The sequence below is a fragment of the Streptomyces sp. NPDC005492 genome (assembly GCF_040605995.1).
Taxonomy (GTDB): domain Bacteria; phylum Actinomycetota; class Actinomycetes; order Streptomycetales; family Streptomycetaceae; genus Streptomyces.
On sequence record NZ_JBEXDX010000052.1, the window covers coordinates 1 to 57,671 of the forward strand.

Consider the following 57,671-nt stretch of genomic DNA (forward strand, 5'->3'; position numbering starts at 1 on the left):
CCGATGTGAACCGAAAGTTCCCGATGGCGCTGCTCGCCGGAATCTTCGCGCTGGCCGTCGTGGTGGTGGGCCGGCTGCGCGGTGTCATGGCACTGGTCGCGCTGGCCATCAGCTTCATGATCCTGAACTTCTTCATCCTGCCCGCGATCCTGCACGGCTCCAACCCGCTGATCGTGGCAGTGGTCGGATCGAGCGCCATCATGCTGATCGCCCTCTACCTGTGCCACGGCCTGTCGGCCCGTACGTCCGTGGCGGTCCTCGGCACACTGATGTCGCTGGTCCTAATCGGCATCCTGGGCTCGGTGTTCATCGGGTGGGCGGCACTCACCGGCAACACGGACGACAACACGGGCCTGATCCACGGGCTGTATCCCTCGATCGACATGAGCGGTCTGCTGCTCGCCGGCGTCATCATCGGCTCCCTCGGTGTGCTCGACGATGTGACGGTCACCCAGACCTCGGCGGTCTGGGAACTGCATGAGGCCAACCCGTTGATGGGCTGGCGCGGCCTGTACCGCGCCGGCATCCGCATCGGCCGCGACCACATCGCGTCCGTCGTCAACACCCTCGTCCTCGCCTACGCGGGCGCCGCCCTGCCCCTGCTGCTGCTCTTCTCCATCGCGCAGAGCAGCGTCGGGTCCGTCGCCAACAGCGAGCTGGTCGCCGAGGAGATCGTGCGCACGCTGGTGGGCTCGATCGGACTGGTCGCGTCCGTGCCGGTCACCACCGCCCTCGCGGCCCTGGTGGTCTCGGCCGACCGACCCGGGCCCGCAACAGCCTCGGCAGGAGCCCCGGCGGCGGCCGATACAGCGACTGTGGGTGGGGGCGGGCGTCGCCGGAAGCGTTAAGAGCAATCTCCCCAAGACGGGCCGAGCCCCGCGATCCCTCTCAGGGACACATCTACCGTAGTTGCGGATGCCGCGACGCCTACCCCGACCACGAGTCCACAGTCCACGTGGCCTTCGGACACCCGGGCCAGGAAGTGGGGTTGTCCCATCTCGACACACCAGGGCGGTTCTGCCCTGGCCATTCACCAGTGACGGCCTGTGATCAACAGACCCGCCGGTGGAGCTTCTGCAACACGCCGCACGGACCGTGCACGGGGCCGTTCTCCGGGGAGAATCTGGGGAGTCCGAGAGGCGGTGGGGAGCGCGTGGGGAGATTCGACCGCGTAACCGCACAGGAGCTTGAAAGACCCAGAAAGACGAATCAGCCCAGGCCAGAGACCTAATTCGCGGTATCACCGCAGGTCAGCGCCCCCAGGTAGACAACGTCAAGAAGATCTCGAGCTGGGCGGCAATTCTCTTTGCTCCGACACTCGTAGGAACTATTTACGGGATGAACTTCGAGGACATGCCTGAGCTGGGCTGGAGCTTCGGATACCCCTTCGCGATTGGCTTGATTGGGGTAGTTTGTGTGAGTTTGTATGTTATTTTCAAGCGCCGGGACTGGCTCTGAGTCCCTCTTGCAGGGTTCAGCTCTTCTGCAGCCTTTGCTCTCGCACCGGACTCAGATCGGGCCAGAATCGACTCTGGGGAGTCCCTGGGGAGAAGTGATGCGGGTGATCTCCCCGCCCTGCGTCGAACAAGCCTCTGACCAGGTCTTTTGGGTGTCGGCGAACGCTGGGGAGAATCCGGGGAGAAACGAATGACAGCCCACGCCTCGCGTCTCCAAAAACGAGTCCGCCTGGCTTCCTGTTCGGCGGTCCCGGCAGAGCCCGCTGGCCGTGCAGCGCATCACAGACAGTGACATGCCACAGGCTGCCTGCGCCATCTGATCCGGCATGGAAAGCCGGCCTTGCAGGCTGGCCTGCTGGTGAGGTGTGGCGGACCGCCCTGATATTCGGCGCCTTCACCAGGCCGGAGGGCATGCCGATCAAGCGCCCCGGCGGCCGCGGCTCTGTCCGTTCAGCAGTTACTGACCTTGAATTCGTGATGTCGTCATGGTGGTTGGCGTCGGAGGCCGGTGCCGGCGAGGCAGCCGTCGAGGACGTCGTGGCGGTACTGGAGCTGGCGTAGGCCGCGCCGGACTGCGGTGATCAGGTCTTCGGGATCGGCGAACGCGCGGTTGGCTGTGGTGGTGCGTCGCAGGACTGACCAGATGCCCTCGACCGGGTTGAGGCCGGGTGCGTAGGGCGGGAGTTGGCAGACGGTGAGCCAGTCACGGTCGGCGATGTAGCGGCGCATCCCGGCGGTGAGGAGACCAGCACGATCGGGCCGCCGAGCTGCTGGTGCGCGGTCTGGGTCAGGTCGCGGTAGTCCTTCCAGGAGAAGCTCTTGCGCCCGTCGGGCCGGGCGTCAGGGCAGGGCCGGTAGATCAGTCGCGATCGTTCGCCGGCCTTGTAGCAGGCCAGGGCGGCAACCCGTAAGCGGCGGCGCGAGCGTCCCCGGACGCGGACCACAGGGGTGTGGCCGCGGCGGGACCAGGTGCGGGTGGTGGGCGGCGTCATCGAGAATCCGGCTTCGTCCTCGAACACGAGCCAGGCACCGAGCGCCGCCACGGTCCTTCCACCGGGGTCCAGGTCTCCTTCACCCAGCCGACCACCAGGTTCCCGTCCCGCTCGATCGCACGCCGGGCAGGAACCTGGCAGCTCCAGCCGTGCCGCTTGAGCAGGGCAGCCACCCCTTGCAGGGTGTAGCTCTTGTGGAACCGACGCCCGATCGGTGCCTTGATCCGCGACAGGGTCCAGGTCTGGTCCGGCCAGCCGTGTGCCACCGGTCCCGAGCGGATCCCCAGGGGCTGGAGGAGCCTACTGCCGAGGAGGACTGAGAGAGACCTCCTCGGATGTGCGGAAATTCAAGATGCCACGTCTACGCGTCAGTATCCCTACCTTTTCTGGGAAAAATAGTAGAAGCAGATCACGGCCAGTGCCACGATGAACGTTCCGACTATGATGCCGACCGGCGCATCAATCGATGGGACAATGCTTCCCGATCGCATGGTCATTTAGGATTCACCTCGGCGTCTCTTGTTTTTTCGTCCCACCCAGATGGAAGCGGCGATCAGCAGCAGGCCGAACGTCATCGGAATCGCTCCAGCTGCTGGTTTTCCTTGAGAAAACGCTGCGACGCCGAGAACGAGGAGCAATACCGCGACTACTGCAGTGATTGCAAGTAGAGTTCTGACCAATTTATTGCCACCTCTTTCAGTCTGAGAGCCGTTGGGCGGGGGCTCAGTGAGCCCCCGCCACGAACTCAAAGTGCGGCTTCGGTTGCTGCGCTGGCCGCGCCGCCGAGTCCGACAGACAGCACCGTGCAGCCTGTGATACCAGCCCCGATGGACAGGCCCAATGAGGGAACAGCACCTGCGGCGGCTGCGGCGCCACAGACAGTCTCGGTTCCGATACCTACGAGAATTCCGACCTCTGCAGCGAAGGCGCCCGCACTGTCGCCACTCATGATCTTTTCTGTGAGGGACGCCCAGTCAAGAGCTCCTGACACGTCAGGGAAGCTGAAGAGTCCGGTGGGGTCGACCCTGTTGATGGGGTCGCCAGCGGTGTAGAGGTAGGGGTTTGTTTCCTTGCCGCTGGGGTCGGGTTGGGAGAAACGGTTGGTGGTGCGGTCGTAGGAACGGGCGCCCATTTTGTAGAGGCCGGTGGTGTCGAGGTAGGCGCCGGTGTAGCCGAAGGGCTGGTCGACGGTGGTGCTGGTGGTGGGGCGGGCGCTTCCGGTGGGGCCGTAGTCCCACTGGTTCTCGACAGTGCCGGTGGGGCTGGTGAGGGTGGACGGGGCGCCCTGGTTGTTCGTGGTGTAGTAATGGGCGGCCCCGTTGGTGGTCATACCGATCAGGGTGCCCGCAGGATCGCGGACAATTCCCTTGCTGGTGGTGCCGGTTGTGGTGGTGGAGATGCCTTCCGGCCCCTGGTCGATACGGGTGGTGTCCTCGGTCAGGCGCTGGCTGCTGTCGGTGCCGGCGTATATGTAGTGGTGGGTGGTACCCGCGGTGGTGAGTGCGGTGAGCTGGTTGAAGTCGTTGTACGTCTCACCGGTTCGGGCGCCGAGGGTGCTGGCGGCGGAGAGTTCGTTGCCGTTCTTGTCGTAGGACCAGCCGCTGGTGTCGCCGTTGATGGCGGTGATCTGGTTCGCGGCGTTGTAGGTGTAGGTCGTCAAGCCGCTGTCGGAGCAGGAGTCGGCGGTGCCGGAGTAGGCGGTGAGATTGCCGGCCTTGTCGTAGCAGTACAGCCAGGACGCCGCCCGGGTGGAGCTGGTGTCCTCCTCGGCGTACTTCAGACGGGACTGGGAGTCATAGGTGTAGGTGATGACCTTGCCGCTGACCTTGTCGGCGCGGGTCTGGATCTGGTCGGTGTCGGCGCCACCGAGCGTGTAGCTGTAGGTGTAGCTGACGGTGGTGGAGGTGCCGCTGACGGTCTTGGCCGCGGTGGGGCGGTCGGAGTTGTCCCAGGTGACGGTCTGGGTGACCGAGCCCGGCAGCTTCGTGGTGAGGCGGTTGCCGTCGTTGTCGTAAGTGAAGGCGGTCGTCGCGCCTACCGGGTCCTTCAGCGACGTGAGGTGGTTGGCGTCGTCGTAGCCGTAGGTGACAGTGCCGGAGGCGTCTGTGTACGTCTTTAGGTTTCCGGCGGGGTCGTAGCCCTGGGTGTAGGTGGCGCCGTCGGCGAGGGTGCGGGTGGCTTCGCGGCCGAGGTCGTCGTAGGTGTAGGTGACGGTGCCCGATGCGTCGGTCTGGGTGCGCAGGTGGCCGTCGCGGTCGTAGGTGTAGCCGACGGTGAGGTCGCCGCTGCCGCCGGAGGTGGCCACCGTCTTGACCCGGTCGTGGTTGTCGTAGGTGTAGGTGGTGATCACACCGCGGCCGTCGGTGATGGTCTTGGGCCGGCCGAGGCTGTCGTAGGTGTAGGTGGTGGCACCCAGCGGCGAGGGCGGGGTGGTCTTGGTGAGGTTGCCTGTGCTGTCCCAGGTGTAAGTGGTCTTGTTGCCGTCGGCGTCGCTGGAGGAGCAGCGTTGGCCGTCGAAGCCACCGCAGTCCGCGACGCCGTCGTCCCCCTGGTAGGTGTACGACAATTTCGCGCCGTCGCTGACGCCGGTGGTGGTGTCCTGCGATGACAGCATGTTGCCGGCGGTGTCGTAGCTGTAGGAGGTTTTCTTGCCCGACGGTGTGGTCAGCGACGAGGGCAGGTCGGCACCGGCATGGGTGCTGTAGGCGCCCAGCGACGTCGTGGCACCGGTCGGAAGCGCCGCCGAAGTGAGGTTGCCGCTTGCGTCCCAGCCGTAGGAACTGGTGCTCCCTGTGCCGGTACCCAGGGCGTTCACCGCGGTGAGCTGGTTGTGGCTGGCGTCGTAGGACGAGGACCGCGTGTGGTTCAGCGGGTCGAGGACCTTGGTGACCTGGCCGTCGCCGTCGGCCGTGTAGACGGTCTTGTGCCCGTTCGGATCGGTGACTGTTGTGGTACCGGCGGTGGCGCGCTTGCTCGCCGAGTACGCGAACGTCCAGGTGTCCGTGCCGGTCGGGGCGACGCGGGCGAGGGAGGTGATGCGGCTCTGGGAGTCGTAGCCGAACTTCGTCACCCGGCCCTCGGGTGTGGTGATCTGGCTGATGCGGCCGGAGGTGTCGTAGGCGTAGGCGGTGGTGCCGCCGTCGACGTCGGTGACGGTCAGTTTGGCGGTGCCGGCGGAGACGGTGCCGCTGGTGACGTAGGTCAGGGTGCGGCCGGAGCTGTCGGTTGCCGTCTGGTGCTGGGCGTCGGCGCCGCGGGTCAGGGAAATCCACCGGCCAGAACGGGTGTCGGTTGCCTTGAAGCCGGTGACCAGGCCGGACGTCACGGTCTGCGTGACGGTGATCTTGTCGGTCTTGCGGTCGGTGACGGCGGTGAGGTTCCCGGCCGAGTTGTAGGTGTCCTTCGTCCCGGACTGGGTGTGCGTCAGGGTGTAGGTGCCGTCAGCGTTCTTGACCAGTTTGGCGTGGTAGCCCTTGGCGTTGGCGTAGGTGCCGTCGCTGTTCTGGGTGAAGACCATGTCTTCGCCGCTGGTGCCGTAGGCGGTCACCCGCTGGGAGCCGGCCAGATCGAGGGTGCGGTCGTAGTCGGCGTACCAGCCGTTCGGCACGGAGCCGGTGGGCATGGGGAAGGAGGAGGCCGAGCGCGTCAGTTGCAGACTCTGGCCGACCGCGTTCAGGTCCAGGTCGGTGGCGTCCAGGACGAGGTCGCCGGTGGAGTAGTTCGGGCTGGCCACGAGGGAGTCGTCCAGGCGTACGGAGCCGTACTGCTGCCAGGGGATGTGGCCCTGGTCGTGGGGTACGGGGGCGTAGTTGATGTCGACGGTCGGGTTGGTGGACAGCCGCTTGAATTTCAGTTTGTCGGCTTCGTCGTCTGTCTTGAGCTGGAAGGTGACGGTGCCGTCACCGTCGTTGGCGACGGCCTGGGTGACATCGAGGTCGAAGTCGACCGGGTCGGCGCAGCCGGATCCGCCGGTGCCGCCCACGGCGGCGTGGGAGGTCTGCCCGAACTGTGCGGGCGGGCTGTTCCAGGTGGTCGAGGAGGAGATGTGGTCGACGTTGACCTCGTCGACCTGGTAGGCGGTGCAGGCCAGGTTGGAGGAGTAGACCTGCTGGGCGTGCAGGGTGGCGCTGTTGATGTCCGCGCCGGTCACGCCGGAGACGTCGAACTGGTAGTAGGCCCGCTCGATCCCGTAGGGCGAGGACCAGCCCTGGTAGCCGATGCCCAGGCGGGCACCGGACTCATTCCAGTGCGAGGTGTTCGGGTACGCCTGCTGGACGTAGGTGAACGACGGATTCGATTCCGTCACCGGCTGCCACGACGGGTCGACGTAGACGGGGAAGTGTGTGGAGGGCGAGGACAGCATGCCGGCGTCCGGGGTCAGGCTGATGGACCCGTCCGCGGCGACGCTGGTGCCGACCGGTGCGGTCACCGCGCCCGCCGGGGGTTCGACCGCGCCGTCGTCCGAGGGTGCCCCGGCCGTGCTCGTGGACGTGCCGGCGCTCGTCTTGGACGGCGCGGCGGCGGTCGTGGTGGTGGAGCTGTCCCACATCACCGGGGCCGGGGCGTGGAAGGCGAGGGAACCGGATGTGTCGGTCGCGGAGAGGTTGCCAGTGTCGTCGGCGCTCAGCTTCACACCCTCGGTCTTGGCGGCGAGGGTCAGTTCGGCCAGGTCGGGGTTGGCGGCGGCCTGCGCCGTTTTCACGACCAGCACTTCGGAGATGCCGCCCTGCCCGTTCGCGGTGACCTGCAGGTCCACGTCCGGCAGCACGTCCGCGTAGGTGGCCGTGGCCCCCGACACGGTGGGCTGCGGCAGATCGGCCGGCCACGACAGGGCCAGCGACGTGTCGCCCGAGCCCAGCGTCACCAGCGGATCCGAACCACCGTCGGACAGCACGAGCGCCGAGGCACTCCCTTTCGGCGCCCAACCGCCGTCCGTCTTCACCAAGGTGGCGTCCACGCCCGCCCAGGATCCGTCCGGCTGCTTCACCCGCACCGGCAGCGGCGACACCGACTTCGTGAACGTCCCGTCCGGCTTCGCCGTCGTCAGTGATGTCGCCGTTGTCTCCGACGCCACCTCCACCGCCTTGCCGCTCTCACGTGCCTTCGCCGACGCCGTCTCCTCCGCGGTCGGCGACGCCGCCTGCGAATGCGGCGCCTCGGTCACCCCCGCCGGAACAGTGGGCGCCTTCGGCCCGTCATCTGCCTCAGTCACCGTCGCAAGCGGCAGCAGCGCACAGGCGAGGGCCGTCACCGTCACCGCCGCCACCTGCGGAAGTAACCCGCGCCGCCGTCTTGCTCCACCCCTGTCGGTCATCCCCACACCCCTCATCACTCACAGTGGTCCCCCTGCAGCCCTGTGCGCAGGGGCGACGCAACCGTCACAGGAGGCGTGCAGGAGCGCAGGGGGATATGCGTGTGACATGGGAAACAGGACTAGACCGCCAACTCCGGGGAATTCTGAGCAGTTTGGCTAGGGATACGCCGCAGGCGGATACGCGCAGGTGAAGGAAGCCGAAAGGGGCGTCACAAACGGAGGCTTTACCTCGTCGTTGCCACACCGTGATCACCGAGAATCGGCCACATGACCGATTCCTCACCCAGAACGCCAACTCCAGCACGGGGTTCGGTCTGCAGTTCCTGGCGATGGCTCAGGCGGACGGCGGCAGCGGTCTGTGGCCGGTGACGCTGAGCCGGATGGCGTCCGTCGTCGTCATCGCAGGAGTATTGCCGTCGTACGGCGGCCGTTGAATGCCGACAGGAGCGTAGGCGGCAGCGGTGGCGGCGGGCGTGGTCGGGACGGCCGCCATCGTGCCGTATCTGGAGGCGACCACGCGGCAGCTCATGGCCGTGGCCACGGTGCTCTCGTCGCTGCATCCCGCCGTCCCCGCCTTGCTGTTTCTCGGGGAACGGCTGAACCGTCACCAGGGCTTCGGCCTGGCGTGTGCGGCGCCGGCCATCCGCCCGATCGGCCGACGTCGCCGATGAACCTGCCCCAGCGAAGGGCATTTGGAACATATCTCTGAGCAGCGCCGGTGGCCTGGCCGACGGCACGTGGGACCGCGCCACGACACTCCCACAGCGCACGGAGGGAAAACGCGCAGGCCACAGCCGCGCAAGCATGGTCCTGGTCGTGCACGAAGCAGGATTCGCTGCACCACGCGCAGCGTTCGCTGCACGCCACACACCCTAGAAAACCGCATTCTCGCAGGTCAGAAGGTTTCTGCTCGGGTAGCGAAGGTGGGACTCGAACCCACGGCCGACGGATTATGAGTCCTTTGAAGATCTTGGCGGTCCTTGCCGATCAACGCTCATCCTTGCCATTTTCCCAGGTCAGACGCGCCGATCAGTGTCAGTCCTGTGTCGTGCTCGTCGATGTGTTCCTGTCCTTCTGACCCCTCAATGGCCCCTGGGGGACGATGAGTTGGACGCGTACCACAGCAACAGCCGCCCAGTTCAGCCAAAGGGATGGAACCGTCGCACAGCGGATTTCTTTTCCCACGCGAGGATGCTCCACCCCGGGTACCGGGGTGGAGCATCCTTCCTGACGCCAGGAGGCGAGCTTGACCAACAGACTGCGCATGGACCTGGGCCGCAGCCTGTCAATCGGATCAGCCGAAGACGTAGGTCTCGTCACCGAAGTCAGCGACGATCTTCAGCTTGCCGCCGAGCGCCTTGACGTAAGCAGCGAGGGTGTCGACCTCGCTGCGCTCCAGCTGCCCCTTCTCGATGCGCGAGACGCGGGCCTGGGTGACACCCGTGGCTTCGGCAACCTGGACCTGTGTGGTGTGCTGCCGCTTCCGCAACTCGGCGAGGCGGTGCACACGAGAGGCCCCATCGCCTGCGCCCCCTTCTGAATCTGATCCTTTTCGCCTCTCGGACGATGTCCTCATCGCAGGAGAGCAGGAACGCGGGCGCGTGCTTGTGGTGAGTACCGGTCAGCAAGAGGCTGCGAACGGTGGTGATGGCTTCGAGCACCTCACCTGCCGCCAGGCGGTCGATGTCATCGATGGCAACAACCAGTCGACGGTCGATGGCCTCGATCAGCCCGGCAAAAACCTGCTCCAGGTCGTCCGTGGACTCCGGACGCGGTGCAGTGAGGGTGATCTCGTGCTTCTTCAGCGTGGACAGGGCGCCGTCCTTGGCTGCCCTTAGCACATAAGCCACAACAGCAGTTCCCGACAAGGCAGTTGTGAGGGGTCCGGCGCCCGGAGCTGCGAACCAGGTCCAGGCCGACACTCCGGCTCCGCGGTCGAAGAAGTGGCCGATCGCCACAACAAGCGTGCCGAGCAGCCAGATCGCGACCAGGGAGGCAAGCAGCCACGCGAGCGCCACACCGGCGGCTGTGGGGTAGCTGAACCACCGAGCGCTCCCCGGCTTGGCGGACTTCGCGGTAGGGCGCGGAGCCGTGCGTTGCCGTCCGCCTTCCAGACAGGCCCGCTCAGATTCCCATTGCTTTACGGTGATGAGATCCTGCCGCCGAGCTTCGTCAAGCAACCCGTACAACAGTCCTCTCGCACGGGCCGAGCCGCTGTGTCGCTCAGCGCTCAGCGCTCAGCGCTCAAGTGCAGGATCGCCCAGTTCTTGTCACCCCTCAGTTCATCTGCGAGGAGACCGACGACGGAGGACTTGCCGCTGCCGAACGGCCCGAGGAGTCCGACAGCGAGCGGCTGAGTGGAGCCGCGGACGATACCGAGGAGCTCACGGCTCACGGACCGATGATCGAAACGATCTTGATCGGGTGAGGCGATCGCACTGTCTTCGATGATCCACGGACGTTGTCGTGCCATGTCGTACCGCTCCGCTCCGAACCTGCTCTATGCGGGTGAGCGGATGATATGGGCCACCACTGACAACGGGACCCCAAATCAGGACCAGGCGAACCACAGGTGCACCGCCGACAGGCCGATCTCCGGCACGACGCCTCGAAACGTCGGCCTACCTCCTCTGCGGCAAGGCGGTCCAACACCTACGGAACGCCCGGAGGCCACGCTACGGCGGTAACAGACTGCGAACACATCACTCTGCTTCGCAAGCACCGCGGCACCGTTCCCCACCTCCGCGCCGAGCCGCTCCCTGGGGGGAAGTTGGGGAGTATGAACGGCGTTCGGGAGCGCGTGGAGAGAATCGACTGCGTAACGCGGCACGCCCCCGAAAGACGCAGAAAGAGCCATCCGCGCAGGCCAGAGGGAAGTAGAGTCACATATCCGCAGGTCAGCGCCCGCACGTAGACAACGTCAAGAAGATCTCCTTACCCACCGACAGCCTGATCTCTCGAACCGAAACCCCCGCCGCCGTCACTTCTCAGGCAGCCTGACCAGCCCAGCAGCACACCTGACACCCCATCAGAACGAGCGTCAAATGAGCGTCACGAGCGTCATTTCGGCGTCAAGATATCGCCCGTAACGCCCACACCGCACATAACACGCACGCACAAAACCGCAGGTCAGGACACCTTGGCCACCGGCTCAAGGATCGCCACGCACTCCACACGGTGAGCCATCGGAAAGAGGTCGTCCTGGACGTTTTCCGGCTCATTGCTCCGCCTGCGTGCGCCGAGAACGTCAAACGAGCGTCAAGACCAACAGTCCGTTCGTCCCCATCACTCGCGACCGGCATTCGGGACTTCAAGGACACCTTCTACCTGCACCACCAGGATGTGCTCGAGCAGTCGCAGCAGGGAAGACGAGCCTTCGATGCATGCCGGAAACCGGTTGGGGTACTCGACAGAATTCGGGCTTGAAAAGAGGAGGAACATGGACGACGTCGCCGCTCCCGGCAGGGAAAGTGTCCCCCTGTCCGGGCATCAGGCGCGCTCTGGCGTCCTGCTCGACGGAACGCTGGAAAACCTGCGGGCGGCCGCCATCGCGGTCGGTGACGATGGCCTCATCGTCGCGGTCAACAGCGCGGCCCAAAGCCTGCTGGGCAGGGAAGCCGCAGAACTCGTCGGTCAGGACTTCCACGACCTGCTGCACCGGGACAGATACGGGCACTCGGTGCCGCGCACGCGCTGCCGGGTGAGGAAGGCCATCCTCACGGGGGACACCAGACATGGCGACGCCGAGTGGTTCGCCTGCGGGGACGGCACTCTCGTCCAGTTGTCCTGGCTGGTCACGCCCTACTCCCCCGGTCCGGGCGGGACCGGTGCGCTGGTGATGCTGTACGAGCCGAGGCCAGGGGACGTGCGCCACACCGGCGGCGGGCACTCCGCGCCGCTGACGGAACTGGACCGCCTGTCACTGCTGGCGGAGACGACCACGCAGCTAACATCCACTCTGGACGCGGACGAGGCGCTGCACCGACTGGCGGCCCTGACCGTGCCCCGGCTCGCGGACTGGGCCGTGTTCGACCTGCTCACTGAACGTGACGAAGTACGACGCGTTCTCGTGATGGAGCACAAGGACGGCATTCTCGTCGAGCGGGACGACCTGCAGGGCCCGATGCCTCCCGTGCCGGCAGAGTCACCGATGCCCCTGTCACGGGCCCTGCGCGGCGCCGCCTCCTCCCTCGCCGGCCCCGCCACCTACCAAGGGCCGCCCGACTCCGGCATAGCGGTCGAGCAGCAGCGCCTGTTCACCGCGACAGGTATGCACTCCGCCGTCATCGCACCCATTCGCGGACTGCGGGACGTCCTCGGCGCCCTGACTCTGGGCCGCGCCCAGCGACATGACGCCTTCACCCCTGCCGACCTGCCGCTGCTGGAGGACCTCACCCGCCGGGCGGGCCTGGCGCTGGACAACGCGCGCCTGTACCAGCGCCAGCGCAAAGTTGCCGAGACCATGCAACGACACCTGCTGCCCCAGCTGCCCGTCCTGCCCGGGCTGGAGATGACCGCGCGCTACGTACCCGCTCCGGACGCCTCATCCGTGGGCGGTGACTGGTACGACGCCTTCGCTCTGGCCGCCCACGCACACGCACTGGCCATCGGCGACATCGTCGGACACGATCTCGACGCCGCAGCCGGCATGGCGCAGGTCCGCAACATGCTGCGCGCCTTCGCCTGGTCCCACCCCGAGGCCGCACCCAGCGCCGTCGTCACACGGCTCGACGATGCCGTGATGCACATAGCCGAGGTACCCATGGCCACCATGATCCTCGCCAGGCTCACCCTCGGGAATGACACACTGTGGCGCCTACGCTGGACGAACGCCGGCCACCCGCCGCCCCTGCTCATCACCCACGACGGTCAGGCCCGCTACCTCGACGAGGCTCACGGCATACTCCTCGGAACCGGAGTCACCAGACCTCGCCCCGATGCCGTCACCGTCCTGCCACCCCAGGCCACGCTCCTGCTCTACACCGACGGACTGGTCGAATCCCCGCACCACTCCATCGATCACGGGCTTGACCGGCTGCGCCGCCACGCGGCCTCCCTCGCCCACCGCCCCCTCGACACCTTCTGCGACCTTTTGCTGGACCAGGTCCGCCCCAGCGACAACGATGACGACGTCGCCATGATCGCGCTGCGCACACCCCCTCCCGTAGGACCCGCCTGACCCGCCCGTGAGGCAGATCGAGTGGGCGGAACGGGAGACTGTCGAAGCTCCTGAGCCGGTGGGCTGAGGCTTCGAACGCCTCTCTCCGCCGCGCGAGGAGTTCGCGCTGTGCGGGCCCCGCGCTGCCCCGCCGGTGAGCGGGGCCAGAACGCGGTGACCGCGTGCCGGTTCGCCGCGGAGGGCGGGCACCGTGGGCATGTAGCTCGGGGGCGGCCAGGAAGAGCTGTCTGGTGAAGGCGACGGCGGACTCGGCACAGCACGACATTCGCCTCAACGACCTTACGCACACCGATGATGGGACAGCCTCTTGGCCGACAACGAGGGCCCGGGAGGAAGACCGTCCTCACCGTGATCGCCCTGTCTGGAGTCTCGGTCTGCGGGACCACGGGGGGGCGGGAAGGGCGGTGCGTGTGGAGGACGAGCAGCGCCAGGGCGCCGGTCGCTGCGGACCAGGTGAGGGAGAGCAGGCCATGGGCAAGGGGATGTGCGGGATGAGGGCTGAGCTCAGCGCCAGCTGGTTCACGCCGTACAGAAGAAGCGCGGACACGCCTGTCACATCCATGAGCTTTTGAAGACGGGACTCTGCAGGCCGGTGTCGGCCAGGCTGAGCATGATGATGAGGAAGAAGCCCACGAGAGCGATCAGCAGGTTCAGCTTCTGTCGCGTTCCGCCGCTGAGTTCGCCGGCCTGCTGTCGCCGGGAGCCGGTCAGCTCCATCAGCTCGTCGGCGCGCTCCAGTGGCGGCAGCCGGTAGGCCACCTGCAACAACCGCAGATGCTGTACGACGGTGAACGCGTCGTTCAGTACCGCCTGTTGCGGGTAGTACCCCACCGTCCCGGTCCGTGTCACCGTTCCGCGGTCCGGTGTGACGTGTCCCGCGGCGATCTCCAGCAGAGTGCTCTTCCCCGCCCCGTGCTCGCCGACGACTCCCACCAGCGTCCCGGCAGACACATAAGATCCACATCGCGCAGGACCTGCCCGCCGCCGTACCCCTTGCAATCTCCGCTGATCCGCAGCCGTGGCCGGTGTGACCGGTGGCGCGTCGTCGCCGCCTGCACATGATTTGCACTGACCACCCTTGCGGACGTCCGGAGCGTCAAACGAGCGTCGTGACGACGCGACGTTGATCGCCTGAGTGGCATCCTCAGCGAAGACCGTGCGGCTGGTGTCGCGGTGTCGGTGGGCTCGGTCCAGGCAGACTGCTGGAGTGCCGCGGCGCCGACCGGGAATGTGGTTGTTCGGGCTCGCCCAGCGGCCCGTGACGTTCTGTCTTCATGGTCCAGTGGGAGATTCGGCATGATAATCGACGGCATACCGGCACCCCCTGCGCGCGACACCGCGCCTGACGCAGCGGCGCGCAAGCAGCGCCTACGCCGTCGCCTGGAGCGACTGATCGGCGTGGCCGCCACCGAAGGCAATGACCTGGTGCCCCTGCGCAACGGTGATGAGATCTTCCCCGCGATGCTCGGGGCGGTCCGTTCGGCTCGGCACACCGTCGACATGATGACGTTCGTGTATTGGCGGGGTCAGATCGCCCACGACTTCGCCGTCACTTTGGCCGACCGCGCCCGCGCGGGAGTGCGCGTGCGACTGCTGCTCGACGGCTTCGGATCCAAGGAGATCGAGCGGCGGCTGCTGGACCTCATGAGCGCCGCGGGCGTGCAGGTGGCCTGGTTCCGCAAACCCGTGTGGCTGTCACCGTTCAAACAGAACCACCGTTGCCACCGCAAGGCCCTCATCGTCGACGAACACACCGCCTTTACGGGCGGCGTCGGCATCGCGGAGGAATGGAGCGGCAATGCCCGCAACCCTGCCGAGTGGCGCGACACCCACGTCCAGGTGCGCGGACCGGCCGTGGACGGCATCGCCGCCGCGTTCGCGCAGAACTGGGCCGAGTGTCACGACGACCTCTTCGATGACCGCGACCGTTTCACGGAACACCCGCAGGTCGGCTCGTCGGTGGTGCAGGTCGTGCGCGGCTCCGCAAGCATCGGCTGGCAGGACATGCAAACCCTCATCCGGGTCATGCTCACCTCCGCCGAGGAACGCTTCCGGCTGGCCACCGCCTACTTCGCCCCTGACACCTACTTCATCGACCTGCTGTGCCAGACCGCACGTCGCGGCGTGCATGTCGAGATCCTGCTGCCCGGCCCCCACACCGACCAGCGCGCCTGCCAGCTCGCCGGTCAACACCACTACACGCGTCTGCTGCAGGCCGGCGTGCACATCTGCCAGTACCAGCCGACCATGATGCACGCCAAGATCATCACCGTGGACTCGGTTGCCTCCCTCATCGGATCCACCAATTTCAACCGCCGGTCCATGGACCACGACGAAGAAGTGATGCTCGCCGTCCTGGACGAGGAGTTCACTGCCTCCCTCGACCGCGACTACGAGGCGGACCTGCGCAACAGCGTGGGCATCGAGCTCACTCGATGGAGACGACGGGCAGTGCTGCAACGCGCCAAGGAAGCCGCCGTCACCCCGATCCGGCGCTTCCTGTGAGCCGACCGGCACCCTGGCACAATGGCGAACCGCACGCGCCGCGCGAGCCAGCCAGCGCGCCGCGCGCGTGAAGCAAAGGCACGCCGTACTCGCGGTACCACAGACCGATCGTCTCCGGGCGGCGCACGAAAGCCGCCCACCGGGCGGTTCCAGGGCCGGTCGGCGGGGCCGCTCGGCCACAGGTAGTCGCCCCCCCTGGCGACCCTGCCGCAGAACGAGACGTAGCGCACTGCGAGTTGCCGCATCTGGCCGCTGAGAACCGGAAACGGCTTCGGTCACCGGTGGACACGCTGAGTGGGGCGTCCTTCCACTGCACGACACTGCGCCCCCGTCTCCCCGCGCGGCGCGTCCGAACATTCGAAGGTCCTCCGGCGCGGGCTCCACAGCCCAGCCACCGGCAAAAGACTGGTTGCCGATCAGGGGGAAACGGCCGTCCGTGCGAGCGCAGTGCGCCGTTCAGCTCAGTTGTGGCGTCACTGCCTGGTGAGTGGAGGTCGCGTTCAGGACTGTAGACAGGTCTCGCTGTCGGGGTCGATGGGGAAGATCTGGTCGAGGCCGACGATACGCAAGGTGCGCAGGGTGTGGGCGGGTACGGCAGCGAGTGCGATGTCCGCTTGGGCGGCCTGGGCGTGGTTGTGGGCGGCGATCAGGGCGCTGAGCCCGCTGGAGTCGCAGAATTCCATGCCGCCGAGGTCCAGGACGAGGCGCTGACCCGGCCGGAGGGAGAGGGCGGGGATCAGATCACGCAGTTCGGTGGCGTTGTCGTAGTTCAGCTCACCGAAGATCTCCAGTACGGGACCGGTGGCAGCGTCTCGGGTGGTGATCTTCAGTGGGCTCATGGGCTGCTTCTCGTCTGGGGGTTGGGGGCTGGGACGCCGAGGGCGAGCAGGGCCGTATCGTCGTCGAGGCCCTCGCCGAAGCTGTGCAGCAGGTCGGCCAGGGCCTGGATCACAGCGGGCGGGGGCTTGCCGGCGTGTTCGGCGGCGAAGGCGAGGAGGGCCTCGTCCCCGTACAGGCTGGTGCGGTCTTCGCCGGTGCGGGCTTCGGTGAGGCCGTCGGTGTAGAGCAGAAGGGTGTCGCCGGGGGCGAGCGCGGTCGTGGCGGCGGTGAAGCGGGCGGTGGGCAGGACACCGACAAGGAGACCACCGGGGGTGGGCAGGAAGTCGGCGGTGCCGTCGGCTCGCGCGATGATGACCGGAGGGTGGCCGCCCGAGGCCAGGTGGACGGCGACCTGGCCGATATCGGAGTCCGGTTCGACGGTGCCGAAGACCGCGGTGCAGTAACGCGGGTCATTGCTGCCGCTTGTGTACCGCTCGTGGAGCACCTTGTTGAGGATGGTTAGGGCGGAGACGGGGTCGGGGTCGTGCAGGGCGGCGGCGCGCAGGGTGTAGCGGGTGAGTGAGGTGATTGCCGCCGCCTGGGGCCCCTTGCCGCACACATCACCGAGGAAGAAGCCGAAGCGTTTGCCGTCGATGGGGAAGACGTCGTAGAAGTCGCCGCCGAGCCGATCCGGAGAGGCGGTGTGGTAGTAGGCGGCCGTCTCCATCCCTGGTACCACCGGCAGGGTGTCTGGCAGCAGGGACTGCTGGAGCACCGCAAGGGCGTCCTGCAGCCGGGCTCGGTCGGCCTCCGCCTGTTTGCGTGCTTCTTCGGCGGCCTTACGGCTGCGCAGGAGTTCGGCTTCGTAGGCGCGGCGGTCCCGGGCGTCGAAGACGGTGGTGCGGATCAGCAGGGGCTCGCCGGTGGTGCCGTGCTTGATCACGGAGGAGATCAACACCGGCACGCGTGCGCCGTCGGATCGTTTGATCTCCAGGGCGATGCCGCTGATCTCGCCCTGCATGCGCAGCAATGGCGCGAAGTGCGTCTCGTGGTACAGCTTGCCGCCCACGGTGAGCAGGTCGGTGAACCGCATCCGGCCCACCACCCCCTCGCGGTCCAGACCGAGCCAGTTCAGCAGCGTGGTGTTGACCCTCGCGATGGTGCCGTCCATGAGCGTGGACAGGTATCCGCACGGTGCGCTCTCGTAGAGTTCCTCGGCGCTGTCCTCCAGCAGCGCGGCGAACGCCGCGCTGCTGGAGGACTTCTCGTGGTCGGCCTCGTGTGGATCGGGGTACTGACCGCTGCGGCACATCACCGCAAGTCCGCCAGGAAGCTCCGTACCGCTTCGTTGGTGGCTTCGGGGGAGGACAGGTGCGGGCAGTGCCCGGTCGCATCCAGTGTGACCAGCGTCGAGCCGGGGATCGCCTCGTGGACGAAGGCACCCACCTCCCGGGGAGCGATCATGTCCTGGGTGCACTCCAACACCAGGGTGGGCACGCTCACGCTCTTCAGGTCGTCCCTCGAGTCCGACAGGAACGTGGTCCGGGCGAAGACACGGGCCATCTCCGGGTCGGTGGCGCAGAAGCTGTTCTTCAACTCCTCGCCGAGTTCGGGCCGGTCCGCGTTCCCCATGATCACCGGCGCTATCGCCGCCGACCAGCCCAGATAGTTCGACTCCAGTGACTCGAGCAGCTCGTCGATGTCCTCGGCGCTGAACCCGCCCCGGTAACCGTCGTCGTCGATGTAGCGCGGAGAGGGGGCGACCATCACATGCGCCCCGATTCGTTCCGGAGCCTTGTCGACCGCCAGCACGCCGATCATCGCGCTGACCGAATGTCCGACGAACACAGCGTCGCGCAGATCAAGCGCCTCGCACACCTCCACCACGTCCTGGGCGTAACCGGCCAGGGAGACGTAACGGTCCTGCGAGAACGCGGCCGCATCCGAGCGACCCGAGCCGACGTAGTCGAACAGCACCACCCGGTAGTCCTCGACCAGCGCAGGCAGGGTCAGCCGCCACATATTCTGATCGCAGCCGAAGCCATGAGCCAACACAACCGTCCGCCCGTGCGGGTTGCCGGTCACGGTGACATTGTTCCTGCGGGCGATATCCATATCGGGAATCTCTTAGACATAGTCGAGTAGTCCTCTTGGGCCCAGAGTCACCCACATTTCGTCCGCGCCGTCATCGGACCGACTCCTGCCGCCCGCCTCGACGGCAGCGTGGTCGTCCCAGTCTGGACGGCACCCGCCCGACGGACTCTGCGGACCTGGCATCGCGTTGCCGGGGCCTCAGCGATGGGTGAGCATGCCCTCACGCAGGCGGCTCAGGGTCCGTGACAGGAGCCGGGAGACATGCATCTGGGACACGCCCAGGTGTTCGCCGATCTGGGCCTGGGTGAGTTCTTCCACGAACCGCATGTGGATGATCTGCCGGTCCCGCTCATCGAGTTCGGCGAGCAGCGGGGCGAGGGTGTGGAAGTCCTCCACCAGTTCCAACGCCTGGTCTTCGGCACCGATGAAGTCCTGAAGGGCGCTCTCGCCCTCCTCGCTCCCGCCGATCGCGGCGTCCAGGGAGGAGGAGCTGTAGCCGTTGGCGGCCAGACGAGCCTCCCGCACCTCTTCCTCGGACAGGCTCATCAGCTCCGACAGCTCCTGGACCGTTGGCGTGCGGCCGAGCCGGCTTCGCAGTTCCTCGGTGGCGCGGGCGAGTTCGACGCGGGCTTCCTGGAGCCGGCGCGGCACGTGCACGGCCCAGGTGGTGTCGCGGAAGAACCGCTTGATCTCGCCCACGATGTAGGGGATCGCGAACGAAGTGAACTCCACTTCGCGCGTCAGCTCGAACCGGTCGATCGCCTTGATCAGGCCGATCATGCCGACCTGGACGATGTCCTCCATCTCCTCCGCCCCACGGCTGCGGAAACGGCCGGCCGCGTATCGGACCAGGGACATGTTCATCTCGATCAGCGTTCCGCGGGCGTAGCTGTACTCGGGGGTGCCCTCTTCCAGGACCGTCAGCTGTTCGAAGAAGAGCCGGGAGAGCTGGCGAGCGTCCTTGGGCGTCACCCGGGAGGGGTCGGCGACCTCCGGCAGCTCGCTGGTTCGTGCGTCCAGTGCCGCCGGAATGCTCATGAGCGCCATGCTGTGCCCTCCCAAAGTTCGAGCCGACCGCTACCGCCTGCAAAACGGCCGACAGCGCAGCGCCTACCCCGTCCCCCCGCACCTATACCTGTGCTGTGTCGAGCGGTCCCGCCACCTGGTCGGCGTGGTCAGCTGGGAAGGTAGCAGCGAACGGTGGTGCCATCGGGGCCGGTGTGGACGCGGACCAGGTCGGCGAGCTCATGGACGAGCAGGAGTCCACGGCCACCGGGCTGCGTGGGATTCGGCGGGCGGCGGCCGGCCAGCGGATCGGTCAGCTGTCCGCCGTCGTGGACCTCGCAGACGATCCGGCCGCTCTCGGCCCAGATCCGCAGTGTCCCCGTGCCGGCGCCATGGACGACGCTGTTGGTGGTCAGCTCCGCCACAGCGAGTTCCAGATCTCCCAGGCTCCCGCCGGACACGCCCAGGGCCCGCGCCTGGGACACGGCGAAGTCGCGGGTGTCGGGCAGTGTCTGGGCGGCGAACGGGCGGGCCGCGGCTTCGAAGGGGGCGAGCAGTGGCTCGTTGTAGCGGGCGATGATCTGCTCGGGGTCATAGGCGGTGGATTGCGTCTGGCCATCGGCGTCGATGACGACCGGGTGGGTCGCCAGGGCGTCGCTGAGGGCCTGCTTGTCCAGCCGCCCGGCGTCGTAGGGGCACAAGATGGTTACCGCCCGCCCGGTGAAAGCGGTGTTGATCAGCGCCTCGTGCTGGACGCACGCCGGGTACTCGACGGCGGAACGACCCTGCCAGATCGGCTCGCCGATGATGCGGACCCGGCGGGCGCTCGGCTGGGCGTCGGCGAACTTGCGCAGCACGCTGGGAATGATGCGGCCGGGGTTGCGGCCGGCCTGGGTCATGTCGATGAAGCGCACCTCCGCTGCTCGCTCACCCAGCCCCTCGCGGATCAGCTCCAGACGATCCGGCGGAGCGGCGACGGCCGCGGGCTCACCGGCGTCCAGCCCTTCCCGCAGGAAGGGAACCGTGCCCTCGATGTACTGGTCTGTGCCGCGGTAGAAGAGAGCCGGGTGGACGAACCGCTCGTGCGAGGTTGCTGTGCTCATCACGCAGCCACCTCGATCGCGGCAACGTCGGGCCAGAAAAGCTTGAGGATGCGTCGCAACTGCGGCGGTGGTCGGTGAAGCACGATCCGCTGCCCCTCGGGCAGACGCTGGGCAGTGACCGCCAGGTCCGTCACACCGGCCACATCCACGAACCTCACCCGGGACAGATCCACATGCAGCACATCCGTGCGACGCTCGACCAGCTGATTCAGCGCCTGCTGCCATACGGACCGTGTGTTCATGCTGATCTCCCCTATCGCCCCCAGCCCCGTACTGTCAGGCAACGGATTGATCTGCAGCACCGCGCCACGTGGCGGTACGGCAAGAGGCCCGCCCACGCCGGGTACGACATCCACGCTCTTGCCCCCAGTTCCCCGGGCTCGGCCGCACGGCGGCTCTACCGATCACCTTGCACGATACTCGGTCAGGCACCGCGGACGCCCAGTCCGGCCAAGCGCTCATGCGACCGGCTCAGGGAGCGAGGCTGAGTTCGGCCCAGACAGTTTTGCCGGGGTGGCGCGGGGTGACACCCCAGCGGTGCGCGAGCCGTTCGAGGAGCTGCATGCCGAAGCCGCCGGGCTCGGTGTTCTTCGTGACACGCATGCGCGGCCAGCGATCGCTGTAGTCACTGACCGCGATGCGTAGCAGCCGGCCGTTCCAGGTGAGTCGGATCAGTGGTGGGCCGGCACCGTGGCGGATGGCGTTGGTGATCATTTCCGATACGAGCAGTTCGGCGGTCTGGATCATCCGGTGCTGGTGCAGCGGGCCGCCGAAACCTTCCACGCAGTCGCGGACCCAGTGCCGGGCGGCCGCGATGCTCGCCGTGACAGCGGGGAAACGCGACTCGCAGGATGGGATGGTCGGTTCGCCGTTCACGAGGTTCCTCCAGCCTGGGTGGCGGTCCTGTCTGCCGCCGGCTGACGCTGCGTACAGCCGGTCGCCGTCGTCTGTCGGGTTACCCCTGCCTGCCTGATGAACCATGTGTGTCCGTCGGGTGGCGGGCTGATCCTGTGAACGGTTGGTCGCCCCTGTCGACGGGACTGGTGGTGATGGGCTGAAGGGCGCGGGCAGGATCATCCCGCGAGGGAGCCGGCGTGGAACAGGTTTCGGATGTGGAGATTCCCCTGGACCGTGACGTGTTCCTGCGGACGTTGGTACGCGAGTTGGCGACGTCGCTGGAGTCGGTGATCGGCCTGGAGGAGGCGTCCGGCTACGTCAGTCTCGTGGGGGCAGGCCGTCGGCACGCAGATCGTGGGCCGGAGTCGATGTGCATGATGACGGCCAACGTCTTCGGCACCGTCGCCGCCCGCAACCTGGGCTACGCGCAGGTGGACCCGGAGGAATCCATCGCCCGCGGCGACGCGGGCTGCCGCGTTGTAGTGCGCTTGGTCTTCGACGTGGACGTCGAGGCGGTGAGCGGCCGCGAGTACTTCGGCGACCGGGCTGTGGCTCCATGACCCTGGCCTCTTCCGGGCCAGCACCAGACCGCTGCCCCATCCGGTGCTGCGGTGCGGGGCCGACGGCCGCGTGCTGGCCACCAAACCTGCTGCCAGCCGCTGTGACGACCGGCTGCGCCCGGGCGCCGGCGTGTTCGATCTACGGTCCGACGACACCCCGCCGCTGCGTCAGCAGCTGGGTGGCTGCGCAGCGGCAGTCCCGTGCCCGGCGCGCTGGTCCTCAAGGACATGGACGGCCGCACGGGGCGCTTCCGCTGTCACGGGGCACGGGCCACCTGGTGGGACGGCCCGCAGCCGGCCGTGCAGCTGCATCTCGTCAAGGCCGGGACGTCCGACCGGTTCGTCGTGCTCAGCCAGCAGGTGGAGGCGCTGAACCGGGAGGTGGCCTTCCGCCGAGCCACCGAGGTGGACCGGGCACGGCTGCTGGCCGCCGCGATCACCCTCGCGGAGGTTCCCGCGCCGTTAGCGAGGTGGCGTCGGCCGCGCTGGGGGGCCACCGCGGCGGAGCTCTATCTGTACTCGGCACGGCTGGTACCGCCCCTGCAGCCGGAGGACAACGGCCTTCCGGCCGGCGCGGGCGGCTGGACCGACCTGGACCGGCCGTCTTCTTCGGACCGCCCGCTCGCTCGTGAAGCCGCGGACGCGGTTCCCTCTGCCCTGTCGCTGGAGGCGGACGGCGTCCACTTGGGCATGCTGATCGTCTACGGCTCAGACAGCTCCACCGCTCCTTGGCATATGACGGCTGTGGCCAACAGATCGCCCAGGTCCTGCGCCGAGCGGGCCTGCACGAACAGGCGCATCGGGTCGCCGAACGCCTGCAGCTCAGCCTGCTGTCGGTCGGCGGCGACTCGTAGGAGGTCTACGACGTGGACGCCGATCACATCAAGGTCGAGCTGCGCTTCACCCCGACCTACACCTCGTGGGCCAACCCCATCGAGGCGCACTTCGGACCGCTGGGGCACTTCTCCATCGCCAACTCCCACCACGCCCACCACACCATGCAGACCCGGTCCCCGCACGCCTACCTGCGCTGGCGCAGCGCCCACACCCGCCTCCCCGACGTACTCGCCACCCAGCGCCGAGAACGCGGCCGTATCCGCAGCGAAAAGGGCATCCGCTGGGGCGGACGACCCCAAGCACCCGCAGCCTGACACCGCCTGACGGCCAGTGAATCAAAACCCTCGGAACACGCCGTCGTCATCGGCGGCGCCGACGAACTCCTCGAAGTCCATGTTCGCGCCCGAGAGGTTGTTCTCGATGCTCCACAACTCGGCTGTCACAACGCGGATCCAACGCCCACGTTCACCCCGCCTGTCCACTACGAGGAGTGGTTGTTCCGCCGAGGCGACAGCTATGAAGTCCGCCAGGACAAGAAGCGGATGCTGATATTCCGCGGGGATCAGGTCGAGCGCCTGGTCGGGCGTCAAACCCTCGTACCGCCGGTTGTCGACAAAGGCAACGTTGGCCAAGAAGCCCTCCTTGCTCGGCGAGAACAGGGTCGCCCTCAGAGCGTCCCAAGCATCGTCTGCCGAGAAGTCGGTGCGGACGACGAGGGCTTCCGAAGTGCAGGGGAACTGCGTCATGCGCGGACAGTACTGCCAACCCGGTGAACCTCCGCAGGCAGAGCACTAGCGCCAGGCATTCCTGGGACAGTCCCCGCCACCGCCGGCCCGAACGCCGGCGGCGCGGCCCCACGCCCACGGAGGTGGAGCGCCGTGACCGACACCAACGGACTGCAACTCGTCGCGACGTTCTGCGGCAACTGCGACTACGGTTCTCCGCAGCTCTTCGTCGACCCGAACGCCCCCGCCGAACAACGGATCGTCCTGACCGACAACTTCGGCCAGCGCGTCCAGATGAGCGTGGACCAGCGCTCCAACCTGGTCGACGACGCCAAGGCCGGCAAGCTGGACGGCATCGCCCTGCCCTGAGCCGCACGGCGGATACGCACGACAGACGACCGACGGGCCGGGAAGCATCGAGGCGATGCTTCCCGGCCCGTCGGCGGTTCGGTCACGGAGTGTCAGTCGCCCTCAGCCAGCTGGTTCGCCCACCGCTGTTCCACCTTGGCCAGCCTCCAATAGGCCAGCGCCGCCGCCCACACCACGACGAACAGGCCGACGATGACGTAGCCGACGTTGTCCAGGTCGAGGCCGGAGATCCAGTTCGTGGTGGCGTCGGTCAGCTCGAGCTTGTCGTGCAGGACGCCGACGAGTTCGATGGTGCCGATGAAGAAGGCGACGGCGATGGACAGGCCGGTGATCGTGAGGTTGTAGAAGACCTTGCGGACCGGGTTCGAGAACGCCCACTGGTAGGCGAAGTTCATGAACGTGCCGTCGAGCGTGTCGAACAGACTCATGCCGGCCGCGAAGAGCAGGGGCAGGCAGAGGACCGCGTACCAGGGCAGGCCGGCCGCCGCGCCCGAACCCGCCATCACCATCAGCGTGACCTCGGTCGCGGTGTCGAAGCCGAGCCCGAAGAGCAGGCCGATCGGGAACATCTGGCCGGGCCGGGTGATGGACTTGGTGAGCCGGCCGAGGATGCGGTTCATGAAGCCCCGCGAATCCAGGTGCTGTTGGAGCTCCGCCTCGTCGTACGTTCCCGCCCGCATCGACCGGAACACCTTCAGGATGCCCAGCAGGGCCACGAGGTTGAGCGCGGCGATGACGTAGAGGAAGGAACCGGAGACGGTCGTGCTGACGACGCCGAGCGTCTGGTGCGCACTGGAGTCGTCGTTCACGAGCGTGCCCGCGATGGCGGCCCCACCGGCCACCAGCGCGGCCAGCACGACCACCACACTGGAGTGCCCGAGTGCGAACCAGAACCCGACCGACACCGGCCGCTTGCCGTCGGCCATCAGCTTGCGGGTGGTGTTGTCGATCGCCGCGATGTGGTCGGCGTCGAAGGCGTGGCGCATGCCCAACGTGTAAGCGGTGACGCCGAGTCCGATGCCGAATGCCTTGGAGCCGATCTCGTAGTGACCGGGCACGACGAGCAGGAAGAGGATCCCGAAGGCGGCGACGTGCAGGGCGGCGATCACCGCCATCAGCCCGATCGTCTTGACGGTGTCCTCGCGCCGCCACCGGAAGGAGGCAGGCTTGTTCTCGGTCAGGGTCATGCGGTCACGCTCCAGCACCTCGTGGATCACTTCGTGAGTGCCGTGGCCGGTCTCCTGGCTGACAGGTCGTACGTCCACCGCCCGCCTTCCCGGCCGTCTCACGACGGCCAGTGGCTGTCCCTTGCGGGACGTGGGCGACGAACTCCCTGATCACAGTGGCGAGGGCCGCGTCGGCTTCGCACCGACTTCCCGAACACCACGGCCCGCCCACCGTAGGGCCCCTGACGCTCACTTGCATAGCTGCGTACCTGCGCAGGTATTCAAGATCACATACCGGGGCCTGCAAGGATGGCCGTATGCATCTCGTTCCCGCCGAACGCGCCGACCGCCGCACCATCGACGGCCACCGGGTCTGCGACGCGATCGCCGCCATCGGAGAGCCCGACCACGTCCGCGCCTGGGCCGAGCGGTTCGCCCTGCTCGCCGACCCCGGACGCCTCGCTCTCCTGCTGGCCCTGAATCAGGCGGGCCCTCTCGCCGTCTCGGACCTCGCCGTCGCGACCGGCATGAACGACCCGGCCGTCTCCCAGGCCCTGCGCCTGCTGCGCGCCGCCGGTGTCGTGGTGGGCGAGAAGGAAGGGCGAGTGGTGCGCTACCGGGTCGTCGACCCGCTCGTCGCCGACCTCTTGAAGCACTGCACCGCCGACTGAACTCCCTTCGCGAGATGTCCGCAGCGACACCCGTCACCGCCGTGCCCAATGAAGGGCCGCCCCGGTGCAGTTGGTGCCGGTGACCATCGACGGCTGAGCGCATGCCCTACGACCCGCCCGACCGACTGCCCGTCACCGTCCCGCAGCCCGCCTGAAGCCGCCTTGCGGTTCGAGGGTGCTCCTACACGTCGGAACGGGCAGCCGGAGGACGGCAGTTCGAGCGATCCGTCCACGAGCTCGAGGCGGGCGGTCTTGTCTTGGCCCAGGCAATAGCCCGCGACGATCTGGACGGGGTCGCCAACCCAGTACCGCTCGTACACAACAGCCCTCCCGCGCCGAGGACTTGGAGCGTCTCCACGAGCTTGGGGCAATGGCGCGCGAGGTGGGCTCGCAGTGCCCGCATCGGGGCGAGGCTCCCCGAGCCGCTGCCGCACGGTCAGGAAACGGTCCACGACGGCAACGGCACGTGGACGACGAGGCCACCTGGACGACGGGGGCCCTTGTTTGACCGGGACATGCGAGTCGGTGTCGCACATCTAGCCATACCGACCAGTCGGTACTAGCCTCCGCTCGAACGGAAGGAACCCCCACTTTCCCGCCGTCCACACCGTCCCCGGCCTTTGCACAAGGAGTCGCATGTCCTCCGCCTCCGCACCATTCGACACGAGAGACGACGGCGCCGACGCGCCCGGCGCCGGTGCTCGTGGCTCGCTCGCCCGGCTGTACCGCCGCGAACTGACGGCATATCCGGCCACCGGGCGGCGCATGTCGTACCTGGCGATCGTGGTGGTCACGACCGTCGTGCTCTACTACATGCTCTACATCCAGTACGCGGTGGCGACGTCGATCATCACGCACTTCGACATGACCTACCGCTACTTCGTGTGGGTCTCGGTCGTCGGCAACGCGGTCGGGGCCTTCGCCTCGCTCGTGGCCGGCCTCGCGGACCGCTGGGGGCGGGCGAACCTCGTGGTCTACGGACTGCTCATCGCCGCGCTCCTGGTCTTCTTCGGACTGCCCAACGCGGGCGGCAAGACGACGTACTTGGTGCTGTTCGCCGTCGTGAGCTTCATCGAGGGCATCGTGCTCGTCGCGACCCCGGCCCTGATCAGAGACTTCTCGCCGCAACTCGGCCGCGCGACCGCGATGGGCTACTGGACGATGGGCCCGGTCATCGGCAGCCTGGTCGTCACCTCGGTGACCAGCAACACGCTCTCCTCAGCCACCTGGCAGGACGAACTGCGCTACTCCGGAGCGGCCGGGCTGATCGTGTTCGTCGTGACCCTGTTCGCCCTGCGCGAGCTGGCGCCCGGGCTGCGCGACCAGATCATGGTGAGCCTGCGGGACCGGGCCCTGGTGGAGGCGCGGGCCAAGGGGCTGGACACGGAGGCGCTACGGCGCGGTGAGTGGCGGCAGATGCTGCGCCTGGACATCCTCGGCTCCGCCTTCGCGATCGCGGTCTTCCTGCTGCTCTACTACTCCGCGGTCGGCAACTTCGTCGTCTACTTCTCGACCACCTTCGGGTACAGCGAGCAGCGCACCAACGGCCTGGCCAACTGGTACTGGGCCGCGAACGCCCTCGCGCTGATCGTGGCCGGCCTCCTCTCGGACCGGCTGCTGGTGCGCAAGCCCTTCATGATCGTCGGTGGGATCGGCGCCATCGCGGCGACCGCGGTCTTCGCCTCCCTGGCCACCCACCCGACGACCGGCTACTACACGTTCGCCTGGCTTTTCGTCGCGATCGGCGTGTTCAGCGGAGTCGCCTACGCCCCGTGGATGGCGAGCTTCACCGAGACCGTGGAGAAGCGGAACCCGGCCGCGACCGCCGCCGGTCTCGCGGTCTGGGGCTGGACCGTACGGATCGTGGTCGCCGTGTCGGCGGCGTTCATCCCCGTGCTCGTCACCTCGGTCACCCCGCTCGTCGAACACGGCGCCGAGGTGGCGACCGCGCAGAAGCAGGCCGCCCCGGCGCTGGCCATCGTCGGCGCCCACCCCCAACTCTTCGCCGAACTGGGCAAGTACACGCCCACCACCACTCCCCCCGCCCTCGCCGCCCAAGCGGTGAAGGAGGTCGGCCCCGCCGACCTGGCCGTCGTACAGAAGGCCCAGCCGCAGCTCAAAGTGCTCAACGAGTACGGGACGAAGGTGCAGAAGGCCGCGAAGGACGGCCCCGGAGAGTGGCGCACCTGGTGGTGGATCTGCGTGGGCGGCCAAGTCCTCTTCCTGCCCTTCGTGTTCGTGATGGCCGGCCGCTGGAGCCCGAAGAAGGCCCGCGAGGACGCCAAGTCCCACCAGGAGGCCGTCGACCGCGAACTGGCCGCACTCGCCGCGAGCGACGCCTGACAGAAGCACCGAGGTTCGCTGCGGCCGGGCCCAACCGCCCGGCCGCAGCGCGTCGGTGACGGCCTGGTCAACAAGGCCGTTGCCAAGCCGATCACGTACGGTACTGACGCGCCCGACCCCGAAGCTCCGGGCACGGCCTTCCCGAAGGCGAGTGGGCGTTCTACCTCGTGCGGACCAACGGTTCGGCCGACCGGTCGCTCGATTCCGGGCGGCTGGCGGTCGGCGTTGCCGTCGTCGCCCAGGTATTCGAATCCGCGTGCGACACGGAGTGGGACGAGAAGCTGTCCTTCCGGCACGCCTACGCGGGGGCGCCCCATCTGGCGGCAGGGATGCTGCCCGGGCGGCCCGGCCCAGCAGTCGGGTGGCGGCATCCTCGCTGCTCGTCGTACCGAAAAGAGCCGTTTCCGGGCCTCCTGGCCAGATCCCTCCTATCGTGGAACGACACAGTGACCCTCGGCGTCGAAGCGGGCAGGCCATGCAGGATCCGGAGATCGACTACGCGGCGGTCTTCCACGCCCTGCCCGGGATGGTGGCACTGCTCACCCCCGACCTCGTCTACGTCGATGCCAACGAGGATTTCGAGCGCCTGTCGGGACGCAAGCGCGAGGAGCTGATCGGGCGCTACATCTTCGACGTCTTCCCCGAGAACCCCAAGGATCCGGCGGCGGCCGGCATGCGTGAGACCCGGGAGTCGATGCGGCGCGCGGCGAGGACCGGCGAGCGCGACACCATGGCCCTGCTCCGCTACGACATCGAGGATCCCGACGGATCCGGCCGATGGGTGGAGCACTTCTGGAGCCCGGTCAACGCGCCCGTCCTCGGCCCGGACGGCGAGGTGACGCTGATCGTCCACCGGGTGGAGGAGGTCACCGAGTTCATCCGGGCCTTCGGCGGCCAGGCCGACGACAGGCGGGCCCGGGTCCTGGAGGCCGAGCTGTACACCCGGGCGCGTGAGCTGCAGGAGGTCAACGAGCGGCTGCGCAAGGCGCACGCCCATGAGCGCGAGGTGGCTCTGACCCTGCAAGCCGCGATGCTGCCCCCGCCGCGGCCCGTGAGCGACCACCGGGCGGCGGTCCGCTACCAGCCCGCCGTGGGTGCCCTGAACGTCTGCGGCGACTGGTACGACCTGGTCGATCTGCCCGACGGCGGAATGGCGGTCGCGGTCGGTGACGTCGTCGGGCACGGTCTGGCGGCGGCCTGTGCCATGGGGCAACTGCGCAGCGCCCTGAGCGCGGCCTGCCGGGTCGCCGACGGGCCGGGCTCCGCCCTTGAGGCCCTCGGTCTGTACGCGCGTTTCGTCGAGGGCGCCGAGTCGGCGACCGCGGTGACGACGTACATCGACTGGGACGACCACACCATCACCTACAGTTGCGCGGGCCATCCTCCCCCGGCCCTGCTCGATCCCGACGGCACGGTGACCTTCCTCGACCAGGCCACCGACCCGCCCCTGGGCGCCAGGCCCGAGCATGTCGGCCGGCCCGAGACGAGCGTCCCCTTCGCCGAGGGCGCCACCCTCGTGCTGTACACCGACGGACTGATCGAACGTCGTACGGAGGACATCGACCGCGGCCTGGCCCGCCTCGCCGACTCTCTCGCCGAGCACCGGCACGCGGAACCCGAGGCGCTGGCCGACGCGCTCCTCGCCGACCTGCTCCCCGCCGAGGGCAACACCGACGACACGGCCCTGATCGTCCTCCGTCTCTGACGGCGGTCCCCGATAGAAGGCTCCGTCACGGCCAGTTGCTCGCAAGGGAGTTGACGGCTGGCCGGGCGGACACGGACGGTCTCCTGATCCGCTTGCTGCCGTCCAACAGCCACCCCGACCTCGCTCGCACCGCGAACCTTCGACGGCCGGCGTCCCGCCCCGGACTTCGGCTGCGCGTCGTCGGCCGCCTCGACCCCGATCGCGCGGCCACGCTCCGGCCCCTTGCCCTCTGCCCGGTGCCGGACGGGAGTACGGCGGCCCTGCGGGTGCCGGCGGAGTGGCTCGACCATGCCGATCTCGGCTACGACCGCATCGAGGGCGGCCATCTCCCGCCCGCCGACGCGCTGCCGGAGCCGGCCGGACCCCCCGCACAACCCGTCGGACCCGGTGGCCAAGGCGCCGTTGTGGCGGCTGCGGGGCCTGGTCGAGGTCGCCGTGTCCGCCGGCCGCAGTGCCGCCGCCGAGCCCGCGCCCAACGGCGACCAGGCCGGGGCCGTAGCGGCGCTGCGGCGTGCCGGATGCCGGACCGCCGCGGACCTTTCGCACACCCTGGCATCGGAGGCGGACCGGCGCGGCCGCGATGTCCTCGGCCGCGCCGAGGAGGCCCACCCGGACGCGTACGCACATGCCTGGCTCGCCGCGGCCGTCCATTTGGCCGGCACCGACCAGGCACTGGTCCGGGCCACCTGGCAGCCACCAGAGACCGCCTGACCAGCGGTGACGCGTCAGATCATGTCGTCCAGCGGACGCAGCTCGTCGGCGTAGGAGACCGAGGTGCGACGGAGGATCCCGTTGCGGGCGACCGTGTACTGGCCCATCCGCCACAGCGGCGGGGAGTAGGTGTGGATCGACACGCTGCCGGCATCGCGGCCGGTGAGCCGGTGGATGTGGTCCGGGCCGAAGCAGAAGACCTGTCCGGCCGGGACCTCGGTCGCCAGGCTCGGTACGCCGACAGCCAGATTGTGTTCGACGAGTGCTCCCTGGGCGACCGCCACGGCTCCGGACGAAATATCGTGATCGTGCCAGCCGGTGTCGTTCTGCGGGGTCCAGCACAGCACCCAGACATCGACATGGGCGTCGCGGTACAGCGAGACATAGTGCCGCCTGTCGTCGTCGAAGGCGACGTGCTCTCGCCATCTGTCGGGGTCAGCGGCCAGCGACGAGGCCAGCTCCAGCAGCTCCCGCTTGTCCAGGTCCCGGCCCGGCAGCGCGTCGAGGGTGACGGCCGCCCGCACCCGGTGCCACGGCTCGGCGTCGCGGGCGGCGGCGGTGCCGAGGTCGGGAGACGGTAGCGGTGCGGTCACGGTCGTACTCCTTCGAGCAGGTGGCATGGATTGCTGACACGTACGGCGTGGTCCGCCGCAGCGCCGAGTTCGGGGGCGCCCGGGGCGGCGCAGGGCCGGTCGCTGCCCAGTACCAGGGCGTCGATGCCCAGGACGCGAGCCACCGCGTCCAGCGCCTGGCGGCCGTAGGACGAGGTGTCGACGAAGACGCACGGGTCGAGCCGGAGTCGGCCGCCGCCGCGCAGCGTGAAGCGCTCGTGGTGGACGGGTGCCAGGCCGGCCGCGGCGGCGAAACAGATCCGCAGCCGGGGCAGGAGCGCGCGTCCGGCCGTGTACCAGGACCACCACGCGGCATGGAGCTGACCGACATGTCCGACGACCGTCGGCCACCACGGTGGTGTCGGTTCCTCCGACGGCGGGCGCGGACCGGGGTGTACGAACACCGGCTTCCCGGCGGCCTCGGCGACGGCCAGCAGGGGGGCGAGCTTCTCCAGGGCTGTCGGTGTGGCCAGCGCGGTCGCCGGGAGTTGGAGCCCGATCAGCCGGTCGTCGAGCAGTGCGGTCAGGCCGTCGTGGTCGGGTTCGGCCGTGTGCGCGGAGGCCCACCCGACAAAGGGGTCGGGTAGTTCGCGGGCGCCTTGGTGCCAAGCGTCCAGAAGTGGAGCGGCTTCGCCGGGCGGTAGGTGTTCGATCCCCAGGGAGCCGGAGAGCGAGACGGCGATGCGCCGAAGACCGGGATCCAGACGGGCGCGACGCAGCGGGTCGTGGTCCTCCGGCCGTACCGCGATGGGCGGTTCACCGGACAGGCGCAATGTCCAGCCGTCGAGACGGGGCGGACGCGTACGGATCCGCAACTGCTCGACGACGGCCTCTGGCCACAGGTGCTGGTGGATGTCGGTCGCACCGCGTTCGCACATACCACCTCTTGACTTAAGCGGTTCAGTGATGCGCTCCAGTGAAGCGCTTAAGCTGATCCGGTGTCAATGCGTGCCCGGAGGCCACTCCGGGCCCAAGCGGCAGCAGCGGCACCCCAATTCATCGAGTCGTTACACTGACCAGGTGCCAAAACAGCCGCGGCGGATCACCCTGCGCGACATCGCGGAGGAGACCGGGCTCTCCGCCGCCGCGGTGTCATACGCGCTGCGCGGTCTTCAGGTACCGCCCGAGACCCAGCGACGCGTCCGCGAGGTGGCCGACCGGCTCGGTTACCAGGCCGACCCGATCGCCCGCGCCCTGGCCTCGGGCCGCACGGGATATGTCGGGGTGCTCTGCGGGTCGCTCGCCGACGTCTGGCAGCAGGACATCGCCGCCGCGCTGGGCCGCAGGTTCCTCGGGGTCGGCCGGCACGCCCTGATCGTCGACGCCTCGAACGACCCCGAGCTCGAGGCCACCCTCGCCTCCCAGCTGGCCGACCAGCGGGTGGACGCGTTGATCGTGCTGCCGGTGGACCCGGCCGCCGCGCACTGGAAGGAAGTCGCCCGCCGGACGGTACTGACGTCCATCGGCGACGGCCTGCCCGGCGCGGCCACCGCCGCGGAGGTCGTCTTCGACAACGAGGCCGGGGTCACCGACGCCCTCCACCGGCTCGTCGACTGCGGCCACCGCAGGATCGCGGTCATGACCCCGAGCCGCCCCACCACCCCGGACCGCCCGGCCGAGGCGATCGCCCACAAGGTCGCGCAGAACCTCGGTCTTGACGTCACCCTCCACCCCTCCCCGCACGACCTGGACGGCGCCACCGCGGTGGCACGGACCGTCCTCAGCTCGGCCAATCCGCCGACCGCCTTCCTGTGCCTGGCCGACTCGATGGCCTACGGCGTCTACGCCGGAGCCCGGGAACTGGGACTCGAAGTCCCCGAGGACGTCTCGGTCATGGGCTACGACGACCACCCGCTGTCGCGGTTGCTGACGCCCCCGCTGTCCAGTTACCGCTGGCCCGCGGAGCTGCTGGTGGACCTGGTGGTCAAGCGCACGGTCAAGGCGATCGACGAGGACAAGCTCAGCCGCCGCAAGGTCCTGGCCCCGGCGGCGAAGCCGCGCGGTTCGGTCGCGGCGCCGAGGACCGCGGTTCCGTAGAAACGCGTCCCGCAGCGGCGGCCGACGCGTACCGGGCGCCGGTGGGTGAGCCGGTGTGGAGCGCGGTCGCCGCCGCCCAGGTGTTCCTCCTGGATAGGGTCGGAACGTGACCCGCAGCAGTAGACAGCCGGAGGACTCGGCGGCCCAGGACGAGTTGTCACCCCGGGTGGCCCGTGCCCTGTGGTGGGGGACGGCCGGCGGGGTGCTCTGTGTCCTCGGCGCCTCGGTGCTCGTCGCCGGCTCGGAGCACGGCCGGCGACTGCCCGTGGCCGTCGCTCTGGTCCTCTCGCAGGTCTACGCCCTCAGGTGGCAGGTGCGCGCCCCGATCGCCGTGCTGGCCGCGAACGCGGCGACGGGGCTTGCGGTATGGGCGCTGCTGCCCGCGGTGACCTTGACGGGGGCGCTGCTCGCGGCGCAGTTCACCTTGTGCGTGCTGTCGGCCACCAGGCCGCGGCGGGTCTCCGTACGGGCGCTGGTGGTGATGTGCCTGCCCGCGGTGTTGGCGCACTGGGTGGGCGGCGTCACGGGGTTGGCGGTCTATCTGTTGACCGTGGTCCTCGCGTGGACCGCAGGACAGTGGCGCAGGGCGCAGCAGGCACGGACGAGGGCGGAGACGCGCCGGGCCGTGGTGGAGGAGCGGGCGCGGATCGCGCGCGAGGTGCACGACGTCGTGGCGCACACCCTGTCGGTGATGGTGGTGCAGGCGAGTGCCGCCGACGACGTGTTCACCGAACGCCCCGAACAGGCACGTCAGGCGCTGCGGGCCATCGAGACCGGCGCCCGCTCGGCGCTCGGTGAACTGCGCCTGCTGCTACGGGCGTTCCGACCCGACACGCACGAGGAGGGGGCCGAGGAACTGTGGGAGCCCGCGCCCTCACTCGCGCGCCTGGACGAACTGGCCGACACCGTACGAGCGACGGGGATGACCGTGCACCTGCACCGCGAGGGAACCACCGAGGGGCTGCCGGCCGCGGTGGACCTGGCCGCGTACCGGATCGTCCAGGAGGCCCTCACCAACACGCTGCGCCACGCGTCCGGTGCCACCGAGGTGCGGGTGTGCCTGACGGCCGCGGAGGAGTGCGTGAACGTCCGCGTGGTCGACAACGGCCGTACGCCGTCCGGCCGTTCGACCTCGGTGGGCGCGGGACGTGGTCTGGTGGGGATGAAGGAGCGGGCCCGGCTCGTGGGCGGCAGTCTGCGCTCCGGTCCGCTGCGGGACGGCGGGTTCGAGGTGGCGGCGCGGCTGCCGACGGAGGGCGCGCGATGACGCTGCGCGTGGTGGTGGCCGACGACCAGGCTCTGGTCCGTACCGGATTCCGCATGATCATCGACGCCCGGGACGATCTCGAAGTGGTCGGCGAGGCGTCCGACGGTCAGGAGGCGGTGCGGCTGACGCGTGAACTGTCGCCCGATGTCGTGCTGATGGACGTCCGCATGCCCGTCGTGGACGGCATCGAGGCGACCCGGCAGATCGCGGAGTGTGGGAGTCCGGCCCGGGTGCTCGTGCTGACCACCTGGGACGTGGACACGCACGTGGTCGCCGCCCTGCGGGCCGGGGCGAGCGGCTTCCTCCTGAAGGACATCCGCCCCACCGAACTCGTCGACGCGATCCGCCTCACCGCGCGAGGCGACGCGTTGCTGGCGCCGACCGTACTGAGCCGGGTCCTCGACCGGTTCCTGCGCACCACACCCGACCCGGCGCCGCCGCCACCCCTGCGGGACCTCTCCGGCCGCGAGCGGGAGGTGCTCACCCTGATCGGGCAGGCACTGTCGAACGCGGAGATCGCCCAGCGGCTCGGTCTGTCCGAATCCACCGTCAAGAACCATGTCACCGCGGTGCTGCGCAAACTGGGCCTGCGCGATCGCGTCCAGGCCGTCGTCGCCGCATACGACCACGGCCTCGTACGACCGCGCCCCTCCTGAGCGAGTCCCGCCTCCTCCTCAAGGATGAGGCCGGGCGCCAGTCCTCCCCCGTTCCCAGTGGCGGTCCACTCCTCCGGCCGATCCGCAGCCGGGCCACCCGACCGTAGCGTCGAAGTGTGACCGACGACCTGGCCTTCCTCATGTATCTGCTCGCCCACGACGAAGCCGCCGAGGGCCCCTACGACCGTTCCCGGACGGAGTTTCTCGTCCGTGCCGCCGCCCTCGTCGACCTCGCCTTGCGCGGCCGGCTGAACGAGGAGGGCGGCGCGGTCGCCGCGTCCGGCACGGAACCGATCGGCGACCCCGTCCTGGACGGCGTTCTGCGGGACGCCGCCGGGCATGGCTGGAAGGCTCTCGTCCGCCGGCATCGCAGGCGGACTCTGACGCAGGTGGAGGACGGGCTCGCGACAGCGGGACTCCTCACCGTGCGGACGTCCCGCACGGGATTCGGCAAACGGCGGCTGACCGTGACGGACCCCGCCGTGCCCGCCGCTCTCCGCGCCCGCGCGTCCACGGCGCTGCACGGCGACGGACCTGTGCGGGACATCCCCGACGCCGACGCCGCGCTACTGGCGCTGGCCTCGGTCGGTGGCATCCGCTCGGTCGTGTCACGGCAGGACCAGAAGACCCACCGGGCTCGTATCGACGCCTGCACAGGGCGACTCGCCGCGCTCGCGCCCGGCCTGGAGAAGGCAGTACGGACCCTGCCGATGACCATGATCGCCGCACGGGGCGGCATGGGCGGCAGTTGACCGAACGGGGAGAAGATGACCATGCACCGCATCCTGACCACCACCCTGGGCTGCGCCCTGACCGCCGTCCTCACGACGGCCTGGTCCCCGGCACCACCGGCGAAGCCCGACCCACCCGCCGCCACTGTCGCCACGTACAACGGCCCGGTACGGGGCGCCGTGCACGACGGCTACCGCAACTTCGAGGGCATCCCCTACGCCGCTCCCCCGGTCGGTGATCTGCGCTGGGCGCCACCCCGGCCGGCGGCCCCCTGGTCCGGCGTACGGGACGCGACCCGGCCCGCGAGCGCCTGCCCACAGCCGGCCGGCGAGGTGCCCGGCGGCAGCACCGACGAGGACTGTCTCCATCTCAACGTCACCACGCCCGACGGCGCGGGACCGTCTCGCCCCCGGCCGGTGATCGTGTGGCTGCACGGCGGCGGCTTCACCACCGGTGCGGGTGCCTCGTACGACGCCCACCGCATGGCCACGCGCGGCGATGTCGTGGTCGTCACCGTCAACTACCGCCTCGGAGCCCTCGGTTTCCTCGCGCACAGCGGGCTTCCCGGCTCCGGCACCTTCGGCCTGGCCGACCAGCAGGCCGCGCTGCGCTGGGTCCGTGCTCAGATCGGCGTCTTCGGGGGCGACGCGCACAACGTGACGCTGGCCGGTGAGTCGGCGGGCGGCTACAGCGTCTGTGCCCAACTCGCCTCCCCCGCCGCCGCAGGGCTCTTCGACCGGGCCATCATCGAGAGCGGCCCCTGCACCGGCCGCCCCGACCGTCCGTTCGCGCCGTCCTCCGTCCCCCTGTCGACGGCGCGCGCCACGGGCGCGGACCTCGCGGCGAAGGTGGGCTGCGGCTCCGCCCGCGATGTCCTGGCCTGCCTGCGGCGCGTGGACGTCTCCCGTCTCCTCACGGACCAGGACACCGACCAACAGCCTTCCTACGCAACCCCGTTGCTGCCCAGTGACCCCGCGGCGGCGATCGCCTCCGGCCGCTACCACCACGTCCCCGTCCTCATCGGCAACAACCACGACGAAGGCAACGGCTGGGCCGCCGGCATCATCCAGGCCGGCAACCCTGTCACTCCCGACACCTGGCCCGACGTCGTGGCCGCCTTCTTCCCCTCACCGGGGCAGGCGAAGGCGATCGTCGCCGAGTACCCGGTGCACCGCACGGACGGGGGTCCCGTGTTCGGAGCGGTCATCGGAGACGCCGACTTCGCCTGCCCGACGGCACGCACCGACGACCTCCTCGCCACCCAAGCCCCCGTATGGCGCTACGAGTTCGCCGACGAGAACGCCCCGCCGCTCACGTCGGGCACTCCACCGTTCCCGCTCGGCGCACCGCACGCGAGCGAACTCCCCTACCTGTTCGACCTGGGCGGCCGCCCCCGCGAGCTCACCGCGGCACAGCATCGCCTGGCCAACACCATGATCGACTACTGGACCCGCTTCGCCGGCACCGCCGACCCGAACGGGCCGTCGTCACCGCACTGGTCGAGGCAGACGGTCCTGTCGCTGGTGCCCGACCACATCGCCCCCACCGACACGACGCTGACCCGCCACCACTGCGCGTTCTGGAACGCTCTTGGTTAACTTCCGTACAGCGGAGGCGATTTGGGCGCCCCCGGTCCGGTCCCGGAACATCCGGCACCGGACCGGGGCGCATCCCGTCGGCTTGCGTTCCCGATGCCTGGCGCCGACGGACACGGTCAGCAGGTCCAGGCCCAACGCGATCGCACGGCGCGGCGGCAGAACGACGTGCCCGTACGTGTTCACGCGGATGGCTGCCGCACGCCGCCGTAAGGGATGACGCATGTGACCCACCCCACACGGCATAAGTGCATAGTGAGACAGCCGCCAGTGTCTTTCTAAGAGGTGTAGGGACGTGGCCGATGGCAGGGCGCGTGCGTGCTCGACAGGGCGGTAAGGGGGAACGCTGATGGGGCAGTTGCGGGCCGACGAGTTCGACCGGTTCGTGACGGCTCGGTGGTCGGCGTTGCTTCATCTGGCGCGGCTGCTCACCGGCGGGGACCGGCACCGGGCGGAGGATCTCCTCCAGGAGGCGCTGGTCAAGCTGTGGTTCGCCTGGCCGAAGGTGGCCGAGCAGGCGCCGGAGGCGTATGTGCGCAGGATCCTGGCCCGTGCCGCGGCTCGGTCGGCACGGCGCCGCTGGTGGGGTGAGCAGCCCGTGGACCGACTGCCCGACCCGCCCGAGGCGGGCGACGAGACCGCCGCCGTGGACGAACGGACCCGGCTGGAGGCCATGTTGGCGTTGCTGCCGCCGCGCCAACGGGCAGCCGTGGTGCTGCGCTACTACCAGGACCTGCCCGAACAGCACGTCGCGGAGGTGCTGGGGTGTCCGGTGGGCACCGCCCGCTCGCTCACGGCACGCGGCGTCGCCCGCTTGCGGCAGCTTCTGGCCGATGCAGTCGAGCCGGTCGAGGCGGTCGAGTGAGGAGAGACGAAGGAGCCATGGATCACTTCGAGCAGGAGCTGGCGCGCATGATGCGTGACAGTCAGGAGGACATGCCCTACGAGGACCGGCACCGACGCCGCCTCCGGGCCGGCGTTCGCGCGCGCCGGCGGAACCGGACGGCCTGGACGGCGACCGGATCGGTACTGACCGTTGCCGGGCTCGGAGTCGGGCTGGTGATCCTGGCGAACTCCTTCGCCCAGGGTGGGCCCACCGGTCCTCAGCCCCGCCCGGTCACCTCGGCCGAGTCGGTCCTCCCGAGGCCGGCGACCGCACGCCCCGCGTCCACCGCGGCCGGGGTGCCGTCGCCGTACCGGGTCTCGATTCCCGGGCAGGGACCGCTGCCGGGACAGACCTCGACCCGGTAGCTCCACACCTCAGAAAGCTCCTTACGTGATCCCTCACCACACGCCCCCGTCTGTCGACGACCCCCAGGAGGCCTTGTACAGCGAGCCGATGTCCTGGGAGCGGCGGTTGCGCCGCTTCGGGTACGTCGCTCGCCCGCGTACGTCCGTGCGCGAGCGCCTGGTCGTGCCGTTCCCCGAACCGTCGACACGGCTGTGGCGTGTGCTCGGGCTGTCCCCGGTCGCGGCCGGCCGACTGGCGCGCTGGTCGGGTTGGGGCGGGCCGCTGCTGGTCGCGCTCCTCGCCGGACTGCCGCGCTTCTGGCGGCTGGGCAACCCGCGCGCGATCGTGTTCGACGAGACGTACTACGCCAAGGACGCCTGGTCCTTGCTGCGGTTCGGATACGAGGGCACCTGGCCGAAGAGCAGCATCGCCGACCCGCAGGTCCTGGCCCATCCCCAGGTGATCCCGCTCTCCGACGCCGGGGCCTTCGTCGCGCACCCGCCGACGGGCAAGTGGGTGATCGCCCTCGGCGAGTCGGTGTTCGGCCTCACCCCCTTCGGCTGGCGCTGTATGACGGCGCTCCTCGGCACACTGTCGGTACTGATGCTGTGCCGAATAGGGCGCCGCCTGTTCCGTTCGACACCACTGGGCTGTCTGGCCGGAGCGCTGATGGCGATGGACGGCCTCCACTTGGTGATGAGCCGTACCGCTCTGCTCGACCTCGTCGTCATGTTCTTCGCACTGGCGGCGTTCGGATGTCTGCTCATCGACCGGGACAGGGCGCGGGCCCGGCTCGCGGCAGCCCTGCCTACCGACGAGGACGGCCGGACACGTCCGGACGGACCCACCGGTGACCATGCCGGTACGGGAGCGCGTCCCTGGCGGCTCGCGGCCGGCCTCTTCCTGGGACTGGCGGCCTCGACCAAATGGAACGGCCTGTACTTCCTCGTCTTCTTCGTGGTCCTCACCGTGCTGTGGGACGTCGGCGCCCGCCGCGTCGCGGGGGCGTACCACCCCTACCGCGCGGTGCTGCGCAAGGACCTCGGCCGGTCGGTGCTCTCCCTCGTCCCGGTCGCCGTCGTGACGTATCTGGCCACGTGGACCGGCTGGTTCCTGTCCGACGACGGCTACGGACGCCACTGGGCCGACGGCCGCGGCGGCACCTGGTCGTGGATCCCGGCCCCGCTGCGCAGCCTGTGGCACTACGAGCACGCGGTGTACCAGTTCAACGTGGGACTGCACAGCCCGCACAAGTACCAGTCGAATCCCTGGAGTTGGCTGGTCCTCGGCCGCCCCGTGCTGTTCTCCTACGAGTCGCCGAAGTCCGGGACGGACGGCTGCCACACGACAGCCGCCTGCTCGCAGACGATCCTCGCCCTCGGCACACCGCTCCTGTGGTGGTCGGCATGCTGTGCGCTCGGCTACCTGCTCTACCGGTGGGCTCTGCGCCGCGACTGGCGCTCCGGAGCCGTCCTGTGCGCGGTGGCTGCCGGCTACCTGCCCTGGTTCCTGTACCAGGACCGCACGATCTTCTCCTTCTACGCGGTCGTCTTCGTGCCGTATCTGTGCCTGGCCGTGACGATGGCGCTGGGGGCCCTGATGGGCCCGCCGGAAGCAACTGACAAGCGCCGCATACGAGGTGCGGTGACCGCGGGCGTGGTTGTCCTCCTGATCGCCTGGAACTTCATCTACTTCTTCCCGATCTACACCGGGCAGACGATCCCGTACGCCGACTGGCACGCAAGGATGTGGCTCGACACCTGGATCTGATCCCGACCGCACCTCAGCGCACCGCACCGACGCGCCCGGAGACTCCCGCCTGCTCGTCCTGGGGATCGGCGCCGGTTTCAATACCCCCGGTGTGATCCCACCGCACAGGAAGTGATGCCGACCATGACCGAACCGCAGGAGCCCTCCGTGCTGGTGACCGGGGCGACGGGACGCCTCGGCGGACGTGTCGCCCGGCGTCTCGCCGAACAGGGCGTGACGCAAAGACTGTTGACCCGCAGCCCCGAGCGGGCCCCCGAACTGCCCGGCGCCACACCGGTGCGGGGCGAGTACGGCGACCGCGAGGCCCTGCCGCGCTGTCTCGCCGGTGCCCGGACCGTGTTCATGGTGTCCGCCCCCGAGAGCGCCCAACGGCTCGCGCAGCACCGGGAGTTCGTGGACGCCGCGGCGAAGGCGGGCGTCACACATCTCGTGTACGTGTCCTTCTTCGGTGCCGCACCCGACGCGACGTTCACGCTGGCCCGCGACCACTTCCACACCGAGGAGCACATCCGCGCGAGCGGCATGGCGTACACATTCCTGCGCGACAACTTCTACGCGGAACTCGTCCCCGACCTCGTCGGCGAGGACGGTGTGATCCGCGGTCCCGCCGAGAGCGGGCGGACCGCGTTCGTCGGCCAGGATGACATCGCCGACGCGGCCGCGGCGATTCTGGCCCGGCCGGCCGACCACGCCGGAGCCGTGTACGACCTGACGGGTCCCGAGTCCCTGACACTGGGCGAGGCCGCCGCCGTCCTCTCCGAGGTCCTCGGCCGCGCCGTCACCTACCGGCCGGAGACCATCGAGGAGGCCTACGCCTCACGCGCCTCCTATGGCGCCCCTCAGTGGCAGCTCGACGCCTGGGTGTCCACCTATACGGCCATCGCCGCCGGCGAACTCGACGGCGTCACCGACGCCGTGCCGCGCCTGACGGGTCATCCCGCCACCCCGCTCGCCGAGATCGTCGCGGGGGCCCGGGGCTGACCCCTGGACCGTCCGCGAGGAGCAGCGCCGAGATGCCCGGGGTCAGGCGCGAGGGCCGGTCGCCAGCATGGCCCATACGGTCTTGCCCACCGGGCGGATCCCGCCCGCTCGGTAGCGCTTGGTCCAGCCCCAGTGTTCGGACAGTGCGTCGACTATGCGGAGGCCGCGGCCGTCCTCGTCCAGGGGGTCGCCCGAGCGCCGGTACACGGGCGGGCTGTCGCTCGGGTCGATGACGGCGCACACCAGGTGGTTCGCTCGCTGGGTGAGCTTGACCCACACCTCGGCATCACCGTCCGGGGTGTGCGGCACGGCGTGAACCACCGCGTTGGCGGTCAGTTCGGCGACGACGGTGAGGGCGTCGGCGCTGCAGTGGTCCAATTCCCAGTTGGCCAAAGTGAGTTGGGTGAAGTCTCGGGCCTGGGCGCAGCCCTGTGCGGTGCTGGGCAGGCGGAGCGCGGCGGTCCGGGATGAACTGCGCGTCGGCTTCTGGTGCAGGCGCATGGGGACGTCGAGCGGTGCGGTGGGTGCCGGTGATGGCGCGGCCGTGCCGGAAACTCTGGGCACTTGGTGCGCGGGTGAGGACACAGCGCCTCCCTGATGGGGCGTCAGCTTGTGGGCATCAACGCGCGGGTCGACGCCACGAGCTATTCTCCACAACTGAAGGCGCTTCCGTGCAATTTCACGAGGAATTGCACGCACATGGCTTGAAGCGCGCGGCACGCGATGCGGTCCGAGCCAGTGGGTGGCGGGGTCGCCGGCGTGGCGAACGTGAGTGAGGAGACTGCGATGTCATCAGTTCCGAACGGAGTGCGGGCGAGTTCACTGGCCGCCCGATGGATCAAGAGCCGACGCAGCACCGCCGAAGGCAACTGCGTCGAGGTGGCCGTCCTCGACGAGGGCGGCATCGCGGTACGCAACTCCCGCGATCCCGAAGGTCCGGCGCTGGTCTACACACCGGCCGAGATGGCCGCGTTCGTGGCCGGCGCGAAGGACGGCGAGTTCGACCACCTGCTGTGAAGCGGAGCGGGTCGCCCTCACTTCTGTAGACGCCTGCGCCGGAGTGGGCGGGGTGCGATACTGCGGTTTGTCGTCTGCCGGTTCACGGGGAGTCAGGATGTCCGCGGAGTCACCTCGTATCTCGCGCCTCGAACCGTATCTGAGTCGGACCGAGCCCGCTCCGACCCTGCTGAAGATGCTGGTCGGTGTCCAACTGGCGGGTATGCGCGAGGACTTGGGCCTCGCGCAGGACCAGGCGGCGCGAGCCGTGGGATTCAGCCCGCCGAAGCTGTCGCGCATCGAGGCGGGCAAGGGCCGCCGCCCTCCGGTCGAGGCCGACGTCCGCGCGCTGCTGGAGCTGTACAAGGCCGACGAGCACGAGGCTCGGGTCCTGCTCGAACTGCTGCGGCGCGCCGGTGAGCCGGGCTGGTGGCAGCGCTACGACAAGCGGCTCATGCCCGAGTGGTTCGATCGGCTGGTCGGTCTGCAGGAGGCGGCCACCGCCATCCGCACCTTCGAAATCCAGTATATTCCGGGCCTGTTGCAGACCACGGCCTACACCCGGGCGGTGGTGGAACGCGGTCTGCCGACGGCACCTGCCCGCGAGGTGCAGCGGCGTCTCGAACTGCGCACGCGCCGCCGGGAGTTGCTGGAGCGCCCGGAGGCCCCGCAACTGTGGGCGATCATCGACGAGTCCGTCCTGCTGCGCGTCCTGGGCGGTCCCGAGGTGATGCGTGAGCAGCTCCGGCACCTCGTCGAGATGGCTCAACGCCCGCGTGTGACCGTGCAGATCGTGCCCCTGGACGTGACGAACGCGTCCGCGCCGGCGATCCCCCTCACCTACCTCCGCTTCGGCGGCCTCGACCTGCCCGACATCGTGTACCTGGAGCACATCAAGAGCGCCGTGTTCCTGGAGGACCGCGACGAGACCGAGGAGTACCGGCTGGCCCTGGACCGGCTCGGTGACGAGGCACTCAGCCCGCGCGAGTCCCTGGTGCGGCTGCGCGACACCCTGCGCGAGCGCTACGGCACCGGCTGATCCGGTGCCGTGACGCGCAGGCCCCGGTCTATCGCTGTCGGACGCGGCCGACGCCGCCGAACTCGATCCACTCCTGGGTGGCCTGACGGGGAGCCACCTCGCTGTCCGGCCGCCAGGTCGACACCTCCACCAGGCCCGGATCGAGGATGTCGAGGTCCTCGAACCACTCCGCGACGTCCTTCTCCTGGCGTACGCGGCCCCAGTGCCCCTGCGTCGCCTTGTCCATGAAGTCGGTCACGAAGTCGCGGACCTCGGGGTCCTCGCTCACCAGTTGGCACATCACCATGCAGCTACCGGGGGCAAGTCGCTCGGAGACCCGGCGCACCACGGCCTGCGGTCCGTCGGTGTCGCTGTCCGGGATGCAGTGGAAGACCGAGTTGAACAGCAGGGCGACCGGCTGCGAGAAATCGATCAGGCGCTTGGTGTCGGAGTGGGAGAGGATCGTCTCGGTGTCCCGCAGGTCGGCCTGGATGACGGCGGTGCGCTCGTTCTGGTCCAGCAGGGCCCGGCCGTGCACCAGGACCATCGGGTCGCTGTCGACGTACACGACGCGGCTGGCCGGGTCGATGCGCTGCGCGACCTGGTGCACGTTGTTCTGGGTGGGCAGGCCTGAGCCGTGGTCGAGGAACTGCCTGATGCCGTAGTCGGTGGTCAGCGTCGCGACCACCCGTTGCAGAAAGCGCCGGTTGTTCACCGCGAGGGCACGCGTGCTGGGTACGACCTTGTCGAGTTCCTCGCAGGCCGCCCGGTCGGACGCGTAGTTGTCCTTGCCGCCCAGGTAGTGGTCATACATCCGTGCGGCCGTCGGAACGGCGGCATCGATCTTCGTGGACACCTGCTTGTCAGGCTGCATTATTCCCCCAGATCCAAGCCGCGCCGGGTGGACCGGCTCGCCAGGCCACACATCCTAGTGCGGAGACGGCCCACATTCGCCCCGTCAATTACGTTAAGTAGGCGCCGAGTTGCCGAAACGATGGTTCCGTCGGGTGCTGTACGGCGGATCGTGGCGCTTTTCAGCCGCACGTCAGCGTCGGCGTCCCCCAGTCGCCGTGATCGTTTCCGTTGCCGTCGCCCGCGTCACCGACCTTGAGGTCGACCACCTGGGCGCCGCTGATGTCGACGTCGATCGGTACCGCCGCCTGTCTGCCGCTGATCGTCGGTGTGGTCACCAGGGTTCTGCCGTCGGCGATCACGGAGAACGTCACCGTGCCCGCGCCCCCTGTCTCGTCGTCGACACCGACGTCCGCCGTCAACCGGGAGCAGTTTCCGGCCAGGTAGAGAGCGACGTCGCTGACCGAGTTGGTGCCCAGGCCCCTGGCGTACCCGACGCCTTCGATGGTGATCGGACGCCCGTCACCGACCGCCTGCTCGCCTACGCTGGTGTCCCGTTCCACCGGCCCCCACCCGTTGGTGGACGACAGGAAGGGCAGGTCGCTCACCTCGCTCTTGCCGACCGGTGGAGCCGGTGGGATGCCGCCGACGATGCGCTCGTCCTCGCCGGCGGCCTGCCGTCCGTTCTGCGAGTAGTGCACCGTGGCGGTGAGTGCCGAGGCAGACGGCAGGGTTCCGGTCGGCGGCTGTACCTGCCAGGTGAAGGTGGCGGTGGCGCCAGGTTGCAGGCGCTCGACGGAAGTTGGGCTCGTGGCACTCACGGTCCAGCCGTCGGGCGTGGCGAGCGACGCCGTCAGTTGGGATGCGGACGGGCGGTCCTTGGGCACCCGTACCGTCGCCCGGGCCGTAAAAGCCTGTCCCGGCTCGGCGGTGTCGGGCACGTTCAGGTTGACGTCGGCTCCCGGGCGCTTCGGCATCGCGTAGGTCCGGGGGTCGTAGCGCGGGCTGTCGTTCTGCGCGACGCGCAGGGAGGAGGCATAGCTGCCGTAGTTGGTCAGGGCGACCTTGCCGAGGCCGCCCGTGGTGCCGTCGAGGTTCCAGACGGCGATGGCGATGCTGTTGTGGCCGTTGGGGTTCAGGATCCCGTTGGGGACGGGGAACGTGTGCTGCGGGCCGAGGTAGTTGACGTAGTTGCCGACCTGCCAGCCGTTCACGAAGATCGTGGCCCGGTACTTGCGTGACGGGTCGTCGGTGAACGTCAGCCCGAGCGAGGTGTCCTGGCCGTGCGGCAGGTTCAGGGCGGCGTCGGTGCGGTACCAGGAGACCCCGGGGGTGGTGTCGGTCGTCGGCAGGGACACCCGGTTCCAGGTGCCGTCCGGGTAGCCCGGCAGGGACCAGCCGGCCCGTTCGCCGTACAGGCCGCCCGTCGACAGTGCGCCGCGCACGGTGTCCTGGAGATCCTCGCCGCCCCGTACGCCCTGGAGACGCCAGGTGACGGACGTCAGCGGCGCGCCGACGAGGGAAGCGCTGGTCAGGCCGCGCGCGGTCTTGTTGCCGTTGGTGGAGTTGTAGTCCTCCTCGTGCCCCATGTTGACGGTGAGCACCGAAATGACGTTGTCGCCCGTGGACTTCAACGAGCCCACCGGGAAAGTGAAGTCGGCGCTACCCGTGGTGGAGCTGCCCAGGAAGGTGCCGTTGAGCCAGGCGGAGAACGCCTGGGCACCTCCGCCGGAGTCCGAGACCAGGTGGATGCCGGTCTCCTTGCCGGTGGCGCGGAAGCGGCCGCGGTACCAGGTGTTGCCGGAGTGGAAGTCGTAGTCGTCCGCGTAGAGCACCGGCAGCGAGTTGACGCCGGAGACGCTGTTGGTGGCCGACTTGTCGGCGACTTTCCAGGAGGAGTCGTCGAAGCCGGGTGCCACTTCGGGGGATTCCTCGGCGTGCTTCCAGTTGGTCAGCGTCGGGAGGTGGATCGGGGCGGCCACCGGGATCTTGCCGGTGAGGCTCCCCGTGCCGGTGGCTTGAGTGCCCAACGTCCTGCCGTTCCAGGTGACTTGGGCGGCGGAGGTGAACACCTCGATGTTCTTGTCGTCGGCGTTGTCGCCGGTGAGGGCCACGGTGTGACCGCCGTGCAGACTGGTCGCCGTGCGCAGCAGATGGGTGCCACGCACGAGCACCGGACCGCTCGCCGTGTCCTGACGCCAGAAGGTCTTCGCCGTGGCCGTGTCGCCGACGAGCAGAAGCAGCGGACGCTGTCCGGCGCCGCTGACGCTGACTCGGATGAGGCCCTTGTGCGTGTAGTTCAACCGCAGGTCGCCCGTGGCCGCGTCCCAACTGGTCGTGACCGTACCGCCGGTGGCGGTCACGGTGGGCTTGGCGGCGTAGCGCAGGACGGTCTCGCCGTCGCTGCCCTCGTCGCCGTAGAGCACGCCGACGTCCCGGTTGCCGATGGTCGCGCTGGTCATGATCTCGGAGGTCGAGTACTGCAACTGGGCTTCGCCGAGGCGGTAGTTGGCCACGATGACGTGCGAGTCGCGGCCGTCGAGGGTGATCGCGGTGCCCGGCTGCTGCGGCACGACCGGGTAGGTCGGCTCCGCGGTGGCGGCCGTGGGCACGTCGATGGCGTCGACGGCCACGTAGTTGTCGGTGGATCCCGAGCCGTGGCTCCCGGCGACGACGATCTTCAGCGTGTGTGCGCCGGGGGCCAGGCCTGTCTTCTGGAAGACGACCGCCTGGCTCTCACTGCCCGAGTCGTCGACCGTGGCCACCTTGGTGCCGTCGAGGTAGACGTCGGCGTTGCCGTGGTTGTTGGTCTTCGAGCCGATCCAGCGGATCGCGGTGCCGTCGAAGGGGACGGTGAGCGAGTCGCCGGCCTTGTTGGAGAACGACTCGGTGTGCTGGTAATCGCCGCCGGTGTAGCTCGTGTTGGCCACGTGCGACCACGAACCGGCGTACTGGAGCGCGGAGTCGGGGTCGTCCCAGGTGTAGGTGGTGTCGGCGGTCGGCTGGGCGTTGAGGTCCAGCGAGATGTGGGTCTTGTCGACCGCGGTGGAGGTGGAGTTGCCGTGCCGCAGGACGTGGAACTGCGTCTTGGTGTCGGGGTTCATGCGGGCGGTGTCGACGATCGCGGAGTCGTCCGGTGGGGTGGCCCTGATCGCCTCGGTCTTGGTCAGCGGGGCGACCGACTGCGTGAAGTACCCGATGAGTTTGTCCTCGTCGTACTTCGGATCGAGCTGGCGGGTCTCGCGGATCGCGGCGCCGTAGTCGTACGACGTGTAGTTCTCCGGCATGCCCAGCCAGCCCCAGTTGGTGCCGCCGTAGGTCATGTAGAAGCTCTGCGCGGTCGCGCCGACGGCGATGTTCTGCTTGTAGAAGACGTTGGCGAACTGGTCGTTGATCAGTTGGGCGCACTTGTCGTAGCCGGGGCCGCCCCACGGGTCGAAGGCGCCGCCCTGGAACTCCGGTGAGTACAGGGGCTTTCCGGCCGGGTGGTCGTAGCTGATGTCGGGGACGCCGTTCCACTTCGTGGGGTTGGAGCAGTCGAAGCCCTGGGGGTAGGAGTCCGGGCCGTCGACGTCCAGGGCTCCGGTACCGGAGTTGAAGGTGCCGTTGTTGTTGCCGGTCAGCGGGACCGTGATGCCGTCGGCGCGGGCCTTGTCCTCCAGGTGCTGCATGTAGGAGCGGCCCGCGGCCGAGCCGTTGTAGTACTCGTTCTCGACCTGGTAGGCGATCACCGACCCGGTGCCGTTGGTGAGTTGGTGGCGGGCAATGATGCGGTCGATCTGGGTCAGCCATTCGTCGGCGTACTTGAGGAACCGGGGGTCGTCGCTGCGGTTGTTGCCGGCCTTGGTGGTCAGCCAGCCGGGCAGGCCGCCGCTGTCGACCTCCGCGTTGATGTACGGGGCCGGGCGGGCGATGACGTAGAGGCCGGCCTCCTGGGCCATGTCGAGGAGCTTGTCGACGTCGCGGACCCCGGTGAAGTCGTACACACCCGGCTTCGGCGAGTGGTAGCCCCAATCGAAGTACAGCGAGGTCGAGTTGAAGCCGGCGGCCTTCATCTTCTGGAAGATGTCGCGCCACAGGTCCGGGCTCGGGAGGCGGAAGTAGTGGAACTCGCCGGACCACAGATAGGTGCGCTTGCCGTCCACCAGGAACGAGTAGCCGTCGAGACTCACCGTGTGCGCCTGCGGGCTGACGGCGGGCGTCTGCTCTCCGACGTCCTGTGCCGCCGTGGCCGGCGCGGTCATGCCCACCGCCAGGGCGAACGTCGCGGCCGTGGCGAGGACCGCCCGCCACCACCGACGGCCAGGTCTCGCACCTTCCGAACCGATCCGACTTCCCCGCACTGCGGCCTCCACACCGACTGGGCGAACAGCATCAAACAGACTCAGGCAAAGCCGAACAGTAAGGGTGTGGCAGGCACACCACAATGGGGCGGGAGAACTCGGTCGAGGGGCCGGCTCCCGGGCTCGCGTCCGGGAACCGGCCCGCCGTCGTCAGGACCGCCGGTGCATCGACTGCGTCACTGGCCGAAGCCGTACGCGAACAGATGGTTGGCGCCCGAGGAGCCGGTCACCGGCAGCGTGATCGACGCGACCTGCTTGGACGCGTCCAGCGGGACCTTCGTGGCGAAGACATAGGCCTTGACGGTGTCCCGGCCTCCGCTCCCGGTGTTGCGGTAGGCCGTCGTGACGGCGGTCGTGTCCCCCGGGAGGGGCTTGGTGCCGCCGCCGTTGAGCGTCCAGTCCGAGAACCCGATCGTCGCCTGCGCGGTGGTGCCGTCGGTGTAGGTGACGGTCACCGTGCCCGAGACCCCGCTGCCGTCGGTCGGCGCGTTGGTCGCGGTGCCCAGCAGGCCCAGTGCGGCACCCGACGTGCCGGCCGGCATCGGGATGGTCTGGCCGGCCATCTCCAGGTTGTCCAACTGCCCGGACGTCGCCGTCGGCCAGGTGTAGGAGACGCCGTCGGCGGTGACGGTGGAGCCGCTCGTGACGCCTGCCGCCGACAGGGCGTTCTGCGAGAACGCCCAACCACCGTTGTCGAAGCCGCCCGAGAAGGTGGTGCCGTCGGGGTAGATGCCCTCGTTGGTGTTGTACGGCCACAGGGCGCCGGCTTTGGCGACGGCCACGCGGAGGGTCGCCGCGCTCAGCGCCGCGCCGGTGCTGTGATCGGTCAGCGCGAAGGTGACCGGGTAGGTTCCCTCGCTCGCGCCCGCCGTCACCTTGACCTTCGCCTCGGCGCTGCCCGCGGCGGGGACCGTCAGCGAGCCGGAGGACGTGTCCAGCGTGACGCCCGTGGGCGCCGTCGCCTTCCAGTCGACCGTGACGGCGTTGCTGCCGAGGTTGGTCAGGTCGAGCGTGCTGTCACCGGACGTGCCCGGTTGGAGGACCAGGCCGTTGCTGGGACCGGTCGCGGCCAGCACCCGCCCGCCGCCCGTGGTGTCCGACGGCGGTGCCGCCGAAGTGCCGGACGCCCAGGAGGTGTTGGGCTGGGTGCCGAGCGTGAAGTCGAGCGTGCCCGCGCCCTGGAACTGCTGATAGCTCAGCCAGGAGGTGTTCCACGCCTTGCCCTTGACGGCGAGCGACTGCACGTACGGCGCTTCCGGCGCGGCCTGCGGAGCGTTGATCGCTACGGTCTTGCCGTTGCCGAGGGTCACCTTGGCCACCGGGAACGCCGGGCTGCCGAGCGCCAGGGTGTCCGTGCCCGGGGTCTCCGGGTACATGCCCAACTCCGACCAGACGTACCAGGAGCTCATCGCGCCGAGGTCGTCGTTGCCGAACGAGCCGACCGGCGCGTTGAAGTACAGGTCCTGCTGGGCCGCGCGGACAGCCGCCTGGGTCTTCCACGGCTGGCCCGTGTAGTCGTACTCCCAGGGGATCTCCACACTGGGCTCGTTGCTCAGGTCGGCGTCGGTGTTGCCGGGATGCGTGATGTCGTCGAGCAGGCTGTCCAGGTAGGACGAGTACGCCTTGACACCACCGCGGGCCTGGATGAGCTGCTGGAGGTTGAAGGGGACCATCGGCGTGTACTGGGCGGAGGTGCCCTCCACGAAGCCGCTGGAGGTGCCGGGGGTGAAACCGGTCGCGAACTGGCCGTCGCTGTTCTTGGCCTGCATGTAGCCGGTCTGCGGGTTGAAGACGTTCATCCAGTCCTGGGCGCGGGTGGCGAACTTCTCGTAGACGGCCGTCTTGCCCAGCGACTTCGCGAACGCGGCCACCGCGTAGTCGGCGGAGTCGTACTCCAGTTGCGTGGAGACCGGGCCGTAGAAGTTGCAGCAGCCGTAGTCGTTCTCGTCCAGCGGGAGATAGCCCTTCGCGTCCCGTACGGACTCGCCGGGGCGGTCGTTGTTCGGGACGGTGGCCTCGTGCTGGAGGGCGGCGAGTGCCTTGGCGGTGTCGAAGTTCGTCGCGCCGAAGGCGTACGCGTCGGCGATGATCCCGGCGGCAGGGTCACCGACCATCACATAGCTCTCGCCGTTGTTCGAGGCCCACTTGGGCAACAGGCCGGTCTGGTCGTACCCGTTGAGCATCGACGTGACGACGTCACCGGCGACCTTCGGCTCGACCATCGCCATCAACTGGGTCTGGGAGCGGTAGGTGTCCCAGCCGGAGTAGTTGGCGTACTGGGCCTTCTGCCCCTTGGCAAGTTTGTGGACCTGGTTGTCCATGCCCATGTACTGGCCGTCGTCGTCGGAGAAGACGTTCGGGTGCAGCAGCGCGTGATACAGCGCGGTGTAGAACTGCGTCTGCTGGTCCGAGGAACCGCCACCGACCTGAAGCTTCGTCAGCACCGCGTTCCAGGTGTCGTGGTTGGCCTTCTCGACGGCGGCGACATCCCACTTCTTGATCTCGGTGGAGAGGTTGTTCGCCGCTCCCGCGTCACTCGTGTACGAGATGCCGACCTTCGCGTTCACCGTGGGGTTCGCGGCGGTGTCGAAGGTCAGATACATGCCGTTCGCGCCGGTCGTGGGGGGCTGCGCGGCCTTGGTCGCGGTGGAGGAGCGAGGTGCGGCGCTCGCGGCCGGGGACGGCGTACCGGACTGCTTGGTCCCGCTCGTGTGGATCGTCGGGGCCGGCTTCGCCGGGACGGTGAAGTGCTTCTCCTTCAACGGCGCCGACTTCGAGGTCTGCGGGGCCTGTTGGACCTTTCCTGCCTTAAGCGAGGTCGCGTCGGGGTTGATGGTGCCGCCGACCCAGGTGCCGCTCGCGGTGAACGGCCGGTCGAACTTGATGTCGAAGTGCAGCGTGTATCTGTTGGCCGCACCGCAGAAGTGGCCGCTGTCGATCGCGCCGCTGATCTCCTTGTCGTTCACCACCTGCACGCGCGTGCCGTCGACTTGCGTGGCGCCGCCGCTGAGCTTGAACAGCAGGTTCGCCTGCTGTCCCGCGGGGAAGGTGAAGCGGCCCAGACCGGCGCGGGTGGTGTCGGTCAACTCGGTCTGGACGCCGTTCGCGTCGGTGACCTTGTAGGAGCCGATCGCCGCCTGCTCGTCGTCGTGACTGAAGCCCGCGGACGCGTCGCTGAGGTTGCCGGACAGCGCGCCGGTCACCGGCAGGATGGGCAGGTCGCCCGCGACGGGACAGCCGGGGCCGGACACGTGGGTGAGGCTGAAGCCGGAGATCTTCTTGTCGTTGTACTCGTAGCCGCCGCCGTCGGGCCGGTCGGGCGTCGTGTCGGGGCCCCACTGGACCATGCCGGCCGGCATGTCGGGCCCCGGGAAGGTGTCTACGGCACCTGAAGTGCCGATGAGGGGGTTGACCAGCGCCGCAGGATCCGTCACCAGGGCCGGCGTCGCGGCGCTCGCGGCGGCGGCGCTGCCGATCGCCGGAAGCGGAAGGGCTGCCATGCCCAGGACGCTGATCACGGCGAGGCGTTGGCGGAATCTTGCGCGGTCGGGTCGTGCGGCTGAACGTCGGGGTCTCACCATCGGTTGCCTCCGCAGCAGTTCGTGCTTCGCACATCAGATGCCGGCGCGCCGAAATACCCCGGAGTGCCGGCGACAGGCAACGGTTCCGGTCACTCCCACGGCCGGCCTGACAACGTTGCCATGCACGAGTGTCGAGTGAAACGCGTGCGCTGAGGGCGTGTCAACGAGGTCAACGGGAGTTTCTTAAAGCGAAGTTCGTGGAGTGTGGGAGGCGGCACGGTTCCGGGCCGGACGAGCGGGGCCGGGACGGCGGGGAACCCGTCACCGGCGGGGGCGAGTCGTTCGACGCGGGAACACAGAGCGCACGGGTGCAGCCCCGCACCTCACGCCTCGCGCAGAACCAACCAGGGATCGAGTGAACCGTCAGCACGCTTGCGGGAGTTGCGGCCTCCTCGCGGCTACTCCCGCCGCGTCACCCAGGCCATACACCGGCCCTCGGCGACAGCTCACCGTTCACCGATTCTCGCCGCACTCGCCTCGCTCCCCCTCGCGCGCAAACCTCATCGCAAACGCGTCCCGGAGACGGGTCTGGCCCAGGAGACTCGCCTATGCGGGACACGCGGTAGCCGTTGCGCCAAGACTTCCCCAGCGGCAGGTCAACGGCCCCTGGCACGTGAGACCAAGGACCTGACGTCGGCGGCGACCCAAGCGATCGACCGGGCCCTGAAGCTCGCCCAGTTCGGCGCCGAGCATGACGGCAAGAACCTCTCGACCATCGACCGCTTCCTGAGCGCAGCCATGAGCGAGCCCCCCGAGCCGGACGAATAGCGGCAGGGATCCTCAGCCGCTGACCCAGAAATAGCACCTGGTCGTCCGGATCAGCCGTCAGCACCAGACCACGATCTACGAGGGATCGGTCCATTCCGCGAAGACCATCGTCTCGCCGATCGACTGGCTGGACTTCGTACGCAACGGCCCCGCCGGGCGGCCTCTCTGGTGGCCGGGAAGACCACAAGAACCCTGCGCCAGAACGTCATCGACGTCCTAGTGGAGATGCTCGACCCCCCGCGCTGCTCGTATCGAAGGGCTTGCCGCTGAACCTGGAATGCGGCGAGGACAAGGGCTCGGTCATCGAGCAGGTTCAGTTCAACCTCCGCAGCGAGGAGCATCGTGCTCTGCGTGCCGACCATGCCGAGCAGATCATCCTGGCACGGGTTACAGCCTCCAGACCGCGGCATAGTCACCGAGAGCAGCGGCAACCCCACGAAGATCGGTGCCCGGGACGGGTTACTGGCGTCCTGCTCCCGCGCACATCTACGGCGTGCTTCTGGAGATCGACCGATCCGTTTTCAGATCCTCAGTCCCCCTCAGATTCCTGAGTGTGGAGTTCCCGGACGTCGTCCCGCCCGACCCGGGCGAGACCGCGCAGCAGCTCAATCTGCTGAACAGCGCTGGGGCCATCTCCACGTACGAGAAGGTCCGTCGTCTCAAGCCCGACTGGCGAGGTGAGAAGGTCCTCGAAGAGGTTGCGCGGATCAAGGACGAACAGATGGTAAGCCAGCCTCCCTCACTGGGAATCAATCCGAGCCAGGACGCAGAATCGCTCTCGACACCTGTCGGCGTCGAGAGCGATTCCTAGTGCTCAAAGTCATGTGGTGCCTGGGGGTAACACCACATACCTCGGAGTACCTAGTGGTGGTCGATCAGCCTCACGACCAGAGTCCACAGAGCGCGAGCGCCCAATGCGATCCCGAGTCGCTTCACCAGATCGCGAACCATGCCCCCTTCGCTTGGGGCGCGTTCTTTTTCCACCATTCACCTCTTCTCATCTTGGACTGGGTCACCGGGCATCCGGCGACCCCCAGGACGGCGGATCAACCAGGCAACCCAGCCCAGCCCACTGATGAGGTAAGGCCCTTTCAAGGTAGGACTCAGCCTTGACGTCATACAGGGCGTATTGGGGCGCGCAAGAAGCGCTCGCGAATCACTGCGTGAGGGCCAGTTCACCTCGCACTCCCCCGCGACTTTCAGTCCGCATGGGCACCGCCCACCCGACAAGGGAGAGCACGACCATGGCGACACCCGCAGAGCCCGGCCCGGGTGCGGAGACCCCTGGCACTCCCCCGGAGGGCACCACGCCTCCCGAGGGAACGCCCCCGCTCGAGTCCGGCAAGGACGACATGGGCACCAAGAGCGCCGAGACGAACTGGCAGGCCGGGCCGAGAAGTTGCCGAGGGCCTCGTCCGCCCCGCCCCAGCGAAAGCAGACCATTCCAGGCCCTCGTGCCCGCCTCTGGAGCGTCCAGGGCCATCAAGCCGTCCAGTCCGCTGCGGAGCAGATCACTTGGGAACGCCGGGGCTTCCTTGCTGCCGAACGGCACACGTGCCTCACGAGCAATGTATCCGCCAGGCGCACGCGCCCTCTTTGCACCTCCGCGCTTCAACATGTCCTGTACTGGCTCGGCTTGACCACCTACATTGCCCTGTAACGGAGGCGGGGAACCGTAGGCACCCGGGGCGAATCGGCGACTAATCCGCAGGAGGCGGCGAGGCACCGTAGGGCGAAGGCCGTCCGAGTCCGACAGCTAACCCGCTAGGCGTTACGATCATCCAGAGCCGAGTCCGTCAACACCGTGCTGCTACGCGTGTCGATGAGACTTGGAGAAGTCCGATGTTCGTGCTTCCTGGGCTACCCCTCAGGGCGGGGGCAACAATCACAGCCGTCCTGTGTGCCGTCGGCCTCATATGCATGATCCTTCTGATGAGTCCTACATGGCTTCTATGGCCGCTCTTGTCGAGGGATCGCCGGTCCGATCTTCTCCGGCTGGTTGCCGCCTGGACAACGTGGGTCAGCAGTGTGACCGAAGGCCGGCCCTCTCCAGCCGAGGCCCACCAAAGGCGACCCAAGCCGCGGGAATGCCGACATGGGGCGGCATCGAAGTCTCAAGTAGATGCGTATTAAAGAAAGTGTGGTGGGTGGACTCGCCCACTGGCCCTGGAGGCCACGAGTCCGAACCGGGCTCCGCGGAAGAAGGTAACGGGCGAGAAGGACCTCGTGGATATCGTCGCGAATCTCCCACCGGAACCGCAGACAATCACATGCGATGAGACCATCTTCATTGCACCCATCAACAGGCCACGGCAACAAGGCGGTTCACGACCTACACCGGCTCCCCCACTACGCCTTCGCCGCACGCACCGAATACACCTCCGGAACGCCCACTCCCGCAGGAAGGCGGAAGTGCCCGTAGCCGTGCTCGTGCAGGAACTCCACTCGAAGACCGGCGGCCGCCAGGGCGCTGACCACCTCCCCGATTCCGTGCCGCCACTCGACAGTCAGCGTCGCGGAGGTCAGCGCATCCGGGTCGGCGTACGTGCCGGGCTCGTCGACGACGATGGGGGCGCGTCGGAAGTAGTCGCCTTCGACGGAACGGCCGTCCTCGGCCAGGACATCGGCGAAGGGGTGGAACTCCGCCAGATAGAGAAAGCCTCCCGGCGCGACGAGCGCGGCCACCGTCTGCGCCCACCGGTCGATGTCCGGCAGCCAGCACAGCGCGCCGAAGCCGGTGTAGACAGTGTCGAAGGTCTGTCCGCCGAATACGTCGACGGCGTCGTACACATCGGCGGTCACGAAGCGGGCCTCGGCAGCGCCGATCCGCGTGGCGAGGTCCCTGGCCGCGTCGACGGCGGGCGCGGAGAAGTCGAGGCCGGTGACGGTGGCTCCGCGTCGGTACCAGGACAGCGTGTCCAGCCCGATGTGGCACTGGAGGTGAAGGAGCGTCTTGCCGGTGACGTCACCGACCTCGGCGAGTTCGAAGTCCCGGAGCGTGTCCCTGCCCGCGACGAAGCCGGGAAGGTCGTAGAACGGGCCGGCGACGTGAATCGGAACGCGTTCGTCCCAGTTGGCGCGGTTGGCCGCGCGCCAGTCCGCGGCGTCCGGGGTGATCGTCATGACGGCCAACGTAGTCAGGCGACTGGATCGCGATCAACGCGTTTTAGCGCTACGGGAGTTGGCCCGGGTCGATCCGAACGGAGCCCAGGGCGGGCTCAGTTGGTCTAGTCCTCTTGACGGAGGGTTCTGCGAGCTGTTTGGTATGTACCAATACCCTTCACGGCTCTCACCCCCACCACTCCGCCCCGACGGGCATCCCGAGAGGTGTCACTGTCATGCACCTTGCAAGACTGGCGGCTTCCGTGTCCGCCCTCGCGCTCTCGCTCACCGGCGTCACCGTCGCCCTGGCCCCCGCAAGCAGCGCCGCGGCGAGCAGCGTCTACTCCGTGGCTCCCTACGTCGACATGTCGAACAGTCAGGAAGGACTGCTCGACACCGCCATCACCGGACACCACCTGAAGGCGTACACAGCGGCCTTCGTACTCGGCGTCGGCTGCACCCAGATATGGGGCGACACGCTCCCCATCGGCAACGACTCCTACACCGACCCCGAGATCGCCAGGGCGAAGTCCGAGGGCGCCTCCGTCATCGTCTCCTCTGGAGGGGCGAGCGGTGAGCCGCTCGCCTGGACGTGCTCGAACCAGAGCAGCATCGACGCCGGATACCAGGCCATCATCAACGACTACGGCGTCACCCAGCTCGACTTCGACATCGAGGGCGCCGCCATCGCGGACACCGCGGCCGCGGCCCGTCAGATGCAGGCGATGAAGGACCTCAAGGCGTCCAACCCGAACCTGCAGTTCTCGATGACCCTTCCGGTGCTGACGAGCGGGCTCACGGATGACGGCGTCAACATCCTCAAGGCCGCGAAGAACGCGGGCGTCAAGATCGACGTGGTCAACATCATGGCCATGGACTACTACGCCGGTACCGGCACCGAGATGGGGCAGGGCGCGGTCTCCGCGGCCAAGGCCACCCTGGCGCAGATGCAGTCCGTCGACTCCGGTTACACCTACGCCAACCTCGGCATCACTCCGATGATCGGCAAGAACGACGACGGTTCCACCTTCACCCTGGCGGATGCCCAGACGGTGGAGAGCTTCGCCGCGCAGAACGGTGTGGGGCGGCTCGCGTTCTGGGCGATCACCCGGGACCAGGCATGCGGCGGAAGCGCCAACTCCCTGCCCACGTGCAGTGAGATCAGCCAGAACAGCCTCGCGTTCACCGACGCGTTCGTGCCCTACGAGGGCAGCTCGGGCGGCGGTGGAGGCACCACCACCGACTTCTCCCTGTCCCTGTCACCGGGCTCCGCCTCGGTCGCCCAGGGCGCTTCGGCGACCACGGCCGTGTCCACCGCCGTGACCTCCGGCAGTGCCGAGTCCGTCGGCCTCTCCGCCTCGGGCGCTCCCTCCGGCGTCAGTGTCTCCTTCAGCCCGGGATCCGTTGCATCCGGCGGCAGTTCGACGCTGACGGCGACGGTCGGCTCGTCCGTGGCCGCCGGTACCTACCCCATCACCGTGACCGGCACCGCCGCGAGCGGCAGCCACAGCGCGACCTACACGCTCACGGTCACCACCAGTGGAAGCGGCGGCGGTGGGGGCTCGTTGACCAACGCCGGCTTCGAGACCGGCAGCCTCAGCCCCTGGACCTGCACGGGCGGCAGCGCGGTGGTCTCGACTCCCGTCCACAGCGGCAGCCACAGTCTCCAGGTCACCCCG

Annotated in this window: 45 protein-coding genes, 5 pseudogenes and 2 riboswitches (1 of these 52 running past the window's edge); of the genes and pseudogenes, 27 read left to right on the top strand and 23 right to left on the bottom strand. The window is 68.6% G+C overall.

The annotated features are described in order from the left end of the window. A partial coding sequence (locus tag ABZT04_RS39555) for a YibE/F family protein (protein ID WP_356063785.1) occupies window positions 1-848 on the top strand: 848 nt, incomplete at its 5' end. Window positions 849-1,272: 424 nt separating this feature from the next. Beyond that, window positions 1,273-1,458: pseudogene (locus ABZT04_RS39560) on the top strand (CorA family divalent cation transporter); the annotation flags it as partial. 482 nt (window positions 1,459-1,940) lie between these two features. Here the strand turns inward: ABZT04_RS39560 and ABZT04_RS39565 are convergent. The 3 genes and pseudogenes from ABZT04_RS39565 to ABZT04_RS39575 all read right to left on the bottom strand — a co-directional run bounded on the left by ABZT04_RS39565 (window position 1,941) and on the right by ABZT04_RS39575 (window position 7,661). Next, window positions 1,941-2,449, bottom strand: a pseudogene (locus ABZT04_RS39565) (transposase). After that, a pseudogene (locus ABZT04_RS39570) lies at window positions 2,446-2,721 on the bottom strand (winged helix-turn-helix domain-containing protein); the annotation flags it as partial. The pseudogenes ABZT04_RS39565 and ABZT04_RS39570, both read right to left, overlap by 4 nt. A 473-nt stretch (window positions 2,722-3,194) precedes the next feature. Beyond that, a complete protein-coding gene (locus ABZT04_RS39575; RefSeq protein WP_356063787.1) occupies window positions 3,195-7,661 on the bottom strand; it encodes an RHS repeat-associated core domain-containing protein in 4,467 nt (1,488 codons plus the stop codon). Between the two features lie 347 nt (window positions 7,662-8,008). Between ABZT04_RS39575 and ABZT04_RS39580 the strand changes: the two genes are divergently transcribed. Continuing rightward, window positions 8,009-8,197, top strand: a complete 189-nt coding sequence (locus ABZT04_RS39580; RefSeq protein WP_356063788.1) for a hypothetical protein — start codon at window positions 8,009-8,011, stop codon at window positions 8,195-8,197. Window positions 8,198-8,224: 27 nt separating this feature from the next. Continuing rightward, on the top strand, window positions 8,225-8,434 hold the full coding sequence (locus tag ABZT04_RS39585; RefSeq protein ID WP_356063790.1) for a hypothetical protein: 210 nt from the start codon (window positions 8,225-8,227) through the stop codon (window positions 8,432-8,434). Between the two features lie 623 nt (window positions 8,435-9,057). On the opposite strand, the gene ABZT04_RS39590 is transcribed toward ABZT04_RS39585, so the two are convergent. From ABZT04_RS39590 to ABZT04_RS39600, 3 genes and pseudogenes are all read right to left on the bottom strand, one after another. Then, window positions 9,058-9,270 carry an XRE family transcriptional regulator gene (locus ABZT04_RS39590; protein ID WP_356063792.1) on the bottom strand — a complete coding sequence of 71 codons (213 nt, stop codon included), beginning with the start codon at window positions 9,268-9,270 and terminating at the stop codon, window positions 9,058-9,060. Between the two features lie 103 nt (window positions 9,271-9,373). Next, a pseudogene (locus tag ABZT04_RS39595) lies at window positions 9,374-9,781 on the bottom strand (P-loop NTPase fold protein); the annotation flags it as partial. A gap of 212 nt (window positions 9,782-9,993) precedes the next feature. Next, window positions 9,994-10,158 carry a hypothetical protein gene (locus tag ABZT04_RS39600; protein ID WP_356063794.1) on the bottom strand — a complete coding sequence of 55 codons (165 nt, stop codon included), beginning with the start codon at window positions 10,156-10,158 and terminating at the stop codon, window positions 9,994-9,996. A gap of 1,044 nt (window positions 10,159-11,202) precedes the next feature. Here ABZT04_RS39600 and ABZT04_RS39605 point away from each other — a divergent pair. Continuing rightward, entirely contained in the window at window positions 11,203-12,942 is a 1,740-nt protein-coding gene (locus tag ABZT04_RS39605; RefSeq protein WP_356063796.1) for a SpoIIE family protein phosphatase, read from the top strand. A gap of 552 nt (window positions 12,943-13,494) precedes the next feature. Here the strand turns inward: ABZT04_RS39605 and ABZT04_RS39610 are convergent. Next, a complete protein-coding gene (locus tag ABZT04_RS39610) occupies window positions 13,495-13,893 on the bottom strand; it encodes an ATP-binding cassette domain-containing protein (protein WP_356063799.1) in 399 nt (132 codons plus the stop codon). A gap of 345 nt (window positions 13,894-14,238) precedes the next feature. Between ABZT04_RS39610 and ABZT04_RS39615 the strand changes: the two genes are divergently transcribed. Next, on the top strand, window positions 14,239-15,447 hold the full coding sequence (locus ABZT04_RS39615; RefSeq protein ID WP_356063877.1) for a phospholipase D-like domain-containing protein: 1,209 nt from the start codon (window positions 14,239-14,241) through the stop codon (window positions 15,445-15,447). Window positions 15,448-15,947: 500 nt separating this feature from the next. Here ABZT04_RS39615 and ABZT04_RS39620 read toward each other — a convergent pair whose 3' ends face one another. The 7 genes from ABZT04_RS39620 to ABZT04_RS39650 form a co-directional block, all read right to left on the bottom strand. Then, a complete protein-coding gene (locus ABZT04_RS39620) occupies window positions 15,948-16,286 on the bottom strand; it encodes an STAS domain-containing protein (protein WP_356063802.1) in 339 nt (112 codons plus the stop codon). Next, entirely contained in the window at window positions 16,283-17,578 is a 1,296-nt protein-coding gene (locus ABZT04_RS39625) for a SpoIIE family protein phosphatase (RefSeq protein WP_356063804.1), read from the bottom strand. Before ABZT04_RS39625 ends, ABZT04_RS39620 begins: the two co-directional genes overlap by 4 nt. Continuing rightward, entirely contained in the window at window positions 17,578-18,381 is an 804-nt protein-coding gene (locus tag ABZT04_RS39630) for an alpha/beta hydrolase (protein WP_356063806.1), read from the bottom strand. The genes ABZT04_RS39625 and ABZT04_RS39630 overlap by 1 nt, the downstream gene beginning before the upstream one ends. 177 nt (window positions 18,382-18,558) lie before the next feature. Continuing rightward, entirely contained in the window at window positions 18,559-19,407 is an 849-nt protein-coding gene (locus tag ABZT04_RS39635; protein WP_356063808.1) for an RNA polymerase sigma factor SigF, read from the bottom strand. 128 nt (window positions 19,408-19,535) lie between these two features. Continuing rightward, window positions 19,536-20,468 (bottom strand): anti-sigma factor RsbA family regulatory protein, encoded by a 933-nt coding sequence (locus tag ABZT04_RS39640; protein WP_356063810.1) that lies wholly within the window; start codon window positions 20,466-20,468, stop codon window positions 19,536-19,538. Next, entirely contained in the window at window positions 20,468-20,824 is a 357-nt protein-coding gene (locus ABZT04_RS39645) for an STAS domain-containing protein (protein ID WP_356063812.1), read from the bottom strand. Before ABZT04_RS39645 ends, ABZT04_RS39640 begins: the two co-directional genes overlap by 1 nt. A gap of 115 nt (window positions 20,825-20,939) precedes the next feature. Then, on the bottom strand, window positions 20,940-21,344 hold the full coding sequence (locus ABZT04_RS39650; protein WP_356063814.1) for an ATP-binding protein: 405 nt from the start codon (window positions 21,342-21,344) through the stop codon (window positions 20,940-20,942). A gap of 218 nt (window positions 21,345-21,562) precedes the next feature. Here ABZT04_RS39650 and ABZT04_RS39655 point away from each other — a divergent pair, with 218 nt between their 5' ends. The 3 genes and pseudogenes from ABZT04_RS39655 to ABZT04_RS39665 form a co-directional block, all read left to right on the top strand. Next, window positions 21,563-21,925, top strand: coding sequence for a methanogen output domain 1-containing protein (locus ABZT04_RS39655; RefSeq protein WP_356063817.1), 363 nt, complete (start codon window positions 21,563-21,565; stop codon window positions 21,923-21,925). Between the two features lie 728 nt (window positions 21,926-22,653). Continuing rightward, window positions 22,654-22,779: a hypothetical protein gene (locus ABZT04_RS39660; RefSeq protein WP_356063819.1), complete on the top strand. Its 126-nt coding sequence runs from the start codon at window positions 22,654-22,656 to the stop codon at window positions 22,777-22,779. A gap of 30 nt (window positions 22,780-22,809) precedes the next feature. Then, window positions 22,810-23,076: pseudogene (locus ABZT04_RS39665) on the top strand (IS630 family transposase); the annotation flags it as partial. Window positions 23,077-23,097: 21 nt separating this feature from the next. Here ABZT04_RS39665 and ABZT04_RS39670 read toward each other — a convergent pair. Then, window positions 23,098-23,508, bottom strand: coding sequence for a hypothetical protein (locus ABZT04_RS39670; RefSeq protein ID WP_356063821.1), 411 nt, complete (start codon window positions 23,506-23,508; stop codon window positions 23,098-23,100). A gap of 132 nt (window positions 23,509-23,640) precedes the next feature. Between ABZT04_RS39670 and ABZT04_RS39675 the strand changes: the two genes are divergently transcribed. Further along, window positions 23,641-23,856 carry a hypothetical protein gene (locus tag ABZT04_RS39675; RefSeq protein WP_356063823.1) on the top strand — a complete coding sequence of 72 codons (216 nt, stop codon included), beginning with the start codon at window positions 23,641-23,643 and terminating at the stop codon, window positions 23,854-23,856. 92 nt (window positions 23,857-23,948) lie between these two features. Here ABZT04_RS39675 and ABZT04_RS39680 read toward each other — a convergent pair whose 3' ends face one another. Beyond that, the gene (locus ABZT04_RS39680) at window positions 23,949-25,043 is read right to left on the bottom strand and encodes a HoxN/HupN/NixA family nickel/cobalt transporter (protein ID WP_356063825.1); all 1,095 of its coding nucleotides are present in this window, start codon (window positions 25,041-25,043) and stop codon (window positions 23,949-23,951) included. A 26-nt stretch (window positions 25,044-25,069) separates the two neighbouring features. After that, window positions 25,070-25,259, bottom strand: a riboswitch (cobalamin riboswitch). An 80-nt stretch (window positions 25,260-25,339) separates the two neighbouring features. Between ABZT04_RS39680 and ABZT04_RS39685 the strand changes: the two genes are divergently transcribed. From ABZT04_RS39685 to ABZT04_RS39700, 4 genes are all read left to right on the top strand, one after another. Then, complete coding sequence (locus ABZT04_RS39685) at window positions 25,340-25,693, top strand: metalloregulator ArsR/SmtB family transcription factor (RefSeq protein ID WP_356063828.1); 354 nt, start codon at window positions 25,340-25,342, stop codon at window positions 25,691-25,693. Between the two features lie 636 nt (window positions 25,694-26,329). Next, window positions 26,330-28,036 carry an MFS transporter gene (locus ABZT04_RS39690; RefSeq protein ID WP_356063830.1) on the top strand — a complete coding sequence of 569 codons (1,707 nt, stop codon included), beginning with the start codon at window positions 26,330-26,332 and terminating at the stop codon, window positions 28,034-28,036. 475 nt (window positions 28,037-28,511) lie between these two features. Further along, window positions 28,512-29,741: a SpoIIE family protein phosphatase gene (locus tag ABZT04_RS39695; RefSeq protein WP_356063832.1), complete on the top strand. Its 1,230-nt coding sequence runs from the start codon at window positions 28,512-28,514 to the stop codon at window positions 29,739-29,741. A gap of 288 nt (window positions 29,742-30,029) precedes the next feature. Continuing rightward, complete coding sequence (locus ABZT04_RS39700) at window positions 30,030-30,452, top strand: hypothetical protein (protein WP_356063835.1); 423 nt, start codon at window positions 30,030-30,032, stop codon at window positions 30,450-30,452. 14 nt (window positions 30,453-30,466) lie between these two features. Here ABZT04_RS39700 and ABZT04_RS39705 read toward each other — a convergent pair whose 3' ends face one another. Both ABZT04_RS39705 and ABZT04_RS39710 read right to left on the bottom strand, forming a co-directional pair. Continuing rightward, window positions 30,467-31,045, bottom strand: coding sequence for a cysteine dioxygenase family protein (locus ABZT04_RS39705; RefSeq protein ID WP_356063838.1), 579 nt, complete (start codon window positions 31,043-31,045; stop codon window positions 30,467-30,469). Continuing rightward, window positions 31,042-31,941: an amidohydrolase gene (locus ABZT04_RS39710; RefSeq protein WP_356063840.1), complete on the bottom strand. Its 900-nt coding sequence runs from the start codon at window positions 31,939-31,941 to the stop codon at window positions 31,042-31,044. Before ABZT04_RS39710 ends, ABZT04_RS39705 begins: the two co-directional genes overlap by 4 nt. Window positions 31,942-32,083: 142 nt before the next feature. Between ABZT04_RS39710 and ABZT04_RS39715 the strand changes: the two genes are divergently transcribed. From ABZT04_RS39715 to ABZT04_RS39755, 9 genes are all read left to right on the top strand, one after another. Beyond that, entirely contained in the window at window positions 32,084-33,100 is a 1,017-nt protein-coding gene (locus ABZT04_RS39715; RefSeq protein ID WP_356063842.1) for a LacI family DNA-binding transcriptional regulator, read from the top strand. Between the two features lie 106 nt (window positions 33,101-33,206). Next, complete coding sequence (locus ABZT04_RS39720; RefSeq protein WP_356063844.1) at window positions 33,207-34,367, top strand: sensor histidine kinase; 1,161 nt, start codon at window positions 33,207-33,209, stop codon at window positions 34,365-34,367. Further along, window positions 34,364-35,023 carry a response regulator transcription factor gene (locus tag ABZT04_RS39725; RefSeq protein ID WP_356063847.1) on the top strand — a complete coding sequence of 220 codons (660 nt, stop codon included), beginning with the start codon at window positions 34,364-34,366 and terminating at the stop codon, window positions 35,021-35,023. The genes ABZT04_RS39720 and ABZT04_RS39725 overlap by 4 nt, the downstream gene beginning before the upstream one ends. Window positions 35,024-35,139: 116 nt before the next feature. After that, window positions 35,140-35,775, top strand: coding sequence for a GPP34 family phosphoprotein (locus tag ABZT04_RS39730; protein WP_356063849.1), 636 nt, complete (start codon window positions 35,140-35,142; stop codon window positions 35,773-35,775). Window positions 35,776-35,790: 15 nt separating this feature from the next. Next, on the top strand, window positions 35,791-37,353 hold the full coding sequence (locus ABZT04_RS39735; RefSeq protein WP_356063851.1) for a carboxylesterase family protein: 1,563 nt from the start codon (window positions 35,791-35,793) through the stop codon (window positions 37,351-37,353). A gap of 346 nt (window positions 37,354-37,699) precedes the next feature. Beyond that, window positions 37,700-38,215, top strand: a complete 516-nt coding sequence (locus ABZT04_RS39740; RefSeq protein WP_356063853.1) for a SigE family RNA polymerase sigma factor — start codon at window positions 37,700-37,702, stop codon at window positions 38,213-38,215. Window positions 38,216-38,232: 17 nt separating this feature from the next. Next, window positions 38,233-38,601, top strand: coding sequence for a cellulase (locus ABZT04_RS39745; protein WP_356063856.1), 369 nt, complete (start codon window positions 38,233-38,235; stop codon window positions 38,599-38,601). Between the two features lie 88 nt (window positions 38,602-38,689). Continuing rightward, window positions 38,690-40,351: a phospholipid carrier-dependent glycosyltransferase gene (locus ABZT04_RS39750; RefSeq protein WP_356063879.1), complete on the top strand. Its 1,662-nt coding sequence runs from the start codon at window positions 38,690-38,692 to the stop codon at window positions 40,349-40,351. 114 nt (window positions 40,352-40,465) lie between these two features. Beyond that, window positions 40,466-41,332: an SDR family oxidoreductase gene (locus ABZT04_RS39755; protein ID WP_356063858.1), complete on the top strand. Its 867-nt coding sequence runs from the start codon at window positions 40,466-40,468 to the stop codon at window positions 41,330-41,332. A gap of 42 nt (window positions 41,333-41,374) precedes the next feature. Here the strand turns inward: ABZT04_RS39755 and ABZT04_RS39760 are convergent, their stop codons facing one another. Then, entirely contained in the window at window positions 41,375-41,917 is a 543-nt protein-coding gene (locus ABZT04_RS39760) for an ATP-binding protein (RefSeq protein ID WP_356063860.1), read from the bottom strand. A gap of 201 nt (window positions 41,918-42,118) precedes the next feature. Here ABZT04_RS39760 and ABZT04_RS39765 point away from each other — a divergent pair, with 201 nt between their 5' ends. Both ABZT04_RS39765 and ABZT04_RS39770 read left to right on the top strand, forming a co-directional pair. Beyond that, a complete protein-coding gene (locus tag ABZT04_RS39765) occupies window positions 42,119-42,349 on the top strand; it encodes a DUF397 domain-containing protein (protein WP_355908911.1) in 231 nt (76 codons plus the stop codon). A 97-nt stretch (window positions 42,350-42,446) separates the two neighbouring features. Further along, window positions 42,447-43,367, top strand: a complete 921-nt coding sequence (locus tag ABZT04_RS39770) for a helix-turn-helix transcriptional regulator (RefSeq protein WP_356063862.1) — start codon at window positions 42,447-42,449, stop codon at window positions 43,365-43,367. Between the two features lie 28 nt (window positions 43,368-43,395). Here ABZT04_RS39770 and ABZT04_RS39775 read toward each other — a convergent pair whose 3' ends face one another. The 3 genes from ABZT04_RS39775 to ABZT04_RS39785 form a co-directional block, all read right to left on the bottom strand. Then, a complete protein-coding gene (locus tag ABZT04_RS39775; RefSeq protein WP_356063864.1) occupies window positions 43,396-44,220 on the bottom strand; it encodes an SAM-dependent methyltransferase in 825 nt (274 codons plus the stop codon). A gap of 160 nt (window positions 44,221-44,380) precedes the next feature. After that, window positions 44,381-48,541: a beta-galactosidase gene (locus ABZT04_RS39780; protein ID WP_356063866.1), complete on the bottom strand. Its 4,161-nt coding sequence runs from the start codon at window positions 48,539-48,541 to the stop codon at window positions 44,381-44,383. A 176-nt stretch (window positions 48,542-48,717) separates the two neighbouring features. Then, window positions 48,718-52,041 carry a lectin gene (locus tag ABZT04_RS39785; RefSeq protein ID WP_356063868.1) on the bottom strand — a complete coding sequence of 1,108 codons (3,324 nt, stop codon included), beginning with the start codon at window positions 52,039-52,041 and terminating at the stop codon, window positions 48,718-48,720. Window positions 52,042-53,383: 1,342 nt separating this feature from the next. On the opposite strand from ABZT04_RS39785, the gene ABZT04_RS39790 reads away from it, so the two are divergent. Further along, window positions 53,384-53,701 carry a hypothetical protein gene (locus ABZT04_RS39790; protein ID WP_356063870.1) on the top strand — a complete coding sequence of 106 codons (318 nt, stop codon included), beginning with the start codon at window positions 53,384-53,386 and terminating at the stop codon, window positions 53,699-53,701. An 820-nt stretch (window positions 53,702-54,521) separates the two neighbouring features. Further along, window positions 54,522-54,675, top strand: a riboswitch (cyclic di-AMP (ydaO/yuaA leader). A 564-nt stretch (window positions 54,676-55,239) separates the two neighbouring features. Here the strand turns inward: ABZT04_RS39790 and ABZT04_RS39795 are convergent. Further along, complete coding sequence (locus ABZT04_RS39795) at window positions 55,240-56,013, bottom strand: class I SAM-dependent methyltransferase (protein ID WP_356063872.1); 774 nt, start codon at window positions 56,011-56,013, stop codon at window positions 55,240-55,242. Between the two features lie 215 nt (window positions 56,014-56,228). Here ABZT04_RS39795 and ABZT04_RS39800 point away from each other — a divergent pair, with 215 nt between their 5' ends. Further along, window positions 56,229-57,671: the 5' portion of a carbohydrate binding domain-containing protein gene (locus ABZT04_RS39800; RefSeq protein WP_356063874.1), read on the top strand. Its footprint extends 261 nt past the window's final position; the window shows 1,443 of its 1,704 coding nt (coding positions 1-1,443); the start codon lies at window positions 56,229-56,231; the stop codon falls past the right edge of the window.

Bases quoted from the DNA above. Each gene is read 5' to 3' on its own strand.
- ABZT04_RS39605 (WP_356063796.1), top strand. From the start codon at position 11,203: ATGGACGACGTCGCCGCTCCCGGCAGGGAAAGTGTCCCCCTGTCCGGG.
- ABZT04_RS39615 (WP_356063877.1), top strand. From the start codon at position 14,239: ATGATAATCGACGGCATACCGGCACCCCCTGCGCGCGACACCGCGCCT.
- ABZT04_RS39620 (WP_356063802.1), bottom strand. From the start codon at position 16,286: ATGAGCCCACTGAAGATCACCACCCGAGACGCTGCCACCGGTCCCGTA.
- ABZT04_RS39625 (WP_356063804.1), bottom strand. From the start codon at position 17,578: ATGTGCCGCAGCGGTCAGTACCCCGATCCACACGAGGCCGACCACGAG.
- ABZT04_RS39630 (WP_356063806.1), bottom strand. From the start codon at position 18,381: ATGGATATCGCCCGCAGGAACAATGTCACCGTGACCGGCAACCCGCAC.
- ABZT04_RS39635 (WP_356063808.1), bottom strand. From the start codon at position 19,407: ATGGCGCTCATGAGCATTCCGGCGGCACTGGACGCACGAACCAGCGAG.
- ABZT04_RS39640 (WP_356063810.1), bottom strand. From the start codon at position 20,468: ATGAGCACAGCAACCTCGCACGAGCGGTTCGTCCACCCGGCTCTCTTC.
- ABZT04_RS39670 (WP_356063821.1), bottom strand. From the start codon at position 23,508: ATGACGCAGTTCCCCTGCACTTCGGAAGCCCTCGTCGTCCGCACCGAC.
- ABZT04_RS39680 (WP_356063825.1), bottom strand. From the start codon at position 25,043: ATGACCCTGACCGAGAACAAGCCTGCCTCCTTCCGGTGGCGGCGCGAG.
- ABZT04_RS39685 (WP_356063828.1), top strand. From the start codon at position 25,340: ATGCATCTCGTTCCCGCCGAACGCGCCGACCGCCGCACCATCGACGGC.
- ABZT04_RS39690 (WP_356063830.1), top strand. From the start codon at position 26,330: ATGTCCTCCGCCTCCGCACCATTCGACACGAGAGACGACGGCGCCGAC.
- ABZT04_RS39695 (WP_356063832.1), top strand. From the start codon at position 28,512: ATGCAGGATCCGGAGATCGACTACGCGGCGGTCTTCCACGCCCTGCCC.
- ABZT04_RS39700 (WP_356063835.1), top strand. From the start codon at position 30,030: ATGCCGATCTCGGCTACGACCGCATCGAGGGCGGCCATCTCCCGCCCG.
- ABZT04_RS39710 (WP_356063840.1), bottom strand. From the start codon at position 31,941: ATGTGCGAACGCGGTGCGACCGACATCCACCAGCACCTGTGGCCAGAG.
- ABZT04_RS39725 (WP_356063847.1), top strand. From the start codon at position 34,364: ATGACGCTGCGCGTGGTGGTGGCCGACGACCAGGCTCTGGTCCGTACC.
- ABZT04_RS39735 (WP_356063851.1), top strand. From the start codon at position 35,791: ATGACCATGCACCGCATCCTGACCACCACCCTGGGCTGCGCCCTGACC.
- ABZT04_RS39740 (WP_356063853.1), top strand. From the start codon at position 37,700: ATGGGGCAGTTGCGGGCCGACGAGTTCGACCGGTTCGTGACGGCTCGG.
- ABZT04_RS39745 (WP_356063856.1), top strand. From the start codon at position 38,233: ATGGATCACTTCGAGCAGGAGCTGGCGCGCATGATGCGTGACAGTCAG.
- ABZT04_RS39750 (WP_356063879.1), top strand. From the start codon at position 38,690: ATGTCCTGGGAGCGGCGGTTGCGCCGCTTCGGGTACGTCGCTCGCCCG.
- ABZT04_RS39755 (WP_356063858.1), top strand. From the start codon at position 40,466: ATGCCGACCATGACCGAACCGCAGGAGCCCTCCGTGCTGGTGACCGGG.
- ABZT04_RS39765 (WP_355908911.1), top strand. From the start codon at position 42,119: ATGTCATCAGTTCCGAACGGAGTGCGGGCGAGTTCACTGGCCGCCCGA.
- ABZT04_RS39770 (WP_356063862.1), top strand. From the start codon at position 42,447: ATGTCCGCGGAGTCACCTCGTATCTCGCGCCTCGAACCGTATCTGAGT.
- ABZT04_RS39775 (WP_356063864.1), bottom strand. From the start codon at position 44,220: ATGCAGCCTGACAAGCAGGTGTCCACGAAGATCGATGCCGCCGTTCCG.
- ABZT04_RS39785 (WP_356063868.1), bottom strand. From the start codon at position 52,041: ATGGCAGCCCTTCCGCTTCCGGCGATCGGCAGCGCCGCCGCCGCGAGC.
- ABZT04_RS39795 (WP_356063872.1), bottom strand. From the start codon at position 56,013: ATGACGATCACCCCGGACGCCGCGGACTGGCGCGCGGCCAACCGCGCC.